General features: G+C 62.9%; 42 protein-coding genes and 1 riboswitch. Of the genes, 31 read left to right on the plus strand and 11 right to left on the minus strand.

All coding sequences use genetic code 11. The features are described 5' to 3' along the window. The first annotated feature begins 612 nt into the window (after positions 1-612). The 9 genes from E7811_RS17540 to E7811_RS17580 all read left to right on the plus strand — a co-directional run bounded on the left by E7811_RS17540 (position 613) and on the right by E7811_RS17580 (position 9288). Complete coding sequence (locus E7811_RS17540) at positions 613-1257, plus strand: flavin reductase family protein (protein WP_136395986.1); 645 nt, start codon at positions 613-615, stop codon at positions 1255-1257. Further along, the gene (locus E7811_RS17545; protein ID WP_136395987.1) at positions 1254-1979 is read left to right on the plus strand and encodes an aspartate/glutamate racemase family protein; all 726 of its coding nucleotides are present in this window, start codon (positions 1254-1256) and stop codon (positions 1977-1979) included. Before E7811_RS17540 ends, E7811_RS17545 begins: the two co-directional genes overlap by 4 nt. 46 nt (positions 1980-2025) lie before the next feature. Continuing rightward, on the plus strand, positions 2026-2742 hold the full coding sequence (locus tag E7811_RS17550; protein WP_136395988.1) for a GntR family transcriptional regulator: 717 nt from the start codon (positions 2026-2028) through the stop codon (positions 2740-2742). A gap of 97 nt (positions 2743-2839) precedes the next feature. Then, positions 2840-3895 carry an ABC transporter ATP-binding protein gene (locus E7811_RS17555; protein WP_136395989.1) on the plus strand — a complete coding sequence of 352 codons (1056 nt, stop codon included), beginning with the start codon at positions 2840-2842 and terminating at the stop codon, positions 3893-3895. Then, positions 3892-4779, plus strand: coding sequence for an ABC transporter permease (locus E7811_RS17560; protein ID WP_136395990.1), 888 nt, complete (start codon positions 3892-3894; stop codon positions 4777-4779). The genes E7811_RS17555 and E7811_RS17560 overlap by 4 nt, the downstream gene beginning before the upstream one ends. Further along, on the plus strand, positions 4776-5549 hold the full coding sequence (locus tag E7811_RS17565; protein WP_136395991.1) for an ABC transporter permease: 774 nt from the start codon (positions 4776-4778) through the stop codon (positions 5547-5549). Before E7811_RS17560 ends, E7811_RS17565 begins: the two co-directional genes overlap by 4 nt. A 24-nt stretch (positions 5550-5573) precedes the next feature. Then, a complete protein-coding gene (locus tag E7811_RS17570) occupies positions 5574-6617 on the plus strand; it encodes an extracellular solute-binding protein (protein WP_136395992.1) in 1044 nt (347 codons plus the stop codon). A gap of 44 nt (positions 6618-6661) precedes the next feature. Further along, positions 6662-7828: an amidohydrolase family protein gene (locus tag E7811_RS17575; protein ID WP_136395993.1), complete on the plus strand. Its 1167-nt coding sequence runs from the start codon at positions 6662-6664 to the stop codon at positions 7826-7828. After that, the gene (locus E7811_RS17580; protein WP_136395994.1) at positions 7828-9288 is read left to right on the plus strand and encodes a chlorohydrolase family protein; all 1461 of its coding nucleotides are present in this window, start codon (positions 7828-7830) and stop codon (positions 9286-9288) included. The genes E7811_RS17575 and E7811_RS17580 overlap by 1 nt, the downstream gene beginning before the upstream one ends. Positions 9289-9804: 516 nt before the next feature. Here E7811_RS17580 and E7811_RS17585 read toward each other — a convergent pair. Genes E7811_RS17585 through E7811_RS17595 form a run of 3 tightly spaced genes read right to left on the minus strand, consistent with a single transcriptional unit; the run spans position 9805 to position 12784 of the window. Beyond that, a complete protein-coding gene (locus tag E7811_RS17585; protein WP_136395995.1) occupies positions 9805-10344 on the minus strand; it encodes a hypothetical protein in 540 nt (179 codons plus the stop codon). Positions 10345-10400: 56 nt separating this feature from the next. After that, positions 10401-12455 carry a glycosyltransferase family 2 protein gene (locus E7811_RS17590; protein WP_136395996.1) on the minus strand — a complete coding sequence of 685 codons (2055 nt, stop codon included), beginning with the start codon at positions 12453-12455 and terminating at the stop codon, positions 10401-10403. Continuing rightward, positions 12452-12784, minus strand: coding sequence for a hypothetical protein (locus tag E7811_RS17595; RefSeq protein ID WP_136395997.1), 333 nt, complete (start codon positions 12782-12784; stop codon positions 12452-12454). Before E7811_RS17595 ends, E7811_RS17590 begins: the two co-directional genes overlap by 4 nt. 723 nt (positions 12785-13507) lie before the next feature. On the opposite strand from E7811_RS17595, the gene E7811_RS17600 reads away from it, so the two are divergent. Further along, entirely contained in the window at positions 13508-14374 is an 867-nt protein-coding gene (locus tag E7811_RS17600) for a type 2 periplasmic-binding domain-containing protein (RefSeq protein ID WP_168733084.1), read from the plus strand. 21 nt (positions 14375-14395) lie between these two features. Next, complete coding sequence (locus E7811_RS17605; RefSeq protein ID WP_136395999.1) at positions 14396-16327, plus strand: tripartite tricarboxylate transporter permease; 1932 nt, start codon at positions 14396-14398, stop codon at positions 16325-16327. Here E7811_RS17605 and E7811_RS17610 read toward each other — a convergent pair. From E7811_RS17610 to E7811_RS17635, 6 genes are all read right to left on the minus strand, one after another. Beyond that, positions 16314-17432: a hypothetical protein gene (locus tag E7811_RS17610; protein ID WP_136396000.1), complete on the minus strand. Its 1119-nt coding sequence runs from the start codon at positions 17430-17432 to the stop codon at positions 16314-16316. The two genes, E7811_RS17605 and E7811_RS17610, sit on opposite strands and share 14 nt — an antisense overlap. After that, positions 17429-18340: a hypothetical protein gene (locus E7811_RS17615; RefSeq protein ID WP_136396001.1), complete on the minus strand. Its 912-nt coding sequence runs from the start codon at positions 18338-18340 to the stop codon at positions 17429-17431. The genes E7811_RS17610 and E7811_RS17615 overlap by 4 nt, the downstream gene beginning before the upstream one ends. A gap of 189 nt (positions 18341-18529) precedes the next feature. Next, complete coding sequence (locus E7811_RS17620) at positions 18530-19819, minus strand: TRAP transporter large permease (RefSeq protein WP_136396002.1); 1290 nt, start codon at positions 19817-19819, stop codon at positions 18530-18532. Beyond that, positions 19816-20271, minus strand: coding sequence for a TRAP transporter small permease (locus E7811_RS17625; protein WP_246020524.1), 456 nt, complete (start codon positions 20269-20271; stop codon positions 19816-19818). Before E7811_RS17625 ends, E7811_RS17620 begins: the two co-directional genes overlap by 4 nt. A 107-nt stretch (positions 20272-20378) precedes the next feature. Next, positions 20379-21413, minus strand: a complete 1035-nt coding sequence (locus tag E7811_RS17630) for a TRAP transporter substrate-binding protein (protein ID WP_136396004.1) — start codon at positions 21411-21413, stop codon at positions 20379-20381. A 31-nt stretch (positions 21414-21444) separates the two neighbouring features. Beyond that, entirely contained in the window at positions 21445-22632 is a 1188-nt protein-coding gene (locus E7811_RS17635) for an amidohydrolase (protein ID WP_136396005.1), read from the minus strand. A 138-nt stretch (positions 22633-22770) separates the two neighbouring features. Here E7811_RS17635 and E7811_RS17640 point away from each other — a divergent pair, with 138 nt between their 5' ends. From E7811_RS17640 to E7811_RS17710, 15 genes are all read left to right on the plus strand, one after another. Further along, positions 22771-23250, plus strand: coding sequence for a MarR family winged helix-turn-helix transcriptional regulator (locus E7811_RS17640; protein WP_136396006.1), 480 nt, complete (start codon positions 22771-22773; stop codon positions 23248-23250). A 61-nt stretch (positions 23251-23311) separates the two neighbouring features. Further along, positions 23312-23398: riboswitch (glycine riboswitch) on the plus strand. Positions 23399-23484: 86 nt separating this feature from the next. After that, a complete protein-coding gene (locus E7811_RS17645) occupies positions 23485-24771 on the plus strand; it encodes a D-amino acid dehydrogenase (RefSeq protein ID WP_136396007.1) in 1287 nt (428 codons plus the stop codon). Further along, positions 24771-25724 (plus strand): beta-hydroxyaspartate dehydratase BhcB, encoded by a 954-nt coding sequence (gene bhcB, locus E7811_RS17650; protein WP_136396008.1) that lies wholly within the window; start codon positions 24771-24773, stop codon positions 25722-25724. The genes E7811_RS17645 and bhcB overlap by 1 nt, the downstream gene beginning before the upstream one ends. Positions 25725-25740: 16 nt before the next feature. Beyond that, positions 25741-26904, plus strand: coding sequence for a 3-hydroxy-D-aspartate aldolase BhcC (bhcC, locus tag E7811_RS17655; protein WP_136396009.1), 1164 nt, complete (start codon positions 25741-25743; stop codon positions 26902-26904). Positions 26905-27070: 166 nt separating this feature from the next. After that, positions 27071-28036, plus strand: coding sequence for an iminosuccinate reductase BhcD (gene bhcD / locus E7811_RS17660; RefSeq protein WP_136396010.1), 966 nt, complete (start codon positions 27071-27073; stop codon positions 28034-28036). A gap of 177 nt (positions 28037-28213) precedes the next feature. Further along, positions 28214-29371 carry a muconate/chloromuconate family cycloisomerase gene (locus E7811_RS17665; RefSeq protein ID WP_246020526.1) on the plus strand — a complete coding sequence of 386 codons (1158 nt, stop codon included), beginning with the start codon at positions 28214-28216 and terminating at the stop codon, positions 29369-29371. A gap of 69 nt (positions 29372-29440) precedes the next feature. Continuing rightward, positions 29441-30832 carry a benzoate 1,2-dioxygenase large subunit gene (gene benA, locus E7811_RS17670; RefSeq protein ID WP_136396012.1) on the plus strand — a complete coding sequence of 464 codons (1392 nt, stop codon included), beginning with the start codon at positions 29441-29443 and terminating at the stop codon, positions 30830-30832. 17 nt (positions 30833-30849) lie between these two features. Beyond that, positions 30850-31377, plus strand: coding sequence for a benzoate 1,2-dioxygenase small subunit (benB, locus tag E7811_RS17675; RefSeq protein WP_211092142.1), 528 nt, complete (start codon positions 30850-30852; stop codon positions 31375-31377). Positions 31378-31453: 76 nt separating this feature from the next. Next, the gene (gene benC, locus E7811_RS17680; protein ID WP_136396014.1) at positions 31454-32476 is read left to right on the plus strand and encodes a benzoate 1,2-dioxygenase electron transfer component BenC; all 1023 of its coding nucleotides are present in this window, start codon (positions 31454-31456) and stop codon (positions 32474-32476) included. Next, a complete protein-coding gene (gene benD, locus E7811_RS17685; protein WP_136396015.1) occupies positions 32473-33249 on the plus strand; it encodes a benzoate diol dehydrogenase BenD in 777 nt (258 codons plus the stop codon). The genes benC and benD overlap by 4 nt, the downstream gene beginning before the upstream one ends. Before the next feature lie 42 nt (positions 33250-33291). Next, complete coding sequence (locus E7811_RS17690) at positions 33292-34464, plus strand: ABC transporter substrate-binding protein (protein WP_136396016.1); 1173 nt, start codon at positions 33292-33294, stop codon at positions 34462-34464. Between the two features lie 56 nt (positions 34465-34520). After that, entirely contained in the window at positions 34521-35390 is an 870-nt protein-coding gene (locus E7811_RS17695; protein ID WP_136396017.1) for a branched-chain amino acid ABC transporter permease, read from the plus strand. Positions 35391-35393: 3 nt separating this feature from the next. After that, entirely contained in the window at positions 35394-36398 is a 1005-nt protein-coding gene (locus E7811_RS17700; protein ID WP_136396018.1) for a branched-chain amino acid ABC transporter permease, read from the plus strand. Continuing rightward, entirely contained in the window at positions 36391-37134 is a 744-nt protein-coding gene (locus E7811_RS17705; protein ID WP_136396019.1) for an ABC transporter ATP-binding protein, read from the plus strand. Before E7811_RS17700 ends, E7811_RS17705 begins: the two co-directional genes overlap by 8 nt. Further along, positions 37127-37825: an ABC transporter ATP-binding protein gene (locus tag E7811_RS17710; protein WP_136396020.1), complete on the plus strand. Its 699-nt coding sequence runs from the start codon at positions 37127-37129 to the stop codon at positions 37823-37825. The genes E7811_RS17705 and E7811_RS17710 overlap by 8 nt, the downstream gene beginning before the upstream one ends. Positions 37826-37878: 53 nt before the next feature. Here the strand turns inward: E7811_RS17710 and E7811_RS17715 are convergent, their stop codons facing one another. After that, positions 37879-38769, minus strand: a complete 891-nt coding sequence (locus E7811_RS17715; protein WP_136396021.1) for a LysR family transcriptional regulator — start codon at positions 38767-38769, stop codon at positions 37879-37881. A gap of 169 nt (positions 38770-38938) precedes the next feature. Between E7811_RS17715 and E7811_RS17720 the strand changes: the two genes are divergently transcribed. Continuing rightward, a complete protein-coding gene (locus E7811_RS17720; RefSeq protein ID WP_136396022.1) occupies positions 38939-39361 on the plus strand; it encodes a hypothetical protein in 423 nt (140 codons plus the stop codon). A gap of 169 nt (positions 39362-39530) precedes the next feature. Here the strand turns inward: E7811_RS17720 and E7811_RS17725 are convergent, their stop codons facing one another. Further along, complete coding sequence (locus tag E7811_RS17725) at positions 39531-40406, minus strand: dioxygenase family protein (protein WP_136396023.1); 876 nt, start codon at positions 40404-40406, stop codon at positions 39531-39533. A gap of 271 nt (positions 40407-40677) precedes the next feature. On the opposite strand from E7811_RS17725, the gene E7811_RS17730 reads away from it, so the two are divergent. The 4 genes from E7811_RS17730 to E7811_RS17745 all read left to right on the plus strand — a co-directional run. Beyond that, the gene (locus E7811_RS17730) at positions 40678-41058 is read left to right on the plus strand and encodes a hypothetical protein (protein ID WP_246020527.1); all 381 of its coding nucleotides are present in this window, start codon (positions 40678-40680) and stop codon (positions 41056-41058) included. Then, positions 41055-41912 carry an alpha/beta fold hydrolase gene (locus E7811_RS17735; RefSeq protein WP_136396024.1) on the plus strand — a complete coding sequence of 286 codons (858 nt, stop codon included), beginning with the start codon at positions 41055-41057 and terminating at the stop codon, positions 41910-41912. Before E7811_RS17730 ends, E7811_RS17735 begins: the two co-directional genes overlap by 4 nt. Positions 41913-42151: 239 nt before the next feature. Next, positions 42152-43012, plus strand: a complete 861-nt coding sequence (locus E7811_RS17740; protein ID WP_136396025.1) for a BKACE family enzyme — start codon at positions 42152-42154, stop codon at positions 43010-43012. Next, positions 43009-43134, plus strand: a 126-nt coding sequence (locus tag E7811_RS17745; RefSeq protein WP_281277067.1) for a CoA-transferase, incomplete at its 3' end; no start/stop codon positions are given. The genes E7811_RS17740 and E7811_RS17745, both read left to right, overlap by 4 nt.

Here is a 43134-nt window from a genome sequence, read left to right on the forward strand (position 1 = left end):
CAAGGTAATCAAGCGAGATCAATGGGTTGGGCCGTAAGTGGTTGATATCTAAGGATCAGATGTTCTCTTTTTGGTCCGCCTCATAACCTGAAGGCCGCAGGTTCAAATCCTGCCCCCGCAACCAAAAATATCAATACGAATCAATGCCTTGCACCCCGCTTTACCGCGGGGCTCTTTGCTGTCCAAATACCAGGTCAACAAACGCACAGAAACGGCGTGCAAGATCAGGGGGATAGTAGGTGGCCTGCCCCGATTGAGTGGTCCGGTTTCAGTCTTAGTGCATGACGGGCTGTGGCGCTACGGTTGGGTTTGCCGGCGAAGCGGGTCCGGGTGGCGAAGCCGGCCGCTGGATGACCTCGGGATCAGGCTGGCGATACCCCAGTTATGAGTGCGGGCGCCCCGAGATCGGTCATTCCGTCGGGAACTTACAGAACCAGACGGAAAGGGCTTTTGCATTGCACCTTGGCTTGGGCGCGCCACAATTCATCTCGGGGAAAAATGACGAGAAGCTGCCTGCTCCGCCTAGGAGAGGGGTCGACAGCGCACATGTCGTATGCGTAATCTCTGTTTATCGCATGCAATCTACCTCCAGGGGATTTGGTCGAGCCGTCGATGGACTTTGACTTCAACACATTGCCAGCCGCGGACCGCTATCGCTTGCTGACCAGTTTCGTCGTGCCGCGGCCGATTGCGCTGGTGACGACGCGGGCGCTTATGGGCCACGACAACGCTGCTCCGATGAGCTTCTTCAACGTCTTTGCGCAAGAGCCGCCAATCCTGATTTTGGGCATCCAGGGGCGTCTGGGCGGCGTTGAGAAGGACACCGCTGCCAACCTTCGGCGGACGGGCGAATTCGTCGTGAACATGGTCGACAAGGCTTTGGCCGATCGGATGATCATCTGCGGCACGGCGCTTGCACCCGAGGTTGACGAGCTGAAGCTTGCCGGCCTGACCGCCGTTCCTGCGCTTCAGGTCAATGCCTCCCGCGTGGCCGAGAGTCCTTGCATCATGGAATGCAAAGTCGAGCAGATCATCGATTATCCGGGCCGCGCCATCGTGCTTGGGCGTGTCGTGCAGATGCAGGTGCGCGACGACTGCCTGGACGCCGCGGGCCGTTATGTGGTGCCAGAGGTCTATCAGCCTCTCGCCCGGCTGCACGCTGACAACTACATCATCCCGGACCGACAGTTCCAGTTGAAGAAGCCCGCCGAAATGATGGCGGCCGAAGCCGAATTCCTTGCGGGGCTGGCGAAATGAATCTGCTGATCCTGAACCCGAACAGCACGGCATCGATGACCGATACCATAGCGGCGACGGCGCGGCGTGTTGCTCTGCCGGGCTCGAGGATCGTGGCCGTGACCGGATCGGGAACGGCGCCCGCGTCGGTCGAAGGTCACGCCGATGCCGCCTTTGCCATTCCCGCCATGCTTGCCGCCATCCGGCTGGCCGAGGCGGGGGGCGCACCGCCGGATGCCATTGTGATCGCTTGCTTCGACGACCCTGGGCTTCTGGCGGCCCGCGAGATCGCCTGTGCGCCGGTGGTTGGCATTGCGCAAGCGGCGATGCAGGTTGCCATGCTGATTTCTGCGCGGTTCAGCATCGTGACAACCCTGCCAAGATCGGTGCCAATCATCGAGGAACTTGCGCATGTCTACGGGGCGGGAAATGCCTGCCGCAGGGTAAGGTCTGTTGATATTCCAGTACTTGCGCTGGAGTCAGCGCCGGATGCCGCCTTTGCGCGACTGGTGGCCGAGGGGCGCCGAGCCTTGGCCGAGGACGGGGCCGAGGCCATCGTGTTGGGCTGTGCCGGAATGGCCGAGATGTGCGGGAAGCTGTCGCACGCGCTTGGCGTGCCGGTGATCGACGGCGTTGTCGCGGCGGTGAAGCTGGCAGAGGCGCTGGCGGGCGGTGGATTTTCCACGTCGAAGGCCGGCTCTCTTGCCTATCCGCGCAACAAGGCGGCTGACGCGCCGGCTTGAGGCTGCCCGTGGCGTGGCGCATACTCGAGCCGATCAGAGAGGCATCATGGCACCCGAACGCAGCAAGACGAAGGGAACCCCGCGCACTCGCACCGAAAAGGTGCACCACGCCCTGCGCAGTGCGATCATCGAGCAACGCCTTGCCCCGGGGGTGCGCCTGCCCGAGGACACGATCGGTGAAAGCTTCGGCACGTCACGCACCATCGCGCGCGAGGCGCTTGGGCGCCTTGCCGTCGAGGGGCTTGTCGAGTTGATCCCCAATCGCGGGGCCTTCGTGGCCAATCCGTCGCTTGAAGAAGGGCGCGGCATCTTTGTAGTCCGGCGCGCGCTGGAACGGGCTATGGTGCTGGAACTTGCCGGGAGGATAGAAAGCGACATCGCCGCGCGCCTGCATGAAATGGTGGCCCGCGAGGCGGCGCTTGCGTCGCACAACGAGGCCGAGGCGATTCGGCTGGCCGGCGAGTTTCACCTGACGCTGGCACAGTTGACCGGAAATCCCCTGCTGATCCGCTATGTCACCGAGACAGTGTCCCGTTGTTCGCTGGTCCTGGCGATGTATGGCCGGCCCCATTCGGCCGATTGCGGCGCGCGAGAACATGCTGCGGTGGTCGAGGCGCTGATCGCAGGGAATGCGGAAGAAGCGGCCGAACTGATGGACCGGCACCTGGCCGACGTTGCCAGCCGCGCCCTGCTTCCCGCGCGTGCCCAAAAAGACATCCGCGAGGTTCTTTCTGCCTATGCAAAGGACATAGATCTGGATTGAACCCAGGTCGATTGTCAAATCGCATGCAGATATTGCATACGATATTGACAAGGTGTTTGCTGATGCCTGACTATCCCTGAATGAACAGGGAAGCAGGATGAACAGCGCACCATCGGCAATTGCAGTCCGGTCAGTCTCGAAAAGCTTCGGTCGCGGCGACGCGATGGTCCGGGTCCTGAGCGATGTGTCTGTCGAGATCGGCGTGCGAGAGTTCTTCACCCTGCTTGGACCCTCGGGGTGCGGCAAGACCACACTTCTGCGCCTGATCGCCGGGTTCGAGGAGTTGGACAGCGGAGACATCCTGATAGATGGGGTGCGGGTCGACCATCTTCCGCCGTTCCGGCGCCCGGTGAACACGGTCTTTCAGAGCTATGCGCTCTTCCCGCATCTGACGGTCGCGCAAAACGTGGCCTTTGCGCTTGAGCTGCAGGACTTGCCCCGCGCCGAAGTGCGACGCCGCGCAGGCGAGGCGCTTGAGATGGTGCGGATGGGCGCCCTTGCCGCGCGCAAGCCTGCGGAACTGTCGGGCGGGCAGCAGCAGCGGGTCGCCTTGGCGCGCGCCTTGGCGCCGAGACCCAAGGTGCTGCTGCTGGATGAGCCGCTGTCGGCGCTGGACCTGAAGCTGCGCAAGGAAATGCAGATCGAACTGAAGCAGTTGCAGGCCGAGGCCGGGATCACCTTCGTTTTCGTGACACACGACCAGGAAGAGGCGCTGACCCTGTCGGACCGGATCGCAGTGATGCAAGGCGGGCGCATCCTGCAGTTGGGAACCCCGCGCGAGATCTATGAACGCCCGGCGCATCGGTTCGTTGCCGACTTCATCGGCGAAATCAACCTGCTGGAAGGGCAGGTCAGTGGCCACGGCAAGGTGCGGCTGGATTGCGGGGCCGAGATTTCTGCCGGTGCCGGTCAAGCTGCGGGCGCGCGGGTCACGGTGGCCATCCGACCCGAACGGGCAAGGCTGGTTCGGGGGGGCGTGTTGCAGGCCGAGGTGACACATGTCGCCTATCTGGGAACGGCGACGATCATGCAACTGCGGCTTGCCGACGGCGGCCCGTTCCTTTTGCGCGCGGCAGCGGACGATCTGCCCGCAATCGGCGGTCGGGTGCAGGTCGACCTGCCGTCTGACGCCCTTCAGGTCTTTGCAGCATGAGCGGCACAGCCCCCCTGCGCCGCGCCGGGCTGGTGGGGCCTGCACTGGTGACCGTGCTGGTGCTGGTCGGCGTGCCCCTCTGTATCATGGTCTGGGTGTCGCTTCTGGGGCGGGGCACGACGATCGGGGTGGACTGGCAGTCGGTACCGTCGTTGGCCAACTACGCGCGGCTGATCTGGGAAGAGGATTTCGACGGCACGCTTCTGTTCAACCCGACCTATCTGTCGATCCTCTGGCGGTCGGTCTGGCAGGCGGCGGCGACGACGGCGATTTGCGTCCTTGTGGGACTGCCGGTGGCGCTTTGGATGGCAAGCCTGCCGCGCGGCCTGCGCAACGTGGTCATCCTGCTGGTCACGATCCCGTTCTGGACCAACCTGCTGGTGCGCAACTACGCTTGGCTTATCATCCTGCGCGAGGATGGGGCCGTGTCCTGGGCGGTAAATGCGTTATGGCCATTTGGGCCAGTGCAGCTGCTCTATAATGACACGGCCATCCTGATCGGGCTGGTCTATTCCTTTCTGCCCTTCATGATCCTTCCGCTTTATGCCGTGTTCGAGAAGTTCGACTGGCGGCTGCTTGAAGCCGCCTATGACCTCGGCGCCAACCGATGGCGGGCACTTCGGCGGGTGATCATTCCCCTGGCCATGCCCGGGATCATTGCCGGCTCGATGCTTGTCTTCATTCCCAGCCTCGGGTCCTTCGTGACGGCGGCGCTGTTGGGCGGGGGCAAGTCGATGATGATGGGCAACCTTATCCAGATGCAGTTTGGCCAGTCGCGCAACTGGCCCTTCGGTGCGGCGATCTCGGTCGTGCTGCTTGCGCTGATGATGCTGGTGCTGATGGGCATCGCACTCTGGAAGAAGCGGGCGGAGCAATCGACATGAACCTGCGACGCCTGCCCCTGACACGCGAGATCGGCCTGGGCGTACTTGTTTATCTGTATGTGCCGGTTGTGGTGCTGATCGTCTACAGCTTCAATGCCAATCGGACAGCCACGGTTTGGACGGAATTCTCGCTGGACTGGTACCGCAAGATTCTGGCCAATCCGTCGATCCGCGAGGCCACGTGGAATTCGCTGGTTCTGGCCGCCGCGGCGGGGATAGGGTCAACGCTTTTGGCCCTTGCCGCGGCACTTGGCACAAAGACGCGGTTCCGGGGCAGGGGCTTGGTCGAAGCGGTGCTGAACGCCCCCCTGATCCTGCCCGAGGTGGTGGTGGCTGTCGCAACGCTTATGCTGTTCGTGGCGATTGGTGTCGAGCTGGGCATGGCGGCGATGATCCCGGCGCACATCGCCTTCTGCATCCCCTTTGCCTTCCTGCCGATCAAGGCGCGGCTGGATGGCATGAACCCCAGCCTAGAGGAAGCCGCGCAGGACCTCTACGCCAACCGCCTGATCACTTTCCGCAGGGTGACGCTGCCGCTCTTGTGGCCTGGAATTCTGGCCGGGTTCACTTTGGCCTTCGTGACCAGTCTCGACGATTTCCTGACCTCGTTCTTCCTGTCGGGTCCGGGGTCCACGACGCTGCCGGTCTACATCTTCTCCGCCATCCGGGCGGGGATAACGCCGGAAATCAATGCGATCTCGACGATCATGCTGATCGTCTCGGTGGCGCTGGTCGTCACCTCTTTCCTTTTCGGCAGGATGCGCCGGTAAGCCACCAACAGGGGAGTCAACACAATGAAATGGAACGGATTTCTGACGGCTTCGATCCTTGCCTTCAGCGTCGTGGGCGCGGCCCGCGCCGAAGAGGAGAAGGTGCTCTACTTCTACAACTGGACTGACTACTACCCGCCCGAGCTCTTGACGAAGTTCGAGGTTGAAACCGGAATCAAGGTCATCCAGGATGGCTATGACAGCAACGAGACAATGATCGCCAAGCTACAGGCCGGGGGTGCAGCATACGATGTGATCGTGCCTACCGACTATGTGATTGCCGGCATGATCAGGGACGGGATGCTGCAGCCGATCAACGCGGCCGAGATGCGGAACTTCCAATACGTGCAAGAGTCCTTCAAGGACCCTGCGTTCGACCCCGGCCGCGTCTATACCGCGCCCTATACCTGGGGGGTCACGGGCATAGCCTATGACAGCGCGCAGGTCACCGGGGGCGAGCTGGAGCAGAGCTGGGGCGTCTTTTTCGAGCCGCCGCCGGAACTGGAAGGCAAGATCGCCGCACTGGATATCGGTAGCGAGATGATCGTTGCAGCGGCCCTTTATCTTGGGGTGCCGCAATGCACCGAAAGCAACGATGACGCGGCCAGAATTTTCGCGCTGCTCGAGGCGCAGAAACCCAAGCTGAAGATGTATTCCGCCGACAGCACGGTGGATCGCATGGCATCCGGCGAGGTGGCGATGCACCAGCTGTGGTCGGGGGCAACGGCGCGGGCCAAGGAACAGCGGGATACAATCCGCTTCATCTATCCCACGGAAGGCACGCCGATGTTCCAGGACAACTTCGCCGTGCCCGTGGGTGCGCCGCACCCCGAGAATGCGAAAACCTTCATCAACTGGATGATGGCACCGGAAAATGCAGCGGCTGTGACGAACGGCATCGCCTATGCCAACGCGATCGAAAGCGCCGAGTTCCTGGAAGATCGCTGGAAAAACGCCGAGTCGGTCAACATGCCGCCCGAGTTCGCCGACCGGTTGGTGCCGACCGATGTCTGCAGCCCGGCAGCGCAGGAACTGCGTGACAAGATCTGGACTCGTCTGAAAGGGTGATGACCTGCGGGCCTTCGGGCCCGCACTATTTGAAAGGGGGGGCCATGCTTTATGCCAATCTGCGTGATTGCAAGGGGCAGCCGGTTGCAATCCGCTGCACGGGCGGTCGCATCGCCGAGATCGGGCCTGATCTTGCTGGCCCCCCGGATGTTGATGGGGGCGGGCGTCTCTTGATGCCCGCCTTCGTCGAACCGCATGTGCACCTGGACAAGACGCTATATGGCGAGCCCTGGATGGGGGCGACGGCTGGCCCCGCCTTGCGCGACTACATCGACAACGAGCGGCGGATTCTGGCGGCTCAGACGACACCTATCGCGGTGCGTGCGGGGCGTCTCTTGGAACGGATGCTGGCCTACGGCACGATTGCAGTCCGCAGCCACATCGACGTGGCCCCCGACATCGGCCTGCGGCATGTCGAGGCGATGCTGGCGCTGCGGCAGGCCTGGATTGACCGGATCGACCTTCAGTTCGTGGCCTTTCCGCAGACCGGCCTGCTCTGCCGCCCCGGCACGGCCGGCTTGATGCGGGAAGCACTGCGGATGGGGGTGGAAACCGTGGGGGGGCTTGATCCGGCGGGCATCGACGGTGACCCGGAGGGACAGTTGCGCCTGATCTTCGGTATGGCCGAGGACTTCGGCGCGGGGCTGGACATTCACCTGCACGACAAGGGAGAGCTTGGCGCCTGGCAGATCGAACGGATTGCGGATTACACGCAAGGCGCCGGGTTGCAGGGTCGGGTGATGATCAGTCATGCCTACTGTCTGGGCATGATCCCCGATTGGCAGCTGGAACGGATCGGGCGGCGACTGGCTGACCTGCGGATTTCGTTGATGACCTCGGCCCCCGCCGAAACGCCCATCCCGCCCGTGCAATCCCTGACCGAGATGGGTGTGACGGTCTGCTGCGGGTCGGACGGCATTCGCGATTCATGGTCGCCGGTGGGCAACGGCGACATGCTGGAACGGGCCTTCTTCGTCGCCTACAAATATGACTGGGGGCGCGACAACGAGTTCGCACTGGCGCTGGACTGCGCCACCAGCCATGCCGCCCGCGCTATCGGGCTGCAGGACCATGGCCTGGCGCCGGGCTGCCGCGCCGATTTCCTGATGGTGGATGCCGAAACCCCCGGCGATGCGGTCTGTCGCCGTCCGCTGGCGCGCCATGTCGTGCGCGCCGGGCAGATCGTGGCCGAGGACGGGCGTCTGGTTTGATGCGCACCTTGCTCAGCGCCGACTGGGTCGTCGGGTTTGACGGGCGCGACCATTGCCTGATCCCGGGGGGTGAGGTCGTCTTCTCGGGTCCGGTCATCGAATTCGTCGGGCGAGGCTTTCCCGGCCCGGTGGATCGCCGCATTGACTTTGGCCGCGCGATGATCGGCCCCGGTTTCATCGACCTGGATGCCCTGGGCGATCTGGATACCGAGGTTCTGTGCTTTGACAACGGCCCCGGCCGCAAACTCGGCCGCATCTGGACTGAAGAGGCGCTGCAGCGCGGTCCGCAGGACGCCTACACGCCCGAGGAAGAGCTGTTCAAGTATCGCTATGCCTTTACCCAGTTGATCCGGAACGGCATTACCACCGCGCTGCCGATCACCTCGATGCTCTACCGCGCATGGGCCGAGAGCTATGACGAGATGGCCGGGGTCGCGGCGATTGCCGAAGAGATCGGCATCCGTGCCTATCTTGGTCCCTGCTACATGTCGGGACTGACCTACCAGCGGTCTGATGGCAGCCTTGCCCAGCACTGGGACGAGGCGCGGGGTCTCGCGGGCCTCGCGGATGCCGCCCGCTTCATCGCCGATTTCGACGGGCGGGCCGGGGGCCGCATCCGCGCCTTTCTGGCCCCTGACCGGATCGAAACGCAGCTTCCCTCGGTTCTGGCCCGGACGGTGAGCCTGCAACGCGAAACCGATGTGCCAATGCGGTTGCATTGCTGCCAGTCGGTCTATGAATTCGAGACGGTTCTGGCGATGCGCGGCCACAGCCCGCTGGGCTGGCTTGAAAGCCTGGGCCTTCTGACCGAAAGGGCCATCCTTCCACATGGCATCTACATCTCGGGCCACCCGCAGGTCAGCCGGGGCGGGGATGACGACATGCAGCGGTTAGTCGCGTCGGGGGTGACGGTGGCACATTGCCCGGTGGTATTTGCCCGCGACGGCGAGGCCTTGGACTCGTTCTCCAGCTATCTTGCTCAGGGGGTGCGGTTCGGCATGGGCACGGATACCCACCCCGCCGACATGGTGGAAAACATCCGGCTGGGGCGTATCCTTTCGGCGCTGATGGATGGCGAAGCCAAGGCCACGGCGGCGGATTTCTATCGTGCGGCCACCCTGGGCGGAGCAGATGCTCTGGGACGGCCCAACCTGGGGAGACTGGCGGCAGGGGCCCGGGCCGATATCACGGTGTTTGACCTCACAGGTTTTCACCTGGGGCAGGTGCTGGACCCGATCAAGGCCATGACGCTGGCCGGCACGGGACGCGACTTTCGCGCCAGCTTCATCGACGGGCGCGAAGTGATGGCGGATTTCACGGTGGCAGGAAGCAATGTCGCGACGCTCACTGCCGCGGCCGACGCCCAGATCCTGAAGGCCCGTGCCATCCACGCCGACCGCGCCCCGGATCGCCCCCAGGTTCAAGAGATCTTCAGGCCGTCGTTTCGGGTTCTTGACTGATCGCACCGGGCGACGTGCAGCGGGGCACGGTCTCTGCCGCGTCGGATCCGACTGGTCTGGCGGCGGATCGCTGAGCCAGGTTGAAAGTGCACAGGCTGGGGCGTTTGCCCAAGCCTCGGTTTCCGGCAAAGCACCGTTGTCTCTGGGGGGCGATGGCCGAAAAGCTCGGGCAAAGGAACCGCGCCGTGGGTGGCGGTGACGATCCGCGTCCCCGGGGGGGCAGGGCCGCCAGCCGGGCGCGGAAGGTGGTGGCTTGCGCGGGCGCCACGAAATCGGTCTTGCACCGGACCCGCACATCCGCCATCGCCACCTCAGAGCGCTTCCGATGCCTGTGTCCAGCGTCGCGGGGCCGTTCACAGCATCGCAGACCGTGAACATCCCATCCATCCGCAGCGCCGCCCCAAGGCCGGGCGTCACGATCAGCCTGTGCAGGCGGTCGCTCAAATCACCCGGAAATCCGCCCAAGGATCGTCGAGTAGCTTACTGCAGCATGGGCCAACGAAGCCGTCGGCGCGATCATTGGCCGTGCAGGGACATGAATATGCCGCCGAGATCGAATTCGGGCATCGCCGGGTCCAGGAACAGGGCAATCTCTGCGCGGCTGCCGGGGGTCGGTTCCAGTTGGACCATTTCGTCCAGGGGCAGTTCCACTCGGGTCGTCGCCTTGCCCTGAACAACAGGGATGGGACGTGTCGTCGGCAAGAGATCCGTCCGTTCGCCTGCGCCGGAATAATAGATCAGCTGAAGGCCGAGAGAGGTCGTTCTTTCGCCCTCTCCGATCACGCAAAGATCGATCCGGCGTGTGCGCATCAGCAACGCCGGATCGATCCGGCATTCAAGCGTCAACCACAACATGCGCCGCTTGCGTTGGATGGCAAAGCGCAGGATCTGCCGGGATTCCGTCACCGGCAGGGCCGTCAGGGACAGAATGGAAACATCGTCCGCAGAGCATCCAAGGCGGATCCCTGCGGTCAGTTCCGCGTAGGGCCCGAGTTCGGCCGGAACGAACCGCCGGGGATCGAACAACGGCTCGAAGCAGTCCGAAAGATCGATCATCCCGGGCGGTCCTTCCATGGGGATTGAAGTGGCTGATGCCATGGGTTTGCGGCCTTTCAGGTCAGTTTGCCAGCCAGAAGATCGGAAATCGACTGCGGACCGTAGCGTCGCAGCAGACCGGGCGGCACCTGCGCGAGATGGTCCACGATGTCGCTTTCGATCATCTTCAGGATGTTCTGGCGCGTCCGGAAGAAATAGCCGGCGAGGTCCTGTTCGGCTTGAACGGTCTTGCCCGGCCCGGACGTCCCGGACTGCGACAGTTTGGTCAGCTTGTAATGGCGGATCGGCAGGATTGCCGGGCCGAGCGGCATTGGCGGTGCGCGCCAGCTGGTCGTGCCGTCATCGTGCAGGGTCAAGTCATGAAACCCCTGATTGAACCGCATCTCCTTGGTCGGTCGCACAAACGGAAGCTTGCGGAGGCTGTCCAGCGTTCCCAGCAGGTGATGTCTCAGATCGACCGCCCAACTGATGTCGGGGCGTTCGCCAAAGCCCCAGGACACGGCGTCGACGTAACCCGTGTCGACAGGTCCCGGACGCATCAGGAAATGATCGAAGCTCGTCACGAAATCGGCCTTGTCAGGCTTGCAGCCGGGGCCGGGGACCATGTCGATCAACAGCCCGTCGGCGTAAAAAGCGCCTTGTTCCGCCAGAAGGACGCCGAGATCGGCGAACGAGGACAGGCCTTCGGGCAGATCGACGAACTCATCGGCGTCGACCATCAGCGCCCACGCACCGGGCCTCAGATACGTCTGCATGAGGGCCTTCATCCACAGCACCTTGGATGTTCCGTACCACCCGAAATTCGGCTGGAACCAGTGAACACCAGGCGCCGAGAACGCCTGCGGGCCAGGAATGTCCGATCCGTCGTCGATCAGGAAGAACCGGTCTACACCCCGGTCCCGGTAGTGTTTGTAGAAAGCCGGCAAGAACCTGTGATCGTTCTTGAGGCACCCGAAAAGGGCAAGGTCCGCCTCCGCGCGCGGTGGTGCCGTATCCCCCATGGGCCGCATTAGCGTGGCGATGGTCTCTGCCGGAGCTGCGTCGAGATAGCTGAACCCCGCTGCCCGGGCGAGGTCCCGATACATTTCACGCCTTTCGCCGCTGGCTTCGTTCTTTTCAAACGAACTGAACGTGTTGAACCGGGTCATGGCCTGCAGTTCTGGACTGCTCGCGACGTAATCGGTTGCCTTGGCGTTCATCGCACGCGAGGTGGCGCCGACCGCGCCCAGATGAAGGTTGAAATGCAGATCCTCGGCGAAGGTCGCGGCTTCCGGCGCCGAAAAAAGGTGGTTCTCTGTGTCCCTTCGATAAAGGTGTATCCCCGGCAACCTGCGGATTGCCGAAATGAGCAGATCCATTTCGTCGAATTGCCGCCACAGGAAGCGCTCGTCATAACCGATGATCTCGTAAACCGACCTCGGTACGGTAATCCGTCCGCTGGTCCCATCGCCCCATGTTCCCGAAAAATGATGGATCAAGACCGCGGGGTGACCCTTGTCCATGATGTCCAGGGTCTGACTGACCTCATCGGGATCAAGATGATTGTCGGCATCCAGACTGGAATAGAATGTGCCGCGCAGACGTCCGCGAAAGGAATTCTTGGCCCGGCCAAAATGCCACCGGATCAATGTCATGGGCTGGATCAGGCGCAGATAGCCGCTGTCCAGGTCCTCGGCAAAGCGGCATCGGACCCATTCCAGTGCCGGATCGTCTGGCGACAGGACACTGACGATGAATTCGATCTGATCCTGGAAGCGTCGATTCGAGGTCAGGTTCGCCGTCAGCGTCGCCTGCAGGTCGGACAGCCGGTCCAGAACCGGGATGCAATACGACAGGCGCTTGGGTTCTTTCAGTGTCGCGAGGATGGCTTTCGCGTCGTCCTCCCCGCGGGGCAACGGGTTGGCGGGGGGCACGCCAAACGGTGCCGTCATGCAGAAATGCCGCTCGGCCGTCATGCCGTCCGGAATCGAGTCCGCGTTCCGTGCGGCATACCAGACCGCATCAAAGGCACGGTTGTTGGCGACGATGTCACTGAGATCGCGACCGGCGAGCCATGCAACGTCTTGTCGGGTCACCAGAATTCTGCCCTCGTCCCCAGCCGTCGCCGTCATGCACTGCCCCGCGAACGCAGGATCGACCGCAGAAGTGTCTTGTGCCTGCTTCCGCCCTTGGAAGGCCGGGCATGCGTCTGTGTTTCCGGCAGTGGCTCCGCCTGATCTGTTTTGCGCCGTTCGGCGTGCCGACTTGCTTCTGCCAGAGCGGCGACGGCGATGCGCAGCTGCCGATCACGTTGCCTCAGCGCCTCGACTTCGCCTGTCATGGCCTGGACACGTTCGTCCGCAAGCGCGGCACGGCTGGTTGCCACCTCGGCCAACAACCGAAAATGCTCGGCCAGTTGCGCCTGGGCCTGCATCTCGGCAAGGAACCCGGCATGGTACATTCCGGGTGGATGGTCCGCGTCACTCGTCATCCCGTATGGGCCCGTCACTGTGAATGATTGCGATCAGAGCCCGAGGTCTGATCCTTGCACGGTACCTTTCGGCGAGTTTCGCCGGGAAATCATACACTGGGACAAAGGCCAGCAGGTCATGCGCGGTCGCCCAAAGGGCTTGCCGTTCATGGTCGGCCTGCGTCCTCAGACATACCTATAGCACGCGTGACGTAGGTCGAATATCTGTTGACCGCAACCCGGCTGGAAAGGAATTTGGGGTGCGATGCGTTCTTCTGGTTGATGCCTTTTTTCAATTGCCTCCGCCCGGGATGTCCCGTTCGTCTGGGGGCGTTTCATCAGGGCATGTCTGAATTGCAGCATTGCGCGTAAGTGGTGACCAGCTGACACGCGAGGATCGGATAGAGGGCAGGATGCGCCCCTCCATGCGGTCCGGCATTGATGACGATCGCGCCGCAACCGGCTCATGCAGCAGTTTCGGACCTAAGAAAGGGGAATAACGCCTTGAAAAGACGGCAATTGCTGGCGTTGGCTGGCGCGGCTTCCCTGTCTCCTGCGTCCGTTGCCTTTGCACAGGCCAAAAGCGGCGCGGCTGCGGTGCAGGCGGCGCAGGCCCATTTCGCGGGCCGGACGGTGCGGGTCCTGATACCGTCGGCGGCAGGTTCAGGAACAGACCGCAGTGCGCGGCAGTTCATTGACGAATTGCAGCGTCTGTTGCCCGGAACCCGCCTTCGGATCGAGAACATCGAACGCGCCGGGGGGCAGATCGCCGCCTCCGACCTCTGGCGCGCACCGGCTGACGGTTCGGTCGTGGGTTTCCTGCGCAGCAACCTGTTCTATGCCGAACTCATGGAACGCTCGACGCTGGACTTCGGTTTCACCGGATTCACCTTCTTCGGGTCGATCACCCGCGGGCACAGGGTTCTTGTGCTGGGGAATGAAAGCCGCATCGAGAACATCGAAACGATCCTGTCCGGCGACCGGATCATCCTGAAATCGGCCGATGCGGTCAATTCAAGCCATTATTACGAAGCGCTTCTGATGAACGCGCTTGCCGGGTCGCGGATCTTGCCGGTTCCGGGGTTCGCGGGCGGCGCCCGAAACATGGCCGTCATCAGCGGCGAGGTCGACTGCCAGATCGGCTCGATCGAGGCGGTCCAGCCGATCATCGAGGCCGGCGCAGGCCGGATCGTCTTTCGCCTGACCTCGGCCCCCCTTCCTGAGGGCCTTCCGGACGTGCCACGGCTGGCCGACCATCTTCGCGATCCCGCGTTGGCATGGGCGGTCAGGATCATCGACGCCGCAGCAATGCTCGGCCGTCCATTTGCCGGTCCGCCGGACATGGAGCCTTCGGCCGCCGGCCACTGGAAGGTGCTGTTCGAGGCCGTCGTGAACAACCCCGCCTTCCGCGAGCTTTCGCGGGTGGAGGAAGGGTTGGTCATAGACCCGGCATCTGGCGAAGACATCGCGGAACTGCTGTCAGGCATTGCAGGGATGGGGGACGGGCTGCAAGACGACATAGACAGCCTGCTGGACTGCGGGCAACTCCTGACGTCCAGCGAAGAGAGCCAGTGTGGTTGACCGGCCCGCAGGTAAACGGTGATGTCTTCATGGGCCGACAGCATCGACATGGCATTCGGGCTTGTTCCCGTTCTTTTCGCCGGGATGGTCTTCGGCCTTGTCGCGGGGCTTACGCCGGGCATCAGCGGGCGGATCGGGCTTCTGATCGCGCTGCCGGTAGCCCTGTGGTTCGATCCGGTCGGTGCCGCCGTCTTTCTGATCGCGATGCATTCGGTCGTCCATACGACCGGATCGGTGCCTGCGGTTCTGCTTGGCCTTCCAACATCAAGTTCCGAGGCCGCCACGGTGATGGACGGCTGGCCGATGATGAAGGCGGGCAGGGGGGGCGAGGCCGTCGGCGCGACCCTTGCTGCATCGCTTGTCGGCGGTGTGCTGGGAGGAGTGGCGCTGTTGGCGCTGGCCCCCTTGGGCGGGGTCATCGCGCGACAGTTCACTTCGGCCGAAGTCGCGGCGCTTTCGGCAACGGGACTTCTGGCCATCTCAGCCCTTTCGGGGCGAAGCCTCGCGCTTGGCCTTGTCGTGGCCGCGCTGGGTGTGCTGGCGGCGACGGTCGGGGTTGACACCCACACCGCGGCCGAGCGGTTCACCTTCGGACGGCTGGAACTCTGGGACGGGTTGAACATCGGGGCCATCGTCGCCGGGCTTTTTGTCATACCCGGTTTGCTGCATGACCGCTTCAAGGGGCACCCGTCAGGGCAGCCCGAAATGCGCAAAACGCCCGCGCGCGTCCACTATGCCGATGTGCTGAGGGGATGCCACGCGACGATGCGCAATGGCTGGCTGGTCCTGCGGTCGTCGGTCCTGGGCATTGTCGTCGGCTTCATCCCCGGCCTCGGGGCCAGCGTTGTCGTGTGGCTGGCCTATGCCCATGCCAGCGCCTCGACCCGGCCAGCGGTGCCTTTCGGAAAGGGGGCGGTCGAAGGCGTCATCGCGCCTGAGGCTGCGAACAACTCGAAGGAAGGTGGCGCGATGCTGCCGACCCTTCTCTTTGCCGTCCCGGGGACGTCGAGCATGGGCATCCTTCTGGGTGCCTTTGCGCTGATCGGGATCGAGGTCGGGCCCGGCATGGCCTCTCGCGATCCGTGGGTCATCCATTTGGCGGGCTGGGTGATCCTTTTCGCAAGTCTCCTGGCTTTCCCGATCTGTCTGGCCCTTGCGCCAGTGCTGACCCGTCTGGCCTTTTTGCACAGGGCGATGGTGGTGCCCTTCGCGCTGATGGCGTCAACGGTGGCGGCCCTGGCCATTTCCCCCAGTGTGGAGACGCTGGTGCAGATCGTTGTCTTCGGTGCGCTTGGCACGGTTCTCGCGCATCTCGATTGGCCACGGGCGCCTTTCGTCCTGGGTCTCGTGATCGGCCCGATCCTCGAGGGGGCGTTGACGCGCACCATGCTGACGGTCGGCACCGACGCGCTTGCGCGCCCCATGGTTCTGGTGATCCTCGGGGGGGCGCTGGCCTCTGTCGTGTATTGGCGCCGCAGGGGCGCGCGGCGTGTCGGCGCATCTCTGCCCGAGGCCGAAGGCGGCGAACCCGGCTCGCACGCCGTGGTTTCCGCCCTGGTGGCGGCGGTCTTTGCCCTGGCGATCGCCGGGGCCTGGTCCTTGCCGGGCCAGTCGTCGGTGCTGCCGGTCCTTGTCGGGGTTTCCGGCCTGTTCGCGTCTTTGGCCGCGCTGGTTGCCCGCTACCCCGCGCGTGGATTTTCCGACGTCGTGACGCCATCCGTGCTGGCCGTGTTTCTGGCTTTCCTCGGGGCAATATGGCTGGTGGCGCCACCTCTGGCGGCAGCCGCATTCGCGATGGTCTACCATGTCCGGTTCACGCCGCTGCCGCGACGCTGGCTGGTGCCGGTCTGCGCAGGTTTCGCCTTAACGGCCTGGGTTCTCGCCGGTGAGACGATCGGCGTCCTCCGGCCTTTCACCGCGTTCGGCGACCTGGTGCCGATCAGCGGCCCCTGAACAGGGAACGGCCATTCCTGATGATCCGGCGCAGGAAGGTGGGGCTGTCTGATACGGACGGTGTGGCCTGCCTTGCCGGTTGCCCTGACTTTGGTGGGACAGGCGTCTCGGCGACGGGCGCGGTTGGTGCGATGGCCAGCGCGACAGGCGGCGCCGCCTTCACCGGTGCCGGCAGGTCGTGGCTTCTGGGATAGGGCAGGCCGAGCGTGACCGGCTTGCCCTCCGCAAGTGGTGTGTCGATCCGCTGGAAGGCCGCAAGCAGGCGGTCGCGCACGATCCGTCGCCGCTCCTGCCGGGGATCATCCTTGTCGATGCCGGGAAAAGTGGGGTTCGAGTTGATCTCGAACACGATCACCTTTCCATCCAGCACCGTATAGTCGATCCGCCCGAAGTCGGCAGAGGCCAGATCCATGATCCGCAGAAGAACGTCCTCGTGCGGATTGGTCAGGATGTAATCCATTTCCTCGGCGATGTGGCGCTCGGTCCGGTGGCTGCTGTTGCTTTTGACGACCCAGTCTTCCGAAATCTGCAGATGCTGGGGAAGGATCCGGTCGCCTACCCGGAATGCGCCATATTTGCGATACATGCCGTCGGCATCGGCACGGTTGCAGAATTCCACCGCCAGCCGACCCCGCAGCGGGATTCCGCGCGCCATCATGTCCTGCACGGCAAGGTCCAGCGCGGCACGATCGTGAAGCAATCCCGTCTCGGCACCCTGGGCGTCGCCCTCGCGGCGCAGGAAGACCGGGAAGGCAAGGTCAGGCAGCGGAAGTTCAAGCCGGGCCGAACGGAACGGGTTTATCCCCTCGTGCCACAGTCGTTCCAGCAACTCGTGGCGCTGAAGGAACCGGGCGGGATGGTTGAGGATACGGACATCGGGATTGGCGGCGCGCATCTGTTCGGCCGCCGTGGCCGCGATTTCGAGTTCGTACTGGGACAGGCGGTCGAAGTCGGTAAAGACAAGATGCGCGGGCGGAAGCGACAGTGTCGAAAAGATTTGTTCATAGGACAGGACATCCAGCACCCCCCGGCTTTCGGGGGGCAGGGTCGGCAGGAAACGATCGATCGTATAGCGGTGCCGGGCGCGGCAGACGTAAAGGATCATCCGCAACCGCCTTTCCGCGCCACCACAAGAACCCCCTTGGAAGCCCGAGGAACCGGCCGCCCGGCCGCGTCGAAGCCGGTGCCGCGGCGCAGATCCTCGATCGTTTCGACGGCCAGCCCCGCGTCGGCCAGCCAGCGCTGCAGCGCGTCCAGATCATCGAAGGGGCCGCGCCTTTCCGCCCGCCCGGCCGTATAGGCGTCAAGAAGTTCGGCGAATTCTGCTTCCCCTCCCGGCAAGGGCACACCACGCGCGGAAAGCTGCGACAGGACATGCTGGCGATGGTGCGCCGTGGACAAAGCCGGCGCGGATCGTCCGATCGAGGTGGTCATGACCAGCCGGCCGCCGGTCTGCAGGCTCTGGCCCATAAAGGCCCCCGCCCGCGGAAGATCCTCCGCTGGCAGAAACGACAGGACGGAATGGGCCACGATCAGTTCGACAGGCGGGGTGACGGGGGCGCCGGTGATCGATCCCTGCTGCGTGCGCAGTCGGCCTGCGGCCCGCCCCCCCAGAAGCGCAAGGCACTGGCGCAGCGGTGTTTCGCAAAGATCCAGCACCGTCAGATCCACCGGCCTTTCCGCCGCGGCATCCAGCACACATTCGGCAAGCCCGGCATCGGCGCTGCCCGCCAGCAGAACGGTCGTTCCCGCATCCAGCAACGGGGAGAGTACCCGCATCAACCGGTCACGGTCGGCATCCACGCCGCGCGGCGGGTCGATGAGACGCAGATAGGGCCAGACCGCGTGATAGGCCCCGCATCCCCTGCAATGGGTGTGCGAAAGATCATGAGCCAGCCGTGCGGCGGCTTCGGATCGGGTGATCTGCACATGAGGCGCGGGCATGTCGTCCACGGGTCCGGCACTCTCACTGGTGTTGGTGTGCCGACAGGTCGCGCCCGGCAACACGATCATGACCAGTTATCCGGTAATTGGAACAGGTTCCAGTCGTCTTGGGGGCAGCACCGGTTCTGGCGTCCTGACGGGAACATGACAGTCGCGGCGCGTGTCCTGCCTTGCGGGCGCGCCGGGCAGGCTTTCTGGCCCGTCCGGGTGGCGTGTTGCGTGGCGGGACTTGACCGCAATCCGCGCCGGTTGGTCAGCTCAGGCCTGGTTTCCCAGCCAGAGAGTGATGGCCGGGAAGGCGATCAGAATGCCAAGGCGCACAAGGTCCACCGCAATGAAGGGAATGAGGCCCTTGAAAATTCGCCCGATGGCGACGTTTGGCAAGACGGCTTTCAGAACGAACACGTTCATTCCGACAGGGGGCGTGATCAGCGCGATTTCCGTAACCACGATCACGATGATCCCGAACCAGACCAGGTCGAAACCCTGCGCCACCACGATGGGCGCGAACAGCGGCACGAAGATCAGGATGATGGCCATCGAGTCCATCACGCAGCCCAACACCAGAAACACGCACATGATGGCGAGGATCAGCGCCGTACCCTCGAGGCCGGTCGATTGAACGAGTTCGAGAACACCGATGGCCAGCCCCGACAGCGTCAGCAGTTTTGACAGCATCAGCGCGCCGAACAGAACGGAATAGAGCGACACCGATGTATAGGCCGTGTCGATGATGATGGCGCGCAGTGCCGCCCAGGTCAGGCGCCCATGAAACGAGGCGATCAGGATCGCCAGCCCGGCACCGATGCCGGCCGCTTCTGTCGGGGTGAACAGTTTGGCGTAAAGGCCGCCAATGATCAGCCCGAACAGAAGAAAGAAGGGCCAGACGCCCGCCAGCGTCTTGATCTTTTCCGCCCAGGGAGTGCGTTCGCCCTTCGGGGCATGGCTGGGATTGATCGCGGCGACAAAGCTGATTGCCGCCATATAGAAAGCCAGTCCCAGAAGGCCGGGCACGACACCGGCGACAAAGAGGTCGCCAATGTTCGTCTGTGTCAGGATGCCGTAGACGACCATGATGATCGACGGCGGGATCAGGATCCCGAGCGTCCCGCCGGCCGCGATGGTGCCCGAGGCAAGTTCATCCGAATAGCGATACTTGCGCATGCTGGGATAGGCGACCTTGGCCATCGTCGCTGCGGTGGCATAGCTGGACCCGCAGACTGCCGAGAACCCCGAACATGCCACCATGGTCGACAGGGCTAGCCCGCCGCGGACATTCCCGACAAAGGCATATGCCGCCCGGAACAGGTCGCTGGCGATCCCGGTCTTCGAGATGATGTTGCCCATCAGGATGAACATGGGCACCACGGCCAGATCGTAGGACAAGACCGCGTCGGAAATGGTGAGCGGGACAAGCTGGAAGGCGATGTTCCAGTTTATCGCAAATCCGATCCCCGCGACCGAAACGGCCAGAAGGGCAAAGGCAAGGGGAACGCGAAGGAAAGCAAGGAGGATGGCCGAAGCCATCGCGATGGCACCGATGATCATAGGGCTTCCTCCTTGTGGGTATCCTTCGGATCGACCATCGGCCCGAAAAAGGTGATCCCGAGTGCGGCGAGGGCGGACAGGGCACAGCTCAGCGCCATGAACAGGTAAAGCGGCCCGCGCGGGATGCGCAGCGCCTGGCTGACCTCGGAGATGCGTGTGGCGTTCAGCCCATGCTTGACGAAAAGCCACGCAATCACGCCCAGGACCACAACCACCAAGGCCGAGGACAGAACCCGCCACCAGGCCATCCACGGCTTGCTGACGAGGCGATCAAAAAGGTCAACCGACAGATGTGCCCCGGCCGCGGTCACCAAGGGCAGCCCGCAGAAGACGACCAGCGCCATCAGATGTTCCGTGATATCGTTGGACCCGTAGATCGGCTTGCCGAAAATCCGGCGTCCGACGACATCGGCAAACGTCAACGCGACCATGGCCAGCAGAAAGACGGCCATACCCGTCTCAACACTTCGGCGTATTTTCCATGCCAAAGACAACATGATCTCTCTCCTCCCCGAGATGACGGGGGCGCATCGCGCCCCCGATGGATGATCAGTGCCGGTTACTTGGCCGCCAACGCGGCGTAGGTCGCGTTGTAGAAGGCCAGCATCCCTTCGGGGTCGGCCACGCCCGCCGATTTTGCCGCGCCGATCCAGTCAGCCACCATCGAGGCATAAACGGTGTCGACGGCTGCAATCAGTTCGGGCGAGGCGTCATTGAATTCGTGGCCTGCCGCCGTCATCTTCTCGATGGCGGGTTGGTCCTGATTGTCAAAGTTCCGGCCCCAGGCGGCTGACAGCTCTTCGCCGATGATGCCTTCGATCGCGGCCTTGTCGGCATCGCTCAGGGCGTCCCACTTTCCGCCGTTCATCGCCACGAAGAAGGTCGCGTCATAGAACCCGTTCGGAAAAACGGTGTGGTGCTTCAGCACGTCTTCCAGGCGGAAGTTGACGACCGACTCCATCGTGTGAAGCGATCCGTCGATGACGCCGCTTTCCAGCATTTCATAGGCTTTGGTGGCAGGGGCGGCGACGGGAACGGCGCCAAGCGCAGTCAGCAGCTTTTCCTGGATCGGGCCGCCCATGCGGAATTTCTGGTTGGCGACATCGCCGGGCGAGGTGATCGACTTCGATCCATGATGCAGCTGGCCGCCGCCAAACATGCCCACCGACAGAAGCTTGACGCCGTCGAAGGCCGCGTTGCCGGCAAGGAACTTTTCATAGGTCTGCCACAGGGCGCGGCTTTGTGCTTCGGCATTCGTGCCGGCATTGGGGAATTCCGCGAACCACATCGAGACAAAGCGCTCGGGCTCATAGGTGAAGTTGCCCCAGGTGATGTCGGCAACGCCTGTCCGGGCCAGTTCCCAATGCTGCGGGGGGCTGGCGAGGGGGGCCGGAAGGATGGTGACCGTCACGCGACCTTCAGTCACTTCGGCGATCTTCTCGGTCAAGGGCACCAGGAAATCGGTGTGGATGAAGTGCGTCGGCGGCACCCACGACGACATTGTCAGGACTTCGGCCTGAGCCATCGGGGTCGTGGCAAACAGGGCCGCTGCAGCAACGGCGCCTTTCAGGAATTTGGTGGTAACGGTGATCATCTGGTTCCTCCCTCGGATGATGCTGGGCTGTCTAGTGAGCGGGTCTGAGGCCGAGCTTGCGGCTCGTCCTCTGTTGGGCGAGGTCGGCAAAGATGGCCGCCCCGATGGGAATGACGCCTGGGTCAAAGACGTATTCAGGGTGATGAGGCATCTGGCCGGACTGGCCGATGAAGAAGTAGGCGCCCGGCACACGTGCGCAGAGTTCCGAGAAATCTTCCGAGGCCATCAGGCTTCGCGCGTTGCCCAGAACATTTTCGCTGCCGACGACGCGGGCCGCCGCCTCGTGGACGGCGGCTACGCAATCAGGATCATTCACCGTGACCGGGGCCACCTTTTCGACGCTGCAGTCCATCTGGACGTCAAAAAGCAGTTCGGTTGCCTTGGCCGCATTCCGAAGCAGCCCCTCCAGCCTGGTCCGGGCGGACGTCGAAGTGGTGCGCATCGTGCCTTCCAGCCGGACTTCGTCGGGCAGCACGTTGCGAACGGTTCCGCCGCGAAAGACGCCGAAAGAGATGACACCGGCGTCGCGCGCATCGATCACGCGGGTGGCGGCCTGCTGGACAGATGTCACGAAATGTGCGGCCGCGGCGATGGCGTCGGTGCCCGTATGCGGCATGGAACCATGAGAGCCCTTGGCCCGCAGCGTCACGTTGATGTCATCGGCCGAAGCCAAAGCCGCGGTTGCGGGGACGCCGACCGTTCCGGCAGGAAGACCGGGCAGGTTGTGAAGCGCATAGATCTCGTCGCAGGGAAAGCGTTCGAACAACCCATCGGCCAGCATGGCGCGCGCGCCTGTCAGCAGCTCCTCGGCGGGCTGAAAGATGAAACGGACGGTGCCTTCAAGGTTGCGGCGCCCGGCGAGATAGGCCGCCGCCGTAAGGGCAACGACGGTATGGCCGTCGTGTCCACAGCCATGAAACTTTCCCGGTCGCGTCGAGGCATAACCAAGGCCGGTCTTTTCCGTCATCGGCAGCGCATCCAGCTCGGCGCGAAAGGCGATCGTGCGGCTGTGCGGTTCATCCGCAGCCATGCCATGCAAGGTCGCGACAATGCCGGTGCCGCCGATGCCGCAGGCGACGTCATACCCGTGCTGCCGAAGAACTCCGGCCGCAAAAGCGGCCGTTTCGGTCTCTTCAAAGCCCACTTCGGGGAACTGGTGCAAATGCTCCAGCCAGCCCAGAGTGGTCTTGCGGTTTTCGTGGTACCAGGCAGAGAACATGGGAGGCCACTTCGATAGCAGGATAAGAATGTTGCAAAAGGATACTTGTTTTGCGTGCTGTCTACCTGATAAGCAGATCTGGCGACAAAATCAGGGTATCGTGCGATACCTTTTCGGTCGAACACGGGAGGGGGGAGGATGCAGCGGGAAAAGACGTTTAGAAACGAACGCCTTACCTACAAGCTCAGTATCGTTGCGCAAGAGGCGATACTGGCGAATGACGCGATCTTCTTGCGTGAGACGGGGTGCCGGATCCGCGACTTGCGCGTGCTGCGCCTGATTGACGACCAGCCGGGAACAACCTTTGCGGAAATCGCGAAATCCACTGGTTTTGAACGGAGTTTGACGTCAAGAATCATCCAGGGACTTCTTTCTTCCGGGCTGATCGAGCGTCAAAACTCTGCCGAAGATGCCCGCGTTTTCCGGCTGCTGACGACCGAAAAAGGCAAGGCGACCCGGCAGGTCGCGCGCACCATTTCCGACCGGCTGGAAGTGATCCTGACAGACCCTTTGTCAGTGCAGGAGTTGCGGGCGCTGAACGATATTCTGGCGCGTCTCGGGGCTTGGGTCACGTCCGATGAGTATCGCGCGGCGCTTCGGGATGACTTGGCCATATGATCTTAAGGTGAAACTATATTGACAGAAAAGCCGACTCTGGCTTAGGACTTCTGCAGCCGACTTGACCACCGCAGGAGAGGCTGGATCGAACCAGCGCCGAAGGAGCAACCCCCCGGAAACTCTCAGGCAAAAGGACTGCGTTCGTGGTGGCGATCTGAAGCGTGGCGTGCCTCGCGACAGAGGGGACTAGGACCGTCATCCGGCGGGACGAAACCTTTGGTCGCGGAGGGAGACATGACCAGAATCGCAGTGATCGGCGCCGGTATCACCGGCGTCACGACGGCATCCAGCCTGATGGACAGGGGGTATGATGTCACCCTGTTCGACCGCAATCGCTATGCCGCGATGCAGACCTCTTTCGCCAATGGCGGGCAGCTTTCCGCTTCGAACGCGGAAACGTGGAACCGCTGGGCCACCGTCTTAAAAGGCATGAAATGGATGCTGGAACGGGGGGCGCCCTTGCTGGTGAACCCCAAGCCAAGCTGGCACAAATACAGCTGGATGGCGGAATTCATCGGGGCGATCCCGCAGTATCGCAACAACACCATCGCCACGACCCGCATGGCCATCGCCGCGCGGGGGCTGTTGAAGGAAAAGGCCGAACGGCACGGCTTTGATTTCAACTGTGAAGATCGCGGCATCCTGCACATCTACACAGACAAGACCGAATTCGACCACGCGACCGAGGTCAACAAACTGCTCGCCGAAGGCGGCCTGCAGCGTCGCGCGGTATCTCCCGAAGAGGTGCGCCAGATCGAACCTGCACTCAGCGGCAAGTTTCACGGCGGCTATTACACGGAAAGCGATTTTACCGGGGACATCCACCGCTACACCACCGGTCTGGCCAAGGCCATTGAGGCGGCCGGGGCCCAGTTGCGGTTCGGCACGGATGTGGATGCGATCCGCCTGGAGGATGCCGGCGTTCAGATCACCTGGAGCCGCAACAACGAAAGCCAGACAGAACGCTTTGACGCGATTGTCGTCTGCGCCGGTGTCGAAAGCCGCCGGATCGCTGCAACCTTGGGTGATCGGGTGAATGTCTATCCGGTCAAGGGCTATTCGATCACAGTGCGGCTGGATGACGAAGACAGCCAGCGCGCGGCACCCTGGATCAGCCTGTTGGACGATGAAGCCAAGATCGTGACCAGCCGCCTTGGCAGGGACCGCTTCCGCATTGCCGGGACGGCCGAGTTCAACGGATACAACCTCGATATCCGCGATGACCGCATCCGCCCGCTGATCAAGTGGTGCGAAAGGTTCTTCCCTGGCGTCAGCACCGAACATGCGATCCCATGGGCGGGGCTGCGGCCGATGATGCCGAACATGATGCCGAAGGTCGAACAAGGACGGCATGCCCGCGTCTTCTACAACACCGGTCACGGGCATCTGGGCTGGACCCTGTCGGCCGTCACGGCCGAGATGATTGCCGAAAAGGTCGCGGCCTCTCCTGTCATGAAACAAGCAGCCCTGTTCCCGATTGGTCAGCCGGTGAAGGCGCCTGCGCTGAAAGAGGTGGCGTGATGTACATTCCAACCTATGACGACATGCTGGCGGCGCACGAGCGGATCATGCCGCATATCCGCCGCACCCCGGTGCGAACCTCCGACTATCTGAGCGACCTGACGGGCGCTCGGCTGTTCTTCAAATGCGAGAATTTTCAGGAACCCGGCGCCTTCAAGGTACGGGGTGCCGCGAATGCGGTGTTTGGCCTTTCGGATGAACAGGCGAACAAGGGCGTGGCGACGCATTCGTCGGGCAATCACGCGTCCTGCCTGTCTTATGCGGCCATGCTGCGGGGCATTCCCTGCAATGTCGTGATGCCGCGCACCGCGCCGCAGGCCAAGAAAGATACGGTGCGCCGTTATGGTGGGGTCATCACGGAATGTGAGCCCTCGACCACCAGCCGCGAGGCGACCTTTGCCGAAGTGCAGGCGGCGACGGGGGGCGATTTTGTCCATCCCTACAACGACCCGCGGGTGATCGCGGGGCAGGGGACCTGCTCGCGCGAGTTCATGGAGCAGACTGGCGGGCTGGATATGGTCGTGGCCCCGATTGGTGGGGGCGGCATGATTTCAGGGACCTGCCTTACGCTTTCGACCCTTGCGCCCGAGACAAAGGTGGTCGCGGCCGAGCCGGAACAGGCCGACGACGCCTATCGCAGCTTCAAGGCCGGATACATCATCGCCGACGACGCGCCCAAGACCATCGCCGACGGTCTCTTGGTGCCGCTCAAGGACCTGACCTGGCATTTCGTGTCGAACCATGTGTCCGAGATCTACACCGCGTCCGAGCAAGAGATCATCGATGCGATGAAGCTGATCTGGAAACACCTGCGGATCGTGGCCGAACCGTCCTCGGCGGTGCCCTTGGCCACGGTCCTGAAAAACCCCGATGCGTTTCGCAACAAGCGCGTCGGCATCATCATCACCGGCGGAAACGTCGATCTGGACAAACTGCCCTGGATGCAGGGCTGAAAAGGAATTCCGCACCATGAAAGACATGCTTGATTTCGACGCCTATGAGGTGGGGTTCGACATTCCGGCCAAGCCGGGAATGCCCGAGGCCGACATCCAGACCCCCTGCCTTGTGCTGGATCTGGACGCGCTTGAGCGCAACATCAAGAAGATGGGCGACTATGCCCGCGCCCATGGCATGCGTCACCGGGTGCATGGAAAGATGCACAAATCGGTGGATGTGGCCAAGCTGCAAGAGCGGCTGGGCGGCGCGATTGGCGTTTGCTGCCAGAAGGTGAGCGAAGCCGAGGTCTTTGCCCGTGGTGGCATCAAGGATGTCCTGGTGTCGAACCAGGTGCGCGATCTGGCCAAGATCGACCGCTTGGCGCGGTTGCCGAAACTGGGTGCCCGGATCATCGTTTGCGTCGATGACATCGATAGCGTCGCCGACCTTTCCGCAGCGGCTGTCAAGCACGGCACCACCATCGAATGCTTTATCGAGATGGATGTGGGCGCGGGGCGTTGTGGCGTGATCGGGGCCGACAAGGTCGTGACGATCGCCAAGGCCATCGCGGCCGCGCCGGGGCTGAAATTCACCGGCATCCAAGCCTATCAGGGCGCGATGCAGCACATGGACAAGTATGAGGATCGCAAGGCCAAGCTGGACGCCGCGATTGCCATGGTGTCCGAGGCGGTGACGGCGCTGGAAGCGGTCGGGCTGAAGCCCGAACTGGTGTCGGGCGGTGGCACGGGCAGCTATTATTTCGAGTCGAACTCGAACGTTTACAACGAGTTGCAGTGCGGCTCCTATGCTTTCATGGACGCCGATTACGGCCGTATTCTGGACAAGGACGGCAAGCGCATCGATCAGGGCGAATGGGAAAACGCGTTTTTCATCCTGACCCAGGTGATGAGCCATGCAAAGGCCGACAAGGCGATCTGCGATGCGGGCCTCAAGGCGCAATCGGTGGATAGCGGCCTGCCCACCATCTTTGGTCGTAGCGATGTGCAATATGTCAAATGCTCGGACGAGCATGGGGTGATTGCCGATCCGGACGGGGTGCTGAAGGTCGGTGAAAAGTTGCGTCTGGTGCCGGGTCATTGTGATCCGACGGCCAATGTCCATGACTGGTATGTGGGCGTTCGCGGCGGCAAGGTCGAGGTTGTCTGGCCGGTGTCGGCCCGCGGCAAGGCCTATTGATCGAGACACATGAACCAGGCGGACAGGGGGGAAATCGACATGCCCCCTGTCTGCTTTTTCGACACACCCCGTTCCCCTTGATGTCTGTGCCGCGTGACGCAAGGGCATGGGCGTTGTGGCAAGGCAGTCGCGACAGGGCAGTCGTGACAAGGCAAAGGATCGCCCCATGCTGATCGTACCGGAAAACCTGATTGCAGAACTGGTGACGCCAGAGATGGCCCTGACCGCCGTCGAGGCCGTCTTTGCCGCCATGGCGCGGGGCGAGGCCCGGAATTTTCCCGTGGTGCGCGAGGCGCTGGGCCATGAGGATGCGCTTTATGGCTTCAAGGGCGGGTTCGACCGGTCTGGCGCACATCTCGGACTGAAGGCCGGGGGCTTTTGGCCGCATAACCTTGAACGGCGCGGGCTGATCAATCACCAGTCCACGGTGTTCCTGTTTGACCCTGATACCGGCACACCCACCGCGATGGTCGGGGGGAACCTGCTGACCGCGCTGCGCACGGCGGCGGCGAGTTCCGTGTCGATCAAGTATCTGGCTCGGCCGGATGCACGGGTGCTGGGAATGGTCGGCGCGGGCCATCAGGCGACGTTCCAGTTGCGTGCCGCCTTGCAGCAGCGGCGGTTTGAAAAGGTCATCGGCTGGAACTATCACCCCGAAATGCTGCCCAACATCGCCAAGGTCGCCGAAGAGGCGGGCGTGCCGTTTGAAGCCGTGCCGCTGGAGGGGATGCGGGTGGCGGATGTGATCATCACCATCACCTCGGCCTTTGCGCCGTCCTTGATGGCGGACCATGTCGGCCCTGGCACGCATCTGGCCTGCATGGGGACGGATACGGTCGGCAAGCAGGAGGTCGAGGCTGAGTTGGTGGCCGGGGCCACGGTCTTTACCGATGAAGTCGCGCAATCCGTCAGCATCGGCGAAGCACAGCATGCCGTTTCGGCAGGGCTGTTGTCGGCCGCAGGGATTACCCCCATCGGCGCGGTCATCAACGGCGCACATCCGGGCCGGACCCGAGAGGACGAGATCACCGTGTTCGACGGCACCGGGGTAGGGCTTCAGGATCTGGCGGTGGCGGCGGCCATCGTCGATCTGGCCGTTGCCAGGGGGATCGCAATCAAGGTCGATTTCTGATCCAAGCCTCTGACAGAGTTGTATTATCAATCCGCCTCGGCACGTGCCGGGGCGGCGTTTCTTTTGGCCCTGTCCGGGCGCGGATATCATGAAATGGTATCACCCGAGACCCTGCCAATCATCGACAGAATCCGCCCGCAACGGGCAGTTTCAGTGTCAATGAAACCAGCAGGCGCGGTGAGCGAAGTGACCAAGATCGACCAGATCGAGACCCTTATCCTCGATATCCCGACCATCCGGGGGCATGTGCTTTCGATGGCGACCATGCGGACGCAGACCGCGGTCCTGGTGCGGATCAAGTTTGCCGACGGTTCGGAAGGGGTTGGCGAAGGCACAACGATCGGCGGCCTCAGCTATGGCGCGGAAAGCCCGGAAAGCATCAAGTCGGCGATCGATACCTACATGGCCCCGGCGTTGGTTGGCCGGAACGGCGATGATGTGAATGGCGCGGTGCAGCTGGTGGACAAGCTGGTCAAGGGCAATCGGATTGCAAAGGCCGCGGTCGAAATCGCGCTGTGGGACGGGCTTGGCAAGCGTCTGGGCGTCTCGGTCGCGCAACTGTTCGGCGGGGCCGTGCATGAGCGCCTGCCGGTGGCCTGGACGCTGGCCTCGGGCAATTCGGAAACCGATATCGCCGAGGCGCTGCAGATGATCGAGGCGTGCCGTCACAACATCTTCAAGCTGAAGATCGGCAAGCGCGACGTGAAGGACGATGTGGCCCATGTGGCGCGGATCAAGCAGGCCGTGGGCGATGCGGCCAGCGTCCGGGTGGATGTGAATACCGCGTGGTCCTTGCAGGATGCGCGCTGGGGCCTGAAGGGTCTGCAGGATGCGGGCTGCGAACTGGTCGAACAGCCGGTGCCGGCGCGCTATCGCCGCGCGATGGCGGAATTGGCGGCGGGCTACGAGATCGCCGTGATGGCCGACGAGGCGCTGAACGGCCCCGAGGATGCGCTGGAAGTGGCGTCGTCCAAGGCTGCGGATGTCTTCGCCGTCAAGGTCGCGCAATCGGGCGGCCTGAAGCGGGCGTCCGAAGTGGTGGCCATCGCGCAGGCGGCGGGTCTGGGCCTTTACGGCGGCACGATGCTGGAAACCGGCCTTGGCACGGCGGCGGCGCTGCAACTGTTTGCCACCGTCGAGCGGTTGGATTGGGGGACCGAGTTCTTTGGTCCGCTGCTGCTGACCGACGAAATTCTGGCCAACCCGATCACCTATCGCGACTTCTGCGTGGAAATCCCGAAAGGGGCCGGCATTGGCGCCACGCTGGACGCCGACAAGATCGCCTTTTTCCGCCGCGATGGCGGACGGACTTTGAAAGCTCTCGCCGGGGAATGATCCCCGGCGCGCAACGTAACCCGCCACGGCGCAGGCTGATGCGCCAAGGTTGTCAGGAGGAGGACCTGCATGTTCACTCAACCCATTCTTGATGCATTCGAGCAGCGTCTGAGCGGCGCGATTCAGGACGACCCGGAAAACGGTGTGTTCCGCTGCCGCCGCGACATCTTTACCGATGAAGCGCTCTTCGAGTTGGAGATGAAGCACATCTTCGAAGGCAACTGGATCTACATGGCGCATGAAAGCCAGATCCCGAACCCCGGCGATTACTTCACCCTGCACATGGGCCGGACGCCGGTCGTCATCACCCGCGACAAGGACGGCAACCTGAATGCGCTGATCAACGCGTGTTCGCATCGCGGTGCGCAGCTGTGCCGCTTCAAGCGCCGCAACCAGAAGACCTTTACCTGCCCCTTCCACGGCTGGACGTTCTCGAACACCGGTAAGCTGCTGAAGGTCAAGGACCCGAACGGTGCGGGCTACCCCGAGCAGTTCAACAAGGACGGCAGCCACGACCTGACCAAGGTCGCCCGGTTCGAAAACTATCGCGGGTTCCTCTTCGGTTCGCTGAACGCCGATGTGCAACCGCTTGAGGATTATCTGGGCGAGGCGCGTAAGATGATCGACATGATCGTCGATCAGGCTGACGACGGGCTGGAGGTTCTGCGCGGGTCTTCGACCTATACCTATGACGGCAACTGGAAGCTTCAGGCCGAAAATGGCGCCGACGGCTATCACGTCTCGGCCGTGCACTGGAACTATGTCGCGACCACCGCGCACCGCACCGACGATGGCAAGGAAGACCAGATCAAGGCGACCGATGCCAGCAAGTGGAACAAGCAGCGTGGCGGCTTCCATGCCTATGACAATGGCCACATCCTGCTGTGGACGCAGTGGGCCGACCCGACCAACCGCCCGAACTATCCGCGCCTGTCGGAATGGACGGAAAAGTACGGCAAGACCAAGGCCGACTGGATGGTGGGCGTTCTGCGCAACCTGTGCCTTTACCCCAACGTCTTCCTGATGGACCAGTTCTCCAGCCAGATCCGGGTGTTCCGCCCGGTCAGCGTGGACAAGACCGAAGTCACCATCTACTGCATCGCGCCGAAGGGTGAAAGCCAGGAGGCCCGCACCCGCCGCATCCGCCAGTACGAGGATTTCTTCAACGCCTCTGGCATGGCCACCCCGGATGACACCGAGGAATTCCGCGCCACGCAGCGCGGCTATGCCGGCGCCGCACATGCCCAGTGGAACGACCTGACCCGTGGGGCGACCCAGTGGATCAAGGGACCGGACGCCGATGCCAAGGAACTGGGCATCAACCCGGTTCTGTCGGGTGCCCGCACCGAAGATGAAGGTCTGTTCGTGATCCAGCACACCAACTGGTCCGAGCGCATGGGCGAAGCGATTGCCAAGGAACGCGCAAACGCACCTGCCGCCGTGCAGACGGCCGCTGAGTGAGTGGGGAGGAAATGGAAATGACGACGATGACCCTTGAACGTCCGACCGCTGGCCAGTCGATGAGCTTTGACGAGATCCAGGCCTTTCTTCATGCCGAGGCGCGGGCGCTGGATGATCGCCAGTGGGATACGTGGCTTTCGTTCTATCACAAGGACTGCCCGTTCTGGATGCCGGCCTGGGATGACTATGACACCCTGACCGAAGACCCGCAGAACGAAATGTCCCTGATGTACTATCCCAACAAGCAGGGGATCGAGGACCGCGTGTTCCGCATCAAGACCGACCGGTCTTCGGCCACCTCGCTGCCCGAGCCGCGCACCAATCACAACGTGGCGAACATCGAAGTGACCAGCCGCGAGGGTTCGGAAATCAAGGTGCGCTTCAACTGGCACACGCTGAGCTATCGCTATGGCGAAACCGACCAGCACTGGGGGACGTCGTTCTACACGATCGACACCAGCGGGCCCAAGCCACTGATCACGAACAAGAAGGTGGTTCTGAAGAACGATCATATCCACCATGTGATCGACGTCTATCACATCTGATCCGGGCTTGTCCGGGAGGGGAAACAGCCCCCGCGCACCCCAGGCAACGGGTGCGCGGCCAAGGGAGGAGCATGCCATGACGACCTATAATATCGCCCTGAATTTCGAAGACGGCGTGACCCGCGTCATCCAATGCGACGACGACGAAAAGGTCACGGATGCGGCCTTTCGCCAGAAGATCAACCTGCCGATGGATTGCCGCGATGGCGTCTGCGGCACCTGCAAGTGCTTTGTCGAGAAGGGCAAGTACGAGCTGGAATTCTACATGGACGAGTCCATGAGCGACGAAGAGGCGGCGCAGGGCTATGCCCTGACCTGCCAGATGATCCCGGAAAGCGATTGCGTGGTTCGGGTTCCGGCGTCCTCAGCCGTCTGCAAGACGGCCCCCGAGGCGGTCGAGGCCGAGGTGGTGGGCGTGGATCTTCTGTCGGCCACCTCTTTCGGCTTGCGGGTCAAGCTGGCAAAGCCCATCGGATTTCTGCCCGGTCAATATGTGAACCTGACCGTGCCGGGCACGGATCGGCACCGGTCCTATTCGTTCTCGTCTGCCCCCGGCGCGCAGGAAGCCAGCTTCCTGATCCGCAACCTGCCCGGCGGGGTGATGAGCACCTATCTGGCCAACGCCGCACGGCCGGGCGACGCGCTGACGGCGACCGGGCCGATGGGGGCGTTTTACCTGCGGCCCATCGAGCGTGCCCAGCTGTGGCTGGCCGGTGGCACCGGCCTCGCGCCCTTCCTGTCGATGCTGGAACAAGTGGCCGAGCATGGGGCGGATCATCCGATCACGCTTTACTATGCCGTCACGCGCGCCGCCGACCTGGTTGAACTGGACCGCGTGCAGGCCCTGGCCGACAGGATCGGCAATGTGACGGTCATCACCGTCCTGGCCGCCGCAGATGAGGCCCATGACCGCAAGGGCTTTGTCACCGATCACGTTTCGGCCGACGATCTGAATGGCGGGGATTGCGATGTCTATCTCTGCGGTCCGCCGCCCATGGTGGATGCCGTCCGCGCCCATTTCGGCAAGCTGGGGGTGGAGCCTGCGAATTTCTACTATGAGAAATTCAATCCGACCGAAGAAAAGGCGGCAGCCGCATGAGCCGCTTTGCCGACAAGGTGATGGTGGTCACGGGGGCCGCGCAAGGCATTGGCCGACGCGTCGCCGAACGTGCTGCGGCCGAAGGCGCGCGGGTGCTGATCGTGGACCGTTCGCCTGCGCGCGATGAGGTGGTGTCGGCCATCCGCGCGGCAGGGGGCGAGGCCGAGGCGATCTCGGTCGACCTGGAAACGTGGGAGGGCTGCGCTGCGGGGATCGCCAGGGCGGTGGACCTTTGGGGCCGGATCGACATCCTGGTCAACAATGTCGGCGGCACGATCTGGGCGAAGCCCTTTGAACATTACGAGCCGCAGCAGATCGACGCTGAAGTGCGCCGGTCGCTGTTCCCGACGCTTTACTGCTGCCGCGCTGCCATCGGGCATATGCTGCCGCAGGGCAAGGGCGTGATCGTCAATGTCTCGTCCATCGCGACGCGCGGGTTGAACCGCGTGCCGTATTCGGCGGCGAAGGGTGGGGTGAATGCGATCACCGCAAGCCTTGCCTGGGAAGTGGCCGAGCGCGGGATTCGCGTGGTGGCCACCGCGCCAGGGGGGACCGAAGCGCCGCCGCGTGTGGTGCCGCGCAACCCGAACGCTGCCGAAGAACAGCGCGAGGACTGGTACAAGACCATCGTGGACCAAACGATCCAGTCATCGCTGATGAAGCGATACGGAACGCTCGACGAACAGGCAGGTCCGATCCTGTTTCTGGCGTCGGACGATGCCTCTTACATCACGGGCGTCACGGTGCCCGTGGGGGGCGGAGATCTGGGATAGGCCCCAAGGCGGGGCCGAACCAACCAACCGGAGGAGAGAAAGATGAAACGCGCGATACTGGCGGCCCTCGGGCTTGCCACCGGCCTTGCAGTGCCTGCATCGGCCGAAGACATCAAGGTGGGCCTCATGCTGCCCTATTCCGGCGTCTATGCGGCGTTGGGTAATGACATCGAGGCCGGGTTCAACCTGGGGCTTGAGCATTTCGGGGCCGAGACCGGCGCCACCTTTGAGATCATCAAGGAAGATACCGAGGTGAAACCCCCGGTCGCTCTTGGCAAGGCCAAGAAGCTGATCCTGCAGGACGAAGTCGATGTCATGGCGGGGATCGTCTCGTCCGGCGTCCTGGCCGCCGTCCGCGACATGGTGCATGGCGCGGGCGTGCCGCTGATCGTGGCCAACGCCGGCAATGACGAGGCGACGGGCGAACAATGCTCGCCCTTCATCACCCGCATGTCCTTCTCGAACGGGCAGGTGAACCGTCCGATGGGCAAGTGGATGTATGACCAGGGCATCCGCAAGGTGTTTACCCTTGCCCCCGATTATGCGGCGGGCCGCCAGATGATCGACGCCTTCGCCGCGACCTTTACGGCTGCGGGCGGCGAGATCGTCGGGCAGGAATTCACGCCCTTCCAGAAGACGCAGGATTTCGGCCCCTACCTGGCGCAGGCCAAGGCCAGCGGCGCAGAAGCGGTGTTCGTCTTCTATGCGGGTGGCGAGGCGATTTCCTTCGTCAAGCAATATGACAGCTTCGGCCTGAAAGCCGAACTGCCGCTTTATGGCTCGGGCTTCCTGACCTCGTCGCTTTATGTCGAGGCCGAAGGCCCGGCGGCCGAGGGCGTGATCACCGCGCTGCATTATGTGCCGACGCTGGACAACGCCGCAAACGTCGCCTTTTCCGAGGCGTTCAAGGCCAAGACGGGCCGGGTGCCGTCGGAATATGCCGTGCAGGGGTATGACACCGCGCGCGCGCTGATCGAGGCGACCAAGACCGGGGCTGCGGACCGGGCAAGCTTGGCCAATGCGCTGCGGGCCGTGTCCTTTGAGGGGCCGCGCGGCAAGCTGGCGATTGATCCGGCCACGAACAACGTCGTTCAGCCGATCTATGTCTATGAAACCGTCGCGGGCGAAGCAGGCCTGACCCAGAAGGTTCTGGGCGCCCTTCCGGCCGAGGCCGATCCGGTGAATGGCTGCGAAATGCCCGCCATCACCAACTGACACGACTGGCCCGGCCGCAGCCATGCGGCCGGGCCTTGGTTTAGGGAGGACCAACCATGTCGCTGGATCTGGGATTCTGGGCCTTGCAGGGGCTGAACGCGCTGCAATTGTCCATGCTGTTGTTTTTGCTTTCGATTGGCCTGACCGTGATCTTCGGGCTGATGCATTTCGTCAATCTGGCGCATGGCTCGCTTTATGCGTTGGGGGCCTATTTCGCGGCAACGCTGGCGGGCTTTGGCGGATATTGGGCGGGGTTCTTTCTGGCCCCTGTCGCCGTGGCCGGGGTGGGGGTGCTGCTTTATTCCGGGCTGATCCGGCGGATGCGGAAATCCGGGCCGATGGCCCAGGTTCTGGTCACGTTCGGCCTGATCTTTGCCATGCTGGATCTGACACGCCTGTTCTGGGGGGATCTGGCGCTGGCGATCGAGGTGCCCGAGGTTCTGGGCGGGCGCGTTGCGCTTCTTGGAATCGAGTACCCGACCTATCGGCTGTTCATCATCGCGTTGGGTCTGGCCATTTTTGCCGCGCTGGCCTTTGTGCTGGGGCGCACGCAAATCGGCGCGATGATCCGGGCGGGCGTGGACAATGACGCGATGGCCGCTTGCCTTGGCATCAACGTCGAGCGGCTGTTCTTCATCGTCTTTTGCGTCGGCTGTGCGCTGGCCGGCCTGGCCGGGGCCGTTGCCGCGCCGCTCTTGAGCGTCACGCCGGATATGGGGCTTCAGATCCTGATCCCGACCCTGATCGTGATCGTGATCGGCGGCCTTGGTTCGTTGAAGGGCGCGATTGCCGGATCGCTGATCTTTGGCTTTGTGCAGACCTTCGGCGCGGTGCTGGCACCGCAACTGGCCTCGGTTCTGATCTATGCGCTGCTGGCGGCGGTTCTGGTCGTCAAGCCGGTCGGCCTGTTCCCGGCGAAAGGATAAGCCATGTTCAAACACAACACACTTCGTTACGCGGTTCTGGTCCTGCTGGCGGCGGGCGCGCTGTTTCAGGCGCTGACGGCAGAGTATTTCGGGCTGGAGATCCTGACCGAGATCCTGATCCTGGCCATGCTGGTTCTGGCGCTGGATATCGTGGCGGGCTTCGGCGGCATGGTCTCGCTTTGCCATGGCGCCTTGATGGGCGTGGGGGCCTATGCCTTTGCGCTGCTGGCAGGGCAGGCCGGGATTGCGCCAGTGCTGGCCATGGCCGGCGCGGTGGCCTTTTCGGGCGGCATTGCCTGGGTCATCGGGGCGATCTGCGCGCGCAGCCATGGCATCTACTTCATCATGGCGACGCTGGCCTTCGGGCAGATGGCCTACTCCTTTGTCTTTGAATCCCCCGTCCTGGGCGGGGATGACGGGATCAGCGGCATTGCCCGGCTGGACCTGACGCAGATCGGGGTCGATCTGAACGACAGCCGCAGTTTCGCGCTGTTCTGCCTTGCGCTGTTGGCGGTGGTTTACGGTGCGTCGGTGCTGATCCTGCGATCGGGCCTCGGACGGTCGTTGTCGGGCGTCATGCACAATGAACAGCGGATGCGGGCGCTTGGGCTGACGGTCTGGCGGGTCAAGGCTGATGTCTTCGGCCTGTCGGGGATGATTGCCGGTCTGGCCGGAGCCCTGGCCGCGCAGCACAGCATGTTCATCTCGCCTGGCCTGCTGAGCTGGACCGTCTCGGGTGAGGCTTTGGTCGTCGTGATCCTGGGCGGCCTTGGCACCTTGGTGGGGCCGTTGGTGGGTGCGGTGGCCTTTGTCGTTCTGAAACATGAGCTTAGCGCGATCACCACCTATTGGCACCTGATTGTCGGCGTCATCCTCATCGCCGTGGTGATGAGCCGGGCGAACGGGATATTCGGCTGGATCGAGGCACGCTGGGGCGCAAGGATCGAACGGCGTGTGGCCGATGCGACCCGCAAGCAGCAACCTGACGGAGTGGCAAGCGATGCTTGAGACACGCAATCTGAGCAAGAGTTTCGGGGCCATTCAGGTCACGCGCAACGTTTCTCTGAAACTGGAGAGGGGAGAGCGGCGGGTGATCCTCGGCCCGAACGGGGCGGGCAAGACGACGCTGTTCAACCTTCTGGTTGGGGAACTGACGCCCGATGCCGGATCGGTCCACCTCGCAGGGGAGGATGTGACGGCGCTGCCGGTGGCCAAGCGTGCGCGGCGGGGTCTGTCGCGCAGCTATCAGAAGAACACGCTGTTCGATGGGCTGACGGTGGAACAGAACCTTGGCCTTGCGGCGGCGCTTTATACCGGCCATGCCACGCGGCTGTGGTCGGACAGTCTGGCCAAGCCCGAAGTGCGCGAGATCGTGGCCGAGGTCGCCGAGCAGGTGAACCTGATGCCCCATCTGCATGCCAGGGTTTCGGAGGTCAGTTACGGCGTGCGCCGTCAGCTTGAGGTGGGGGTGGCTTTGGCCACGCGGCCGCTGGTCTTGCTGATGGACGAGCCGACCAGCGGGGTCGGGCCGGAAATGTCGAAAGGGTTCCATGACCTTTTGAACAACCTGCCGCGCGATCTGACACTTCTCATCATCGAGCATGACATGGATCTGGCCTTTGACGTGGCCGATACGATCACCGTCCTGAACTATGGCGAGGTGGTGTTCGATGGCCTGCCGGAAGAGGCGCGGGGATCGAAACTGCTCAAGGAAATTTATCTGGGGAGCTGGGAAGATGCTTGAGCTGAAATCCATCCAGTCAGGCTATGGCGAAACGCAGGTTTTGTATGGGCTGTCTCTGGAGGCCAAGGCGGGCCGCGTGCTGGCCATTCTGGGCCGTAACGGGGCCGGCAAATCGACCACGCTGAAGACGATCATGGGCCTATTGCCGCTGAAATCCGGCGAGATCGTCTATGAGGGCAAGCCGATTGCAACGCGGCCCTTTGACATTGCGCAGGCGGGCATCGCCTATGTGCCGGAAACGCGCGATATCTTCCCCTCGCTCAGCGTGCGCGAGAACCTGGAGATCGCGGCCAAGCGGTTCGGCAGGGCAGGGGCGGACTGGACGATGGAGCGGGTGCTGGGCCTGTTTCCGCGTCTGGGGGAACGGTTGGACAATGGCGGCACCCAGCTTTCCGGGGGCGAACAGCAGATGCTGTCGATTGCCCGCGCGCTGTTGATGAACCCCCGCCTGCTGATCCTCGACGAACCGACCGAAGGGTTGGCGCCGATCATCGTCAAGCTGATCCACGACAAGCTCAAGGAACTGAAGGAGGCCGGTCTTTCGATGATCCTGGTCGAGCAGAACTTTGGTTTTGCAACCTCGCTTGCCGATGATGTCGTGGTGGTGGGCAAGGGGCAGGTGGTCTGGACCGGCAGCGCCGCGGACATTCGCGCCAATGAGGACGTGCAGCACGAGTGGCTGGGCGTGTGATCCCGTCTGATCCTGTTTGATCCTTTGGGCGGCGGGCCGGTGCCGCCGCCCGTCTAAAAGACCTTGCGCGCCACCTTTTGCGCGAGTTTGACGAAATTCTGCACATGCACCCCCTGTTCATCCACGCGATAGTTCAGGGACAGGGCAGTGCGGGCGATCTCGGGTTCGATCTTCAGGAACTTCATCCCCTTGCGCGGCGCGTTCGCCACTGATTCCGGCACGATGCACACGCCTTCGCCGACCGCGACAAGGCCAAGCGCCGTCTGCAGATCCATGCACCAGATCCGCAGGGGCGCCTGAAATCCGGCATTCTCCACCGCCTTCAGGACAAAATCCGCATAGCTGGGGCGCGGGTATTCCGGATACAGGATCAGGTTGTGGGTCATCAGGCGTTCCAGCTTGGCCACGCTGCGCCCGGCGGTATCGACGATGTCGGGCAGCGCGAGGATCAGCTTTTCCTCCATCAACTCCTTGGTCAGGAACTCGGGGTCCTTCAGGGCCGGGCGGGCAAAGACCACGTCAAGCTCACGCGAGATCAGGGCGCGGTGCAATTGCGCATTGTTCATCGGGATCAGGCTGAGGTTCACCTCGGGGTAGTTCGCCCGGTACGACTTGATGATGTTGGGCAGGATGCCGAAGGTGGCCGAGCCGACGAAGCCGATCCTCAGCCGCCCCTCGGCCCCCTGGCCCAAACGTCGGACTTCCAGTTTGGTATCTTCCAGTTGCGCAAGGATCGACTTGCCCCGCACCAGCAGGCGTTCGCCCGCCTGCGTCAGGGTGATGGCGCTGCGGCCCCGGTTGAACAGGATCGCGCCCAGTTCATCCTCGAGCTGCTTGATCTGCCGGCTGAGCGGTGGTTGCGCCATGTCCAGCCGTTCCGCGGCACGGCCGAAATGCAGCTCTTCGGCGACGGCGATGAAATAGGTCAGCTGTCTTAAGTTCACCGTTCTTCCTCCCTCGAACGGACCCGTCCGGGCACGTTCACACGAAAGCGGGTGTCGAGCAATGCGGGAGAGGGCGGGCGGGAGGCAGGCCTGGCGAGAAGGGGACAATGGTGCTGCAATGACCGTTTCGAGCCCGGAGCGGACTCATTCAATGCGAGGACTTGACGTCATGCTCGATGACTCCATGATGAAGGTTCACTTAGAGGTAACCCCTGACTTGGATTGGATTGTCGAGCAACTCTTTCGCACTTCGGCATTCATTGCCTTCTTTGCCACTTTGGCGATCACCGGATGGCTGCGTGATAGAGGTGCGCGGCGGAAGCAGGTCAAAATTCTGTTGGTATTGGCCTCAATCAACTGCGTCCTTGCAGTTAATATAGTGGGGTTCTCTCACAGCGAATTGGAAGGCCTCGGTTACGAGTTCTTGCTTCCTTTCTTCGTGGTAATTTCCATTGGGATAATGGCTTCTGCAAGATACATCTCCTTTGGCGTTTCTGGAAAAGGGCGACTGATCGCGGTATGTGTTCTTTGGCTAATTGCCGCGGCTTCGTTCGTCAGCTATTCTTGGTTCGAGTATTTCGTGAATTTCTAACTTAATGGAGCGTCGGCATTGTCCCGCATACCCGTCCATCGCCTCAATGGTCTAATCCCGGCATCCCACGTGGGACCTTTTCAACCGCCAACCCGACCTCCAAGTCATAACACACGAAAAAGGCCCCCGACGCGCGGGGGCCAGTTTACTGGGAGGATTCGGGAGAGGGTTACTCGGCGGCGAGCGACTTGGCGCCGGCATCTGCCTTGAGCACGAAGTCGAACTCGAAGTGCAGGTCGGTGCCCAGTTCCTTCGGCGCGGGCTTGAACTTGCCGATCAGGCTTTCCTTCACCGCGAAGACGCTGTCGTCCTCCAGCCACTTGCTGTCCGCGTCGTAGATCTGGCTGATCAGCGGGCGGTAGCCGTCCTTCGAGATGATGAAGTGCATGTGGCCGGGGCGGTTCGGGTGGTGGCCCATGAAGTGCAGCAGCTCACCGGCGGTCTCGTCCTCGGGGATCGGGTAGGGCACCGGGCGCACGGCGACAAAGGCGTAGTGGCCGTTCTCGTCGGTCTCGAAGCGGCCGCGCAGGTTGTATTCCGGCTGGTCGGGGTCAAGGTTTTCGTAGATGCCGTTCGGCGCATCTTCCCAGACATCCAGCGTCACGCCGGCGATGCCGCGGCCGTTCTCGTCCTTGATGTAGCCTTCGAAATAGGCGGTTTCTTCGTTGTCGTAATGCTTCTGGATCGTGCTGCCGCCCTTGGGCAGGACCGGCGGGTTTTCGCGGTAGAACGGGCCCAGAACGGTCGACTCGCTTTCGTTGCCTTCCACCGGGTTGGTCATCATGTCGACCAGAACCTCGACGCCCAGGATGTCGCCCAGCAGGATGAATTCCTGGCGGTTTTCGTTGCAGAGCTTGCCGGCGCGGGCGAGGTAATCGCAGGCGGCAAGGAATTCGCTGTGCTGCAGCTTCACGTCCTTGATGAAGCCATGCATGTGCTTGATGAGCGAGGTCATGATCTCGCGCTGACGGTCGGTCACGGTGCCGTGCTTGCCAAGGCTGGCGACGACGACGTCGGTGATGTTGTCCTGATTGACGATGCCCATGGGTTCTCTCCTCCTCCTGGCGGTCGGGTTTCGTTGGGGGGCGCATCGCCCCGCCGACTGACCAGACCCTTCCCGAAACCGCGCGTCTTCCCAATGCCTGTGGCGGTATCGGGTGATACCGGCGCTGTAGGGGAGGGCGGATTGCCTTGATCCGAGGGGCCTTGCCAGGGGGGTTTGGTGAAAGGGTATCGCCCGATACCTGACGCGGCATGGATGGCGGCCGCGCCTCTGTGCCAGCTTTGCCTGCACATCGAACAGGCGGGAGGCGCTGGTGATCGACATCTTTCAGAACATTCAACGGATGCTGGAGACCAGCCCGCATCTGCAACGTCTGGGCCGGCTGTTTTCCGAGACGGTGCTGATCGAAGTGGACGGACAGGAATTCTATCTGACCTTCGACAAGGGCCGGATCGAAAGTGTGGTGACAGGCCCAAGTCGCAAGACGCCGTGGCGCTTTGCCCTGCGGACGGATGGCGATGCCCTGACCAAATTCTGGCAGTCCCGGCCCGAGCCGGGGTTTCATGATATCTTCGGTCTGGTGAAGATCGGCCGGGGCCGGATTGACGGCGATATCCTGACCCTTGTGAAGAACCTGCGCTTTTTCAAGGAAGTGCTTGCCCTTGCCCGCACCCAAGAGGAGCAGCCCGCATGACCATCGAGGCAATCACGGGACGGTATCTGACCGTCACCATCGGCGGCACCCCGCGCCGGATCTATTTTGAAGAGGCGGGGCAGGGCCGGCCGGTTCTGTGCCTGCATACGGCGGGGGCCGATACACGCCAATGGCGGCACCTGATGAACGACGCAGGCGTGACGGCGAACCATCGCCTGATTGCCTTTGACATGCCGTGGCACGGCAAATCGCTGCCGCCCGAGGGGTTCGAGACCCAGGAATACCTGCTGACGACCGAGGCCTATATCGAAACCGTTCTGGCCGTGATCGACGGGCTGGGGCTGGACCGTCCCATCCTCGCGGGCTGTTCCATGGGCGGGCGTATCGCCCTGCAGCTGGCCGCGCTCCAGGCCCATAAGTTCAGCGGGTTCATTGCCATCGAGGCGTCGGACTTCCAGCCCGCCTGGTATGACATCGACTGGTTTCATCGCCCCGATGCCCATGGCGGCGAAATGGGGGCGGCGCTGGTTTCGGCCAATATCTCGCCCTATGCGCCAAAGGCGGAACGCTGGAATACGCTTTGGATGTTCATGCAAAGCGGTCCGGGCGTGTTCCGGGGGGATCTGAGCTTTTACACCCGCGATGACAGCTTGATCGGCCGCCTGTCGCGGATTGACACCGGCAAGACGCCTGTACACCTTCTGGTCGGGGCCTATGATCTGACCTGCACGCCCGAAGATGCCGCTCGAACGGCGCAGGCGATTCCGGGCGCGACCTTGGCGGTGATGGAGGAGCTTGGCCATTTCCCGATGAGCGAACACCCCGAAGGTTTCCGCCCCTACTTTGTCGCCGCCCTGGAAAAGATGGATCCGGCGCAGGCCGCCGCGGCCTGATCCGCCATTGCACGAGGAGGAGGAGCCATGTGCAAGAACGCTGACCGACCCTGTCCGGGATGCAAGCGCCACGAGGCCGAAGAGGCGCACTTGCGCTTCCTTACCGAAGAAGAGCGCCGCATGATCGAGCCAGGCGTCGCCACGCAACCACCGGTGCAGCCGTCCTGCATCCCGTCCTGACCCCTGACCGCGCCCTTACGGTTCCCGACCGGGGGCGCGGATGAAAACGGAACCCGCCCATGTCCAATCCCTGCATCATCTGCGTGGCCATCACCGGCAGTCTGCCGACCAAGGCCAACAATCCGGCTGTGCCGATCACCGTTTCGGAACAGGTGGAATCGACCCATGAGGCCTTTGAGGCCGGTGCCACCATCGTTCATGCCCATGTGCGCAATGACGATCAGACCCCGTCTTCGGATCCCGAGAAATTCGCGCGGCTGAAAGAGGGGCTGCAAAAGCATTGCCCCGGCATGATCATCCAGTTTTCGACCGGTGGGCGGTCGGGCGCGGGACAGACGCGGGGCGGCATGCTGCCCTTGCGCCCCGACATGGCCTCGCTCTCGGTCGGGTCGAACAACTTCCCGACGCGGGTTTATGAAAACCCGCCGGATCTGGTGGAATGGCTGGCATCGGAAATGCTGGCCTATGGCGTCAAGCCCGAGATCGAGGCCTTTGACCTGAGCCATATCCTGAAGGCCAAGGAGATGGCGGACCGGGGCCTGTTGGCCGGCACGCCCTATGTGCAATTCGTGATGGGTGTGAAGAATGCGATGCCGGTGGATCGCGATGTCTTCGACTATTACATCCACACGGTGCAGCGCCTGTTTGGCAAGGATGCGCCATGGTGCGCGGCGGGAATCGGGCAGAACCAGCTGACGCTGAATGAATGGGCGATTGCCGCCGGGGGCCATGCGCGCACCGGGCTGGAGGATAACGTGCGGCTGGACCGCGACCGCCTCGCCCCCAGCAACGCGGCGCTTGTCCGGCGCGTGGTCGAGATCTGTGAAAGGAACAGCCGGCCCGTCGCCACATGGCAAGAGGCGCGGCGCATTCTCGTCCTGCCGCAACCGGTGGACGCTCATGAAGGAGCCGCAGCATGACGAAGGTTTATCCTGACGCGCAATCCGCGTTGGACGGTCTGCTGTTTGACGGCATGACCATTGCCGCGGGGGGTTTTGGCCTTTGCGGCATTCCCGAACTGCTGATCGCGGCGATCCGGGAT

Origin of the sequence: Aliigemmobacter aestuarii (assembly GCF_004799285.1) — a bacterium.
GTDB lineage: Bacteria > Pseudomonadota > Alphaproteobacteria > Rhodobacterales > Rhodobacteraceae > Aliigemmobacter > Aliigemmobacter aestuarii.

What these genes read in the sequence shown, in the direction of transcription:
- E7811_RS17540 (WP_136395986.1), top strand. Translation starts at nt 613, where the DNA reads ATGGACTTTGACTTCAACACATTGCCAGCCGCGGACCGCTATCGCTTG.
- E7811_RS17545 (WP_136395987.1), top strand. Translation starts at nt 1,254, where the DNA reads ATGAATCTGCTGATCCTGAACCCGAACAGCACGGCATCGATGACCGAT.
- E7811_RS17550 (WP_136395988.1), top strand. Translation starts at nt 2,026, where the DNA reads ATGGCACCCGAACGCAGCAAGACGAAGGGAACCCCGCGCACTCGCACC.
- E7811_RS17555 (WP_136395989.1), top strand. Translation starts at nt 2,840, where the DNA reads ATGAACAGCGCACCATCGGCAATTGCAGTCCGGTCAGTCTCGAAAAGC.
- E7811_RS17560 (WP_136395990.1), top strand. Translation starts at nt 3,892, where the DNA reads ATGAGCGGCACAGCCCCCCTGCGCCGCGCCGGGCTGGTGGGGCCTGCA.
- E7811_RS17565 (WP_136395991.1), top strand. Translation starts at nt 4,776, where the DNA reads ATGAACCTGCGACGCCTGCCCCTGACACGCGAGATCGGCCTGGGCGTA.
- E7811_RS17570 (WP_136395992.1), top strand. Translation starts at nt 5,574, where the DNA reads ATGAAATGGAACGGATTTCTGACGGCTTCGATCCTTGCCTTCAGCGTC.
- E7811_RS17575 (WP_136395993.1), top strand. Translation starts at nt 6,662, where the DNA reads ATGCTTTATGCCAATCTGCGTGATTGCAAGGGGCAGCCGGTTGCAATC.
- E7811_RS17580 (WP_136395994.1), top strand. Translation starts at nt 7,828, where the DNA reads ATGCGCACCTTGCTCAGCGCCGACTGGGTCGTCGGGTTTGACGGGCGC.
- E7811_RS17585 (WP_136395995.1), bottom strand. Translation starts at nt 10,344, where the DNA reads ATGATCGATCTTTCGGACTGCTTCGAGCCGTTGTTCGATCCCCGGCGG.
- E7811_RS17590 (WP_136395996.1), bottom strand. Translation starts at nt 12,455, where the DNA reads ATGACGGCGACGGCTGGGGACGAGGGCAGAATTCTGGTGACCCGACAA.
- E7811_RS17595 (WP_136395997.1), bottom strand. Translation starts at nt 12,784, where the DNA reads ATGTACCATGCCGGGTTCCTTGCCGAGATGCAGGCCCAGGCGCAACTG.
- E7811_RS17605 (WP_136395999.1), top strand. Translation starts at nt 14,396, where the DNA reads ATGTCTTCATGGGCCGACAGCATCGACATGGCATTCGGGCTTGTTCCC.
- E7811_RS17610 (WP_136396000.1), bottom strand. Translation starts at nt 17,432, where the DNA reads ATGATCCTTTACGTCTGCCGCGCCCGGCACCGCTATACGATCGATCGT.
- E7811_RS17615 (WP_136396001.1), bottom strand. Translation starts at nt 18,340, where the DNA reads ATGATCGTGTTGCCGGGCGCGACCTGTCGGCACACCAACACCAGTGAG.
- E7811_RS17620 (WP_136396002.1), bottom strand. Translation starts at nt 19,819, where the DNA reads ATGATCATCGGTGCCATCGCGATGGCTTCGGCCATCCTCCTTGCTTTC.
- E7811_RS17625 (WP_246020524.1), bottom strand. Translation starts at nt 20,271, where the DNA reads ATGGCCGTCTTTCTGCTGGCCATGGTCGCGTTGACGTTTGCCGATGTC.
- E7811_RS17630 (WP_136396004.1), bottom strand. Translation starts at nt 21,413, where the DNA reads ATGATCACCGTTACCACCAAATTCCTGAAAGGCGCCGTTGCTGCAGCG.
- E7811_RS17635 (WP_136396005.1), bottom strand. Translation starts at nt 22,632, where the DNA reads ATGTTCTCTGCCTGGTACCACGAAAACCGCAAGACCACTCTGGGCTGG.
- E7811_RS17640 (WP_136396006.1), top strand. Translation starts at nt 22,771, where the DNA reads ATGCAGCGGGAAAAGACGTTTAGAAACGAACGCCTTACCTACAAGCTC.
- E7811_RS17645 (WP_136396007.1), top strand. Translation starts at nt 23,485, where the DNA reads ATGACCAGAATCGCAGTGATCGGCGCCGGTATCACCGGCGTCACGACG.
- bhcB (WP_136396008.1), top strand. Translation starts at nt 24,771, where the DNA reads ATGTACATTCCAACCTATGACGACATGCTGGCGGCGCACGAGCGGATC.
- bhcC (WP_136396009.1), top strand. Translation starts at nt 25,741, where the DNA reads ATGAAAGACATGCTTGATTTCGACGCCTATGAGGTGGGGTTCGACATT.
- bhcD (WP_136396010.1), top strand. Translation starts at nt 27,071, where the DNA reads ATGCTGATCGTACCGGAAAACCTGATTGCAGAACTGGTGACGCCAGAG.
- benA (WP_136396012.1), top strand. Translation starts at nt 29,441, where the DNA reads ATGTTCACTCAACCCATTCTTGATGCATTCGAGCAGCGTCTGAGCGGC.
- benB (WP_211092142.1), top strand. Translation starts at nt 30,850, where the DNA reads ATGACGACGATGACCCTTGAACGTCCGACCGCTGGCCAGTCGATGAGC.
- benC (WP_136396014.1), top strand. Translation starts at nt 31,454, where the DNA reads ATGACGACCTATAATATCGCCCTGAATTTCGAAGACGGCGTGACCCGC.
- benD (WP_136396015.1), top strand. Translation starts at nt 32,473, where the DNA reads ATGAGCCGCTTTGCCGACAAGGTGATGGTGGTCACGGGGGCCGCGCAA.
- E7811_RS17690 (WP_136396016.1), top strand. Translation starts at nt 33,292, where the DNA reads ATGAAACGCGCGATACTGGCGGCCCTCGGGCTTGCCACCGGCCTTGCA.
- E7811_RS17695 (WP_136396017.1), top strand. Translation starts at nt 34,521, where the DNA reads ATGTCGCTGGATCTGGGATTCTGGGCCTTGCAGGGGCTGAACGCGCTG.
- E7811_RS17700 (WP_136396018.1), top strand. Translation starts at nt 35,394, where the DNA reads ATGTTCAAACACAACACACTTCGTTACGCGGTTCTGGTCCTGCTGGCG.
- E7811_RS17705 (WP_136396019.1), top strand. Translation starts at nt 36,391, where the DNA reads ATGCTTGAGACACGCAATCTGAGCAAGAGTTTCGGGGCCATTCAGGTC.
- E7811_RS17710 (WP_136396020.1), top strand. Translation starts at nt 37,127, where the DNA reads ATGCTTGAGCTGAAATCCATCCAGTCAGGCTATGGCGAAACGCAGGTT.
- E7811_RS17720 (WP_136396022.1), top strand. Translation starts at nt 38,939, where the DNA reads ATGCTCGATGACTCCATGATGAAGGTTCACTTAGAGGTAACCCCTGAC.
- E7811_RS17725 (WP_136396023.1), bottom strand. Translation starts at nt 40,406, where the DNA reads ATGGGCATCGTCAATCAGGACAACATCACCGACGTCGTCGTCGCCAGC.
- E7811_RS17735 (WP_136396024.1), top strand. Translation starts at nt 41,055, where the DNA reads ATGACCATCGAGGCAATCACGGGACGGTATCTGACCGTCACCATCGGC.
- E7811_RS17740 (WP_136396025.1), top strand. Translation starts at nt 42,152, where the DNA reads ATGTCCAATCCCTGCATCATCTGCGTGGCCATCACCGGCAGTCTGCCG.